The organism is Marinobacter sediminicola, assembly GCF_031157525.1.
Taxonomy (GTDB): Bacteria; Pseudomonadota; Gammaproteobacteria; order Pseudomonadales; family Oleiphilaceae; genus Marinobacter; species Marinobacter sediminicola.
This window is the reverse complement of sequence record NZ_JAVIXR010000011.1, coordinates 57672-115342: the sequence shown is the minus strand read 5'-3', so window position 1 is coordinate 115342 and position 57671 is coordinate 57672. Positions and strand designations below refer to the sequence as shown.

50 protein-coding genes and 1 pseudogene (2 of these 51 cut by a window edge) are annotated in these 57671 nt (G+C 55.2%); 20 read left to right on the top strand and 31 right to left on the bottom strand.

Annotated elements, in window-relative coordinates; translation table 11 throughout:
- Both RG807_RS14575 and ahpC read left to right on the top strand, forming a co-directional pair.
- Window positions 1-1253, top strand: partial view of a TRAP transporter large permease gene (locus RG807_RS14575; RefSeq protein ID WP_309045536.1) — the 3' portion only. Its footprint begins 52 nt before the window's first position; the window shows 1253 of its 1305 coding nt (coding positions 53-1305); its start codon lies off the left edge, out of view; its stop codon occupies window positions 1251-1253.
- A 144-nt stretch (window positions 1254-1397) separates the two neighbouring features.
- Complete coding sequence (gene ahpC / locus RG807_RS14570; RefSeq protein ID WP_298451808.1) at window positions 1398-1961, top strand: alkyl hydroperoxide reductase subunit C; 564 nt, start codon at window positions 1398-1400, stop codon at window positions 1959-1961.
- A gap of 109 nt (window positions 1962-2070) precedes the next feature.
- Here the strand turns inward: ahpC and RG807_RS14565 are convergent, their stop codons facing one another.
- Complete coding sequence (locus tag RG807_RS14565) at window positions 2071-2802, bottom strand: DUF3581 domain-containing protein (protein ID WP_309045535.1); 732 nt, start codon at window positions 2800-2802, stop codon at window positions 2071-2073.
- Between the two features lie 295 nt (window positions 2803-3097).
- On the opposite strand from RG807_RS14565, the gene ahpF reads away from it, so the two are divergent.
- Entirely contained in the window at window positions 3098-4663 is a 1566-nt protein-coding gene (gene ahpF / locus RG807_RS14560) for an alkyl hydroperoxide reductase subunit F (protein ID WP_309045534.1), read from the top strand.
- Between the two features lie 93 nt (window positions 4664-4756).
- On the opposite strand, the gene RG807_RS14555 is transcribed toward ahpF, so the two are convergent.
- The 3 genes from RG807_RS14555 to RG807_RS14545 all read right to left on the bottom strand — a co-directional run bounded on the left by RG807_RS14555 (window position 4757) and on the right by RG807_RS14545 (window position 7943).
- A complete protein-coding gene (locus RG807_RS14555; RefSeq protein WP_309045533.1) occupies window positions 4757-5425 on the bottom strand; it encodes a transglutaminase-like domain-containing protein in 669 nt (222 codons plus the stop codon).
- A 137-nt stretch (window positions 5426-5562) separates the two neighbouring features.
- Complete coding sequence (locus RG807_RS14550) at window positions 5563-6297, bottom strand: TrmH family RNA methyltransferase (protein WP_309045532.1); 735 nt, start codon at window positions 6295-6297, stop codon at window positions 5563-5565.
- Complete coding sequence (locus tag RG807_RS14545) at window positions 6294-7943, bottom strand: NAD(P)/FAD-dependent oxidoreductase (protein ID WP_309045531.1); 1650 nt, start codon at window positions 7941-7943, stop codon at window positions 6294-6296. The genes RG807_RS14550 and RG807_RS14545 overlap by 4 nt, the downstream gene beginning before the upstream one ends.
- A 169-nt stretch (window positions 7944-8112) precedes the next feature.
- Here RG807_RS14545 and rlmE point away from each other — a divergent pair, with 169 nt between their 5' ends.
- A complete protein-coding gene (gene rlmE / locus RG807_RS14540) occupies window positions 8113-8733 on the top strand; it encodes a 23S rRNA (uridine(2552)-2'-O)-methyltransferase RlmE (RefSeq protein WP_309045530.1) in 621 nt (206 codons plus the stop codon).
- 74 nt (window positions 8734-8807) lie between these two features.
- Here the strand turns inward: rlmE and RG807_RS14535 are convergent, their stop codons facing one another.
- Window positions 8808-9965: an iron-containing alcohol dehydrogenase gene (locus RG807_RS14535; RefSeq protein ID WP_309045529.1), complete on the bottom strand. Its 1158-nt coding sequence runs from the start codon at window positions 9963-9965 to the stop codon at window positions 8808-8810.
- A 55-nt stretch (window positions 9966-10020) separates the two neighbouring features.
- Entirely contained in the window at window positions 10021-11055 is a 1035-nt protein-coding gene (locus RG807_RS14530; RefSeq protein ID WP_309045528.1) for a histone deacetylase family protein, read from the bottom strand.
- 159 nt (window positions 11056-11214) lie between these two features.
- On the opposite strand from RG807_RS14530, the gene RG807_RS14525 reads away from it, so the two are divergent.
- From RG807_RS14525 to RG807_RS14510, 4 genes are all read left to right on the top strand, one after another.
- Window positions 11215-11505 carry an encapsulin-associated ferritin-like protein gene (locus RG807_RS14525; RefSeq protein WP_144777435.1) on the top strand — a complete coding sequence of 97 codons (291 nt, stop codon included), beginning with the start codon at window positions 11215-11217 and terminating at the stop codon, window positions 11503-11505.
- A gap of 16 nt (window positions 11506-11521) precedes the next feature.
- Window positions 11522-12244, top strand: coding sequence for an SGNH/GDSL hydrolase family protein (locus RG807_RS14520; RefSeq protein ID WP_309045527.1), 723 nt, complete (start codon window positions 11522-11524; stop codon window positions 12242-12244).
- Between the two features lie 97 nt (window positions 12245-12341).
- Window positions 12342-13868, top strand: a complete 1527-nt coding sequence (locus RG807_RS14515) for a flavin-containing monooxygenase (protein WP_309045526.1) — start codon at window positions 12342-12344, stop codon at window positions 13866-13868.
- 274 nt (window positions 13869-14142) lie between these two features.
- Window positions 14143-15471 carry a DEAD/DEAH box helicase gene (locus RG807_RS14510; RefSeq protein ID WP_309045525.1) on the top strand — a complete coding sequence of 443 codons (1329 nt, stop codon included), beginning with the start codon at window positions 14143-14145 and terminating at the stop codon, window positions 15469-15471.
- 95 nt (window positions 15472-15566) lie between these two features.
- Here the strand turns inward: RG807_RS14510 and RG807_RS14505 are convergent, their stop codons facing one another.
- On the bottom strand, window positions 15567-16292 hold the full coding sequence (locus tag RG807_RS14505) for an OmpW/AlkL family protein (protein WP_309045524.1): 726 nt from the start codon (window positions 16290-16292) through the stop codon (window positions 15567-15569).
- 159 nt (window positions 16293-16451) lie between these two features.
- Window positions 16452-16922, bottom strand: coding sequence for a winged helix-turn-helix transcriptional regulator (locus RG807_RS14500; protein WP_309045523.1), 471 nt, complete (start codon window positions 16920-16922; stop codon window positions 16452-16454).
- A 149-nt stretch (window positions 16923-17071) separates the two neighbouring features.
- On the opposite strand from RG807_RS14500, the pseudogene RG807_RS14495 reads away from it, so the two are divergent.
- Both RG807_RS14495 and bamE read left to right on the top strand, forming a co-directional pair.
- Window positions 17072-18184 (top strand): annotated as a pseudogene (locus RG807_RS14495) (NADH:flavin oxidoreductase).
- A 101-nt stretch (window positions 18185-18285) separates the two neighbouring features.
- Window positions 18286-18594 (top strand): outer membrane protein assembly factor BamE domain-containing protein, encoded by a 309-nt coding sequence (bamE, locus tag RG807_RS14490; protein WP_309045522.1) that lies wholly within the window; start codon window positions 18286-18288, stop codon window positions 18592-18594.
- A 6-nt stretch (window positions 18595-18600) separates the two neighbouring features.
- Here the strand turns inward: bamE and pntB are convergent, their stop codons facing one another.
- Complete coding sequence (gene pntB / locus RG807_RS14485) at window positions 18601-19998, bottom strand: Re/Si-specific NAD(P)(+) transhydrogenase subunit beta (RefSeq protein WP_309045521.1); 1398 nt, start codon at window positions 19996-19998, stop codon at window positions 18601-18603.
- Between the two features lie 12 nt (window positions 19999-20010).
- The gene (locus RG807_RS14480; RefSeq protein ID WP_309045520.1) at window positions 20011-21588 is read right to left on the bottom strand and encodes a Re/Si-specific NAD(P)(+) transhydrogenase subunit alpha; all 1578 of its coding nucleotides are present in this window, start codon (window positions 21586-21588) and stop codon (window positions 20011-20013) included.
- Between the two features lie 158 nt (window positions 21589-21746).
- Here RG807_RS14480 and RG807_RS14475 point away from each other — a divergent pair, with 158 nt between their 5' ends.
- Both RG807_RS14475 and RG807_RS14470 read left to right on the top strand, forming a co-directional pair.
- Complete coding sequence (locus RG807_RS14475) at window positions 21747-22385, top strand: MarC family protein (RefSeq protein ID WP_200202425.1); 639 nt, start codon at window positions 21747-21749, stop codon at window positions 22383-22385.
- 9 nt (window positions 22386-22394) lie between these two features.
- Complete coding sequence (locus tag RG807_RS14470; protein WP_309045519.1) at window positions 22395-22958, top strand: gamma-glutamylcyclotransferase; 564 nt, start codon at window positions 22395-22397, stop codon at window positions 22956-22958.
- A gap of 135 nt (window positions 22959-23093) precedes the next feature.
- Here RG807_RS14470 and RG807_RS14465 read toward each other — a convergent pair whose 3' ends face one another.
- Window positions 23094-24011 (bottom strand): DMT family transporter, encoded by a 918-nt coding sequence (locus tag RG807_RS14465; RefSeq protein ID WP_309045518.1) that lies wholly within the window; start codon window positions 24009-24011, stop codon window positions 23094-23096.
- 125 nt (window positions 24012-24136) lie between these two features.
- Between RG807_RS14465 and RG807_RS14460 the strand changes: the two genes are divergently transcribed.
- The 3 genes from RG807_RS14460 to RG807_RS14450 all read left to right on the top strand — a co-directional run bounded on the left by RG807_RS14460 (window position 24137) and on the right by RG807_RS14450 (window position 27905).
- Window positions 24137-25084 carry a LysR family transcriptional regulator gene (locus RG807_RS14460; protein ID WP_309045517.1) on the top strand — a complete coding sequence of 316 codons (948 nt, stop codon included), beginning with the start codon at window positions 24137-24139 and terminating at the stop codon, window positions 25082-25084.
- 129 nt (window positions 25085-25213) lie between these two features.
- Window positions 25214-26599 carry a D-arabinono-1,4-lactone oxidase gene (locus RG807_RS14455; RefSeq protein WP_309045516.1) on the top strand — a complete coding sequence of 462 codons (1386 nt, stop codon included), beginning with the start codon at window positions 25214-25216 and terminating at the stop codon, window positions 26597-26599.
- Window positions 26600-26612: 13 nt separating this feature from the next.
- Window positions 26613-27905, top strand: a complete 1293-nt coding sequence (locus RG807_RS14450) for a DSD1 family PLP-dependent enzyme (RefSeq protein WP_309045515.1) — start codon at window positions 26613-26615, stop codon at window positions 27903-27905.
- A 58-nt stretch (window positions 27906-27963) separates the two neighbouring features.
- Here the strand turns inward: RG807_RS14450 and RG807_RS14445 are convergent, their stop codons facing one another.
- Together RG807_RS14445 and RG807_RS14440 are read right to left on the bottom strand one after the other, a co-directional pair.
- Window positions 27964-30465 carry an acyl-CoA dehydrogenase gene (locus tag RG807_RS14445; protein WP_309045514.1) on the bottom strand — a complete coding sequence of 834 codons (2502 nt, stop codon included), beginning with the start codon at window positions 30463-30465 and terminating at the stop codon, window positions 27964-27966.
- Window positions 30466-30597: 132 nt separating this feature from the next.
- A complete protein-coding gene (locus tag RG807_RS14440) occupies window positions 30598-31485 on the bottom strand; it encodes an AEC family transporter (protein WP_309045513.1) in 888 nt (295 codons plus the stop codon).
- A gap of 100 nt (window positions 31486-31585) precedes the next feature.
- Between RG807_RS14440 and RG807_RS14435 the strand changes: the two genes are divergently transcribed.
- A complete protein-coding gene (locus RG807_RS14435; RefSeq protein WP_309045512.1) occupies window positions 31586-32770 on the top strand; it encodes a MalY/PatB family protein in 1185 nt (394 codons plus the stop codon).
- 9 nt (window positions 32771-32779) lie between these two features.
- Here RG807_RS14435 and RG807_RS14430 read toward each other — a convergent pair whose 3' ends face one another.
- Complete coding sequence (locus RG807_RS14430) at window positions 32780-34195, bottom strand: succinylglutamate desuccinylase/aspartoacylase family protein (protein WP_309045511.1); 1416 nt, start codon at window positions 34193-34195, stop codon at window positions 32780-32782.
- Window positions 34196-34384: 189 nt separating this feature from the next.
- Here RG807_RS14430 and RG807_RS14425 point away from each other — a divergent pair, with 189 nt between their 5' ends.
- Window positions 34385-34543, top strand: coding sequence for a YqaE/Pmp3 family membrane protein (locus tag RG807_RS14425; RefSeq protein ID WP_100638698.1), 159 nt, complete (start codon window positions 34385-34387; stop codon window positions 34541-34543).
- A 40-nt stretch (window positions 34544-34583) separates the two neighbouring features.
- Here the strand turns inward: RG807_RS14425 and RG807_RS14420 are convergent, their stop codons facing one another.
- Entirely contained in the window at window positions 34584-36221 is a 1638-nt protein-coding gene (locus RG807_RS14420; RefSeq protein ID WP_309045510.1) for an MBL fold metallo-hydrolase, read from the bottom strand.
- 190 nt (window positions 36222-36411) lie between these two features.
- Here RG807_RS14420 and RG807_RS14415 point away from each other — a divergent pair, with 190 nt between their 5' ends.
- Window positions 36412-36837: a thioesterase family protein gene (locus tag RG807_RS14415; RefSeq protein ID WP_309045556.1), complete on the top strand. Its 426-nt coding sequence runs from the start codon at window positions 36412-36414 to the stop codon at window positions 36835-36837.
- On the opposite strand, the gene RG807_RS14410 is transcribed toward RG807_RS14415, so the two are convergent.
- The 5 genes from RG807_RS14410 to RG807_RS14390 all read right to left on the bottom strand — a co-directional run bounded on the left by RG807_RS14410 (window position 36823) and on the right by RG807_RS14390 (window position 42388).
- The gene (locus tag RG807_RS14410; RefSeq protein ID WP_309045509.1) at window positions 36823-38187 is read right to left on the bottom strand and encodes an MATE family efflux transporter; all 1365 of its coding nucleotides are present in this window, start codon (window positions 38185-38187) and stop codon (window positions 36823-36825) included. The two genes, RG807_RS14415 and RG807_RS14410, sit on opposite strands and share 15 nt — an antisense overlap.
- Window positions 38188-38215: 28 nt before the next feature.
- Complete coding sequence (tpx, locus tag RG807_RS14405; RefSeq protein WP_309045508.1) at window positions 38216-38713, bottom strand: thiol peroxidase; 498 nt, start codon at window positions 38711-38713, stop codon at window positions 38216-38218.
- Between the two features lie 124 nt (window positions 38714-38837).
- Window positions 38838-40058, bottom strand: a complete 1221-nt coding sequence (locus tag RG807_RS14400; protein ID WP_309045507.1) for a Bcr/CflA family multidrug efflux MFS transporter — start codon at window positions 40056-40058, stop codon at window positions 38838-38840.
- Between the two features lie 218 nt (window positions 40059-40276).
- A complete protein-coding gene (locus tag RG807_RS14395; RefSeq protein ID WP_309045506.1) occupies window positions 40277-41188 on the bottom strand; it encodes a LysR family transcriptional regulator in 912 nt (303 codons plus the stop codon).
- A gap of 48 nt (window positions 41189-41236) precedes the next feature.
- Complete coding sequence (locus RG807_RS14390) at window positions 41237-42388, bottom strand: alpha/beta fold hydrolase (protein ID WP_309045505.1); 1152 nt, start codon at window positions 42386-42388, stop codon at window positions 41237-41239.
- Window positions 42389-42556: 168 nt separating this feature from the next.
- On the opposite strand from RG807_RS14390, the gene yihG reads away from it, so the two are divergent.
- Window positions 42557-43450, top strand: a complete 894-nt coding sequence (gene yihG / locus RG807_RS14385) for a 1-acylglycerol-3-phosphate O-acyltransferase, YihG family (RefSeq protein WP_309045504.1) — start codon at window positions 42557-42559, stop codon at window positions 43448-43450.
- Window positions 43451-43465: 15 nt separating this feature from the next.
- On the opposite strand, the gene RG807_RS14380 is transcribed toward yihG, so the two are convergent.
- From RG807_RS14380 to folE, 10 genes are all read right to left on the bottom strand, one after another.
- On the bottom strand, window positions 43466-45487 hold the full coding sequence (locus RG807_RS14380; RefSeq protein ID WP_309045503.1) for a ribonuclease R family protein: 2022 nt from the start codon (window positions 45485-45487) through the stop codon (window positions 43466-43468).
- Window positions 45488-45557: 70 nt separating this feature from the next.
- Entirely contained in the window at window positions 45558-47276 is a 1719-nt protein-coding gene (locus tag RG807_RS14375; protein ID WP_309045502.1) for a diguanylate cyclase domain-containing protein, read from the bottom strand.
- Between the two features lie 197 nt (window positions 47277-47473).
- A complete protein-coding gene (locus tag RG807_RS14370) occupies window positions 47474-47923 on the bottom strand; it encodes a DUF411 domain-containing protein (protein WP_309045501.1) in 450 nt (149 codons plus the stop codon).
- 141 nt (window positions 47924-48064) lie between these two features.
- On the bottom strand, window positions 48065-50686 hold the full coding sequence (locus RG807_RS14365; RefSeq protein WP_309045500.1) for a heavy metal translocating P-type ATPase: 2622 nt from the start codon (window positions 50684-50686) through the stop codon (window positions 48065-48067).
- Between the two features lie 6 nt (window positions 50687-50692).
- Window positions 50693-51124 (bottom strand): MerR family transcriptional regulator, encoded by a 432-nt coding sequence (locus tag RG807_RS14360; RefSeq protein WP_309045499.1) that lies wholly within the window; start codon window positions 51122-51124, stop codon window positions 50693-50695.
- A gap of 228 nt (window positions 51125-51352) precedes the next feature.
- Window positions 51353-51673 (bottom strand): hypothetical protein, encoded by a 321-nt coding sequence (locus tag RG807_RS14355; protein ID WP_309045498.1) that lies wholly within the window; start codon window positions 51671-51673, stop codon window positions 51353-51355.
- A 19-nt stretch (window positions 51674-51692) separates the two neighbouring features.
- A complete protein-coding gene (locus RG807_RS14350; RefSeq protein WP_309045497.1) occupies window positions 51693-53966 on the bottom strand; it encodes a putative bifunctional diguanylate cyclase/phosphodiesterase in 2274 nt (757 codons plus the stop codon).
- A gap of 95 nt (window positions 53967-54061) precedes the next feature.
- Window positions 54062-54493 carry a CoA-binding protein gene (locus RG807_RS14345; RefSeq protein ID WP_309045496.1) on the bottom strand — a complete coding sequence of 144 codons (432 nt, stop codon included), beginning with the start codon at window positions 54491-54493 and terminating at the stop codon, window positions 54062-54064.
- A gap of 36 nt (window positions 54494-54529) precedes the next feature.
- Window positions 54530-54904 (bottom strand): dihydroneopterin triphosphate 2'-epimerase, encoded by a 375-nt coding sequence (gene folX / locus RG807_RS14340; protein ID WP_200369875.1) that lies wholly within the window; start codon window positions 54902-54904, stop codon window positions 54530-54532.
- Between the two features lie 24 nt (window positions 54905-54928).
- A complete protein-coding gene (gene folE, locus RG807_RS14335) occupies window positions 54929-55498 on the bottom strand; it encodes a GTP cyclohydrolase I FolE (protein WP_309045495.1) in 570 nt (189 codons plus the stop codon).
- 242 nt (window positions 55499-55740) lie between these two features.
- Here folE and RG807_RS14330 point away from each other — a divergent pair, with 242 nt between their 5' ends.
- The gene (locus RG807_RS14330) at window positions 55741-56622 is read left to right on the top strand and encodes an alpha/beta fold hydrolase (RefSeq protein ID WP_309045555.1); all 882 of its coding nucleotides are present in this window, start codon (window positions 55741-55743) and stop codon (window positions 56620-56622) included.
- A gap of 18 nt (window positions 56623-56640) precedes the next feature.
- On the opposite strand, the gene RG807_RS14325 is transcribed toward RG807_RS14330, so the two are convergent.
- Window positions 56641-57671: the 3' portion of a GGDEF domain-containing protein gene (locus tag RG807_RS14325; protein ID WP_309045494.1), read on the bottom strand. It continues 34 nt past the right edge of the window; only the last 1031 of its 1065 coding nucleotides appear in the window; its start codon lies beyond the right edge, outside the window; it ends in the stop codon at window positions 56641-56643.

Below are 57671 nucleotides of genomic sequence, written 5' to 3'. Positions count from 1 at the left end.
GTGTCCCAGTAGCTATCGCTCTGGGCTTGGGTGGATTGGTGGGCATAGTATCGGGGTTGTCTCCGGATATGCTGGCGACCTTCGGTACCAATACCTACAACAGCGTGGCCAAGTATCCGTTGATCGCGATCCCTTTGTTTATTCTTACCGGTCTTATTTTTGAGCGTGCGGGTGTGGCGGCCAGCCTGGTGCGTTTTGCCCAGGCGATTATAGGGCCGCGGCATGGCAGCCTTACGGTTGTGGCGGTGCTGGTGTGCCTGATTATGGGTGGCATGAGCGGTTCAGGGCCTGCAGATGCGGCGGCAGTGGCCATGGTTATGTTGCCCAGTATGCGCAAAGCAGGTTATCCACAGCCGTTTTCAGCAGCGCTTATTGCTGCCTCGTCATCTACAGCGATACTGATTCCGCCATCCATAGCCTTGATTCTGTATTCCATTGTAGTGCCAGGCGTGGATCTGCGTGCCTTGTTTGCAGCCGGGCTGTTCCCGGGCATTCTGGCGGGTTTGTCGCTACTGGTACCCGCACTCTACCTTGCCCGAAAATACGGTTGGGAGAACCCGGAGGAATCTGAGCGCCCGCCTTTTTGGCCCAGCTTCAAAGCGGCACTGCCGGCTCTTTTTGCCCCGGTTATCATTCTGGGCGGTTTGCGCTCAGGCTTGTTCACACCCACCGAAGCCGCTGTGGTGGCAGTAACCTATGGCGTGCTGGTAGGCACCCTTATTTACCGGAACCTGAGCTTACGTAGCTTGTTTGATTTAATGACCGATGCTGCGGTGACATCCGGTGTGGTTATGCTGATCATTGCGCTGGCGGGTATTTTTGCCTGGGCAGGGACAACCCTGGGTACCTTCCAGCATCTGGCCGATGCGCTTTTGTCGCTGTCTGAAAATGGCTGGGTATTGTTGGGGCTGGTTATGGTGCTGGTGCTAATTGCCGGTATGTTGCTGGATGCCATATCGATTTATCTGATTCTTATTCCCATCATACTGCCTTTGATGAATCACTTTGGCTGGAACCCGGTCTGGTTTGGCATTCTGCTGGCCATGAACATTGCCATCGGCCAGTTTACGCCGCCAGTGGCGGTTAACCTGATGGTTACAACACGTATTGCTAATATTCGCCTGGAACATACCATTGGGTGGGCGTTGGTGTTTATCGCCGCCATGAGCGTTAGCCTTTTGCTGGTTATGCTCATGCCAGGCATAGCACTCTGGCTTCCTGAGCAGCTTGGCTATGTCGTGGGGCCTTGGTAATAGGCAGCAACACCAAGAAATCGATAGATATAGGTAAATGCTATCGATAGGTTGAATTTAATCAATTTCACTTAAGCTTCCACGTTGGTTAGTATTAATACCGTAGATTCATCAACATACAAACGAACCAAAGGAGAGAATTCCATGGGCGTGATTAACAGCGAAATTAAACCGTTTAACGCAACCGCCTTTAAACAGGGCGAGTTTGTTGAAATTTCTGAAGCAGATGTGAAAGGCAAGTGGGCGATCTTTTTCTTCTACCCCGCCGACTTCACCTTCGTTTGCCCAACTGAGCTGGGCGACGTGGCAGACCACTACGAAGAACTGCAAAAGATGGGCGTTGAAGTATTCTCCGTGTCTACCGACACGCACTTCACCCACAAAGCATGGCACGACAGCTCCGAGACCATCGGCAAGATCAATTACTTCATGGTTGGCGACCAGAACGGCAGCATCACCAACAACTTTGGTGTGATGCGTGAAGGTCAGGGCCTTGCAGACCGCGCTACCTTCCTGATCGATCCTGATGGAATCATTCAGGCGATGGAAATCACTGCAGAAGGTATTGGCCGTGATGCAGACGACCTGATGCGCAAAGTGAAAGCGGCTCAGTACGTTCGCAACAACCCAGGCGAAGTTTGCCCGGCCAAGTGGAAGGAAGGCGAAGCTACTCTGTCTCCTTCACTGGATCTGGTTGGTAAGATCTAAGCAACCCTTTAACCGGGAAGCGAACAGTTCAGGCCCGTCAAGGGCCTGTAACTAAAAGAAAACCCCGGATCTACCGGGGTTTTCTTTATCTGCGGCTGACGAATTTGATTTAGCTTTCTACTGCATCAACGCCGTATTGCGATCCGCGGGCTTTCAGCCGATAGAATTCTTCAATAACACCCGCCATGGCGTCCGGGCAGTAGGGCCTGAGCCCGCCCAATAAAAGGCGCTTGGACACTTCACCCACAGGTTTGCCATTGGAGTTCAGCCGGTATTCCAGGGTGACATTCCCGCGCTTGCCATTCGCCACCAGGTCGGCATTGTGTAGTTCGAGATCGGGTGATGAAGCGTCGAGGCTTTCCAGGGTCAGGCTCATGCTCTCATACATGACCATGGGGCGGTCGGGGTTGAACATCACACCCTCTGATTCCATCAAAGGTTTGAGCGTATGCGGGAAGTTTTTACCTGAGGCTGACACGTAGCCACGGATGAACTCCTCAACAAATTGTTCATCATGGGTAATCTCGCCACTGCGAGTTATCTCTATGTACACCTTACCGGCCTGATCGCATACCAGGATGGTGTCATCTCCATCCTCCCGAAATTCCAGTGGTATACCGTCGCCCAGCAGGGCGCGGAAATGGAACGTCATATGCCGGGAAAGCCCGAAGCGTGAAACCACGACGGCAAAAAGCAGATCTCCGGGGACACAGAACCGGCGAGCATCGGGATCATGGATCGGGTTGAAATCTCCGGCTATCTCTTTAGCAAACTGGCTGGCCTGAGATGCGGAAATATGTACACGTCCGTCCTGAATTGAATGAAAACGGTCTGGAAACATGTGCTGTTTGTCCTGAGTGCAATGGGTAACGCCAAATCTATCTGACCATGGTACCGAGGTACGGCGTTCATGGGTATGCGCTATTTGTCCATTCGCTTTGGCAGAAAGGTTTTCAGGCGCCTTTTATGCCCTGGCAGGTGCCCATTAATAGTATTCGGCTATCAATCAGTTTGGATCTATTGATTTGAGCATTCGATTGCCAAGCCGTATTGTTTATACATACCCCAAACAAAGATCACTTTGAATGCCGCATTCAAAGGATCAGCTTAAAGATTTCAAAAGGAGAACTCCTATTATGTTGGATGCAAACATCAAGCAGCAACTGAATGCCTACCTGGAAAAGCTGCAGCAGCCGATTGAGCTGGTGGCCGCTTACGATGATGGCCCCAAATCCCAGGAATTGCGGGAACTTCTGGAAGAAATCACGTCCATGTCTGAGAAAATCAGCCTGCGCACAGAAGAGTCGAACGACGTGCGACGTCCGTCTTTTGCCATCAACCGGGTGGGCACCGACGTGGGAGTTCGCTTTGCGGGCATTCCCATGGGCCATGAGTTTACCTCTCTGGTTCTGGCTCTGTTACAGGTTGGTGGCCACCCATCCAAGGCTTCTCAGGATGTGATTGAGCAGGTGCAGCAGTTGGATGGCGAGTTTGAGTTTGAAACCTACTTCTCGCTGTCGTGCCAGAATTGCCCTGATGTAGTTCAGGCGCTGAACCTGATGAGCGTTCTCAACCCGAACATTCGCCACACGTCTATTGACGGTGCCTTGTTTCAGGACGAAGTAGAGAAGCGTGAAGTTATGTCGGTGCCCAGTGTTTACCTGAATGGTGAGCCCTGGGGTCAGGGACGTATGACTCTGGAAGAGATTGCCGCGAAACTGGATACCAAGTCCGATGAAAAAGAGGCCGAGAAGATCAACCAGAAAGACACCTTTGAAGTATTGGTGATCGGTGGTGGCCCAGCGGGTTCGGCGGCAGCCATTTACGCGGCTCGGAAAGGTATTGCGACTGGCATCGCGGCGGAGCGCTTTGGTGGCCAGGTAGCAGACACCATGAGTATCGAAAACCTGATTTCTGTGCCTTACACCGAAGGCCCCAAGCTGGTTGCAGCGATGGAGCAGCACGTTAATGACTACGACGTGGATATCATGAACATGCAGATGGCCGAGAAGTTGATTCCGGCGGCCAAGCGTGGCGAGCCCCACGAGGTTCGTCTGGCCAATGGCGCATCACTCAAGGCCCGCACAGTGGTGCTCTCTACCGGTGCGCGCTGGCGTCAGTTGGGTGTTCCCGGTGAAGACGAGTACCGCAACAAGGGTGTCGCCTACTGCCCGCACTGTGATGGCCCACTGTTTAAAGGCAAGCATGTGGCGGTGATTGGTGGCGGTAACTCCGGCGTGGAAGCCGCTATCGACCTGGCTGGCCTGGTTGGCCATGTAACACTGATCGAGTTTGGCGATGAAATGCGCGCAGACGAAGTGTTGCAGAAGAAGCTGCGCAGCCTGAAGAACGTGGACATCATTACCTCTGGCCAGACTACTGAAGTGGTTGGTGATAATGGCAGGGTAAGCGGCTTGAACTACACAGACCGCAAAACAGGTGAAAATCACCATGTAGCACTTGAAGGTGTGTTCGTTCAGATCGGCTTGGTACCCAACACCGAATGGTTGAAGGGCGACATTGAGCTGAGCCAGCACGGTGAGATCATCATCAACGACCGCAACGAAACCTCAATTCCGGGTGTGTTTGCGGCAGGTGATGCCACCACAGTGCCCTACAAGCAGATTGTGATATCCATGGGCGAAGGCTCAAAAGCAGCACTGAGTGCTTTTGATTTCCTGATCCGCAACTCTGTGGAATAAGAGGGGAGCTATAGCCGGGGTCTATGCCCTGGCTATAGGCTGAACAGCTTGGAAAACGGCATTCGCCTTGGTGGGCGAGTGCCGTTTTGCGTTTCAGTTGCCGGAAATATCCTGCACCAGGCTGCCTTCGATGGCGTCTGGCGCTTTTCCATCGGGAAACAGGTGCCCGTAAGCGGCTTTTATTCCAGACAGAACGAACTCGTGGGGAACATCGTCGAAAACGCCATGATCGTTCACGTATTCCATGTGGGCTTCGCCGGCTTCAGTGTATTCCTGGAAAATCGAGTCGTTAACACCATCAAATTCCAGAGGCTCAACCTTCATCAGCTCGCACAGGCGTTTATCGAAAGCCGGGGTGGCCTTTACCCATTTGCCGTTGAGGTACAGCTCAATAAAACCGTGCATGCGAAAAATATCCGAGCGCAGCCATTCAATGAGTTTTGGGCTTGATAGGTGATTGCGCACATCGGCAAGGCCCAGGCGGCTGGGAATGCCAGCGGATCGCGCAGCGGCTCCGAGCAATACTGCTTTGGGAATGCAGTAGCTTTCAGCTGTTTTCAAAGCATGGCTGGCACTGAAGGTTTCGGGTTCCGGGCGAAAAACGTAAGGGTTGTAGCTTACGCTGTCCCGAACGGCGAGATACAGGGCTTTCGCTTGCTCTACCTTGTCGTCAGGTACGCCTTCCAATTGGGTGGCAATCCAGGCCTTCAGTTCGGGCTGGTTGTAATCGAAATACTCTGTGGGCTGGAGGTAGCGTTCCATTGTTGTTGTCTATCCATTTAGGGGAACAGGCCTCCGATCATCGCTGATTAGCTTGCTACACGCAATAACGATAACCATCACCCTGAGTGCCCAAATGGATCATTCGTGAGCCTTCGATGATGCACTCGTTTCCTGGCTTATTGGCCTCGCCTGAGCTCATACGCACACATGTTGACCGCAGAGGCCAGGTTCAGGGATTCGATCTCGCCATTGCCCGCAATGGTGTAGGGTTTTGCGGCCATCTGTGCCAGGGCTTCCTGCGGTACCCCCCGGGCTTCGTTGCCGAACAGATAGCAGTCGTGCTGGCGGAATGACTCTGCCGTGAGCCCGTCACCGTTCAGGTCGAGGCAGGCGATAGAGCTATAGCGGCTGGACAGGCTTGCCAGCGGTACCTCGGTTTCCAGAGCTGTGTGGAAGATCGCACCCATGCTGGCGCGCACCACTTTCGGGTTGTAGGGGTCGACACTGCCGGGGCTGAGCAGGCAGCGAAACCCGCCAAACCAGGCCAAGGTGCGTAAAATAGTGCCGAGGTTGCCTGGGTCCTGAACTTCATGCAGGTAAATGGCTTGCTCGCTGGCCTCGGTAACGGGCTTATCTTCGTTAGCCGGCATGGGCACGACCGCCAAAATCCCCTGGGGCGTGCGGGTGTCGGCAAGCTGTGCCATCTGGCGGTCGTTAATGAGATGGGTTCTAAACGGGCCAGACCAATGCTCATACGCGTCGGTCACATACAGCTCTGATGCCCTCAGCGCGGGCTGACTGGCGGCAGCCTTTTGCAGTTCAAGTACCAGATGTTCGCCTTCCACCAGATAATGACCCAGCGCCTGACGGTACTTTTTTTGGTGCAGTTTTTTAATGTCGTCCAGCTTCACGATGGGGTTCCCGATATGGCTCCGCCGTTGCTTTCCAGATCGTCCAGCATGGCCAGTGCCAGTGCTTCGGCAACCTTGATGCCGTCCACGCCGGCTGAAAGAATGCCACCAGCATAGCCTGCGCCTTCGCCAGCAGGGTACAGGCCACGGGTGTTCAGGCTCTGCAGGCTGGTGCGATCCCGGGTGATGCGTACCGGTGAGGAAGTGCGGGTTTCTATGCCAGTGAGAACGGCATCTTTTCGGTCAAAGCCCCGGATCTGCCTGCCAAAATTCGGCAGGGCCTCGCGGATGGCTTCGATGGCATAGGGAGGCAGGGAAGGCGCCAGATCGCCCAGTTTGATGCCGGGCTTGTAGGAAGGCTCAACCTCGCCCAGCTCGGTGGACGGTGTGCGTTTGATGAAATCTCCCACCAGCTGGGCGGGGGCGCAGTAATCACTGCCGCCAAGTGTATAGGCCCGGGATTCCAGCGCTTCCTGAAACTCCACACCGGCCAGCGGGCCGCCCGGGAAGTCTTCTTCCGGGTGCACGGCCACTACTATGCCGGCATTGGCGTTCCGCTCATTTCGGGAATACTGGCTCATGCCGTTTGTGACGACTCGCCCGGGTTCCGAGGTTGCTGCCACCACTGTGCCCCCGGGGCACATGCAGAAGCTGTAGACCGCGCGCCCGTTGCTGGCGTGGTACACCAGTTTGTAGTCTGCGGCCCCCAGGGCGGGGTGCCCAGCGTATTTGCCCAGGCGGGCATTATCAATCAGCGATTGCGGATGTTCGATGCGAAAGCCAATGGCAAAGGGTTTGGCTTCAAGAAATACATCTTTCTGCTGGAGCATGCGGAAGGTATCCCGCGCGCTGTGGCCGAGGGCCAGGATCACGTACCGGCTGTCGAGCCGTTCACCGCTGGCCAGTTCCACACCTTCAACGCGGCCATTCTGTATGAGCAGGTCGGTGACTTTGCTTTCAAAGCGGATCTCGCCGCCAAGGCGGATGATTTCCTCACGCATTTTGGCCACTACGCCGGTCAGCCGGAAAGTGCCAATATGGGGCTTGCTCACATAGAGTATTTCTTCCGGTGCACCAGCCCGGATAAACTCATGCATTACCTTGCGGCCGTAGAATTTCGGGTCCTTGATCTGGCTGTAGAGTTTGCCATCTGAGAACAACCCTGCGCCGCCTTCGCCAAACTGCACGTTGGATTCTGGCGACAGGGTTTTATTCCGCCAGAGGGCCCAGGTGTCCTTGGTGCGGCGGCGAACGTCTGGCCCGCGCTCTAGCACAATGGGGCGGAAGCCCATCTGCGCCAGAATCAGGGCGGCAAACAGGCCGCATGGCCCCAGGCCTATCACGATTGGGCGCTCGGTCAGGTCAGAGGGCGCCTGAGCGACTGGATAATAGGCGGTGTCGGGTGCTTGCCGCACGTGCTGGTCTTTGTCGAAGCGGGCCAGAATGGCGTCTTCGTTACGCGCGCTCAAATCAATAATGTAAACGAATTTGATCTCGGTATTCTTCTTGCGTGCGTCGTAGCTGCGCTTGAATACGGTGAAGTCCACCAAATCGGCGTCGCCGATGCCCAGCCGTTCAAGGATGGCGGCCCGCAAGGCACTTTCGGGATGGTCCAATGGCAGTGCCAGTTCGGTAAGGCGGATCATAGTCTGTCCTGCCCGGGTAGGCCGCGGTTGGCGGATCATTTGCCGGGTATAAAGGGATCGGAACGTGTTGCGGTAATTGTACGTGCGCCGGGCCCGGATGTCAGGGTTTTGCCGCCAGCGGGCCAGCCACGTAGAATGGGCGGTCGACTTCCTTTTTTGATGAGTTCTTATGGCACGTTCCAAAAGCAGTGGCCGCTGGCTTGATGAGCACGTAAACGATCCCTTCGTGAAGCAGGCGCAGGTAGACGGCTATCGCTCACGGGCCAGCTACAAGCTTCTTGAAATCAACAAGAAGGACAGGCTGATTCACCCTAACATGGTGGTGATGGATCTGGGCTCTGCACCGGGCGGCTGGTCACAAGTGGCGGCCAATCTGGTGGGCCACAAGGGCAGAGTTTTGGCCTCGGATATTCTGCCGATGGATAACATTGCCGGTGTGGAGTTTGTTCAGGGAGATTTCACCGAAGATTCGGTCTTTGAGGCCATTATGGAAGCGCTCGGCGACAGCCGGGTCGATGTGGTGATTTCCGATATGGCTCCGAACATCAGTGGCGTGACTGTGTCTGATCAGGCCTCTTCCATGTACCTGGTGGAGCTGGCACTGGATATGGCCAGCCAGGTGTTGAAACCCAAAGGCAGCTTTGTGGCCAAGGTGTTTCAGGGCGAAGGCTACGATGAGTATCTGAAAGCGACCCGAGAGGTCTTTGACAAGGTGGTGGTGCGCAAGCCGGATTCTTCCCGCGCCCGTTCCCGGGAAGTGTACGTTGTGGGCAAGGGTTTCAAGGGCTGAGTCTGCCGGTCTATTGGGCAAAAAAAGGGGGCACCTGACGTTTCAGGGCCCCGCAAAAAGGAAACAGTGTTAGCTTACAGGCTTGCGTGAAGCACCCGGCGGCACACATCCGGCGTGACATCACCATGCTCACCAAGCGCTGTCATGCCGTGGCTTTCCAGGCTCTTGATCAGTGGCTCAATGTGCTCTTCGCCAAGGTCGTAGTCGCCAAGGCGGGTTTTAACGCCCAGTGATTCGAAGAAGTCCTGGGTTTTGGCAATCGCAGCTTCGGCTTTCTCTTCAGCGCTTCCCTCACGAATACCCCAAACCCGTTCGCCGTATTGAACCAGCTTGTCGAGCTTGGATGCCTTGCGCTCACGCAGCATGGACGGCAATACAATGGCCAGGGTCTGGGCGTGATCAAGGTTGTGCAGCGCAGTCAGTTCATGGCCCAACATGTGTGTGGCCCAATCCTGGGGTACGCCACTGCCAATCAGGCCATTCAGGGCCAAAGTCGCTGTCCACATCAGGCTGGCTCTCACCTGATAGTTGTCGGGCTCAGCCAGAGCCTGCTCGCCAATCTCAGTCAGTGTCAGCAGCAGGCCTTCAGCAAAACGGTCCTGCACCGGCGCCTGGGCCGGGTAGGTCAGGTATTGCTCGATCACATGAACGAAGGCATCCACCACGCCATTGCCCACCTGGCGCAGGGGCAGGGTGTAGGTTTTTGTGGGATCAAGAATTGAGAACTGCGGGAAAACAAGGTCGCTCTGGAACGGTAGTTTTGCTTTCAGGGAGCGGCGGGTGACAACGCCGCCCTTGTTCATCTCGGAGCCAGTGGCAGGAAGAGTCAGTACCGAACCAAAGGGCAGGGCGCGCTTAATATTGCGGCCACCTTTGAGCAGGATATCCCACTCGTCACCTTCGAAAACAGCGGCTGCCGCGACAAACTTGGTGCCATCGATGACCGACCCACCGCCTACGGCGAGCAGAAAATCTATGTTCTGTTCGCGTACCTGTACAACCGCGTTCATCAAGGTTTCGAAGCTCGGGTTTGGCTCAATGCCGCCAAACTCTGTCACCGTCCGGTCGCCGAGTGCCTTGGTAACTTCATCCAGCGTACCTGTGCGGCGTGCACTTTCGCCACCAAACAGAACGAGTACCTTGGCGTCTTTGGGTACCAGTTTGTCGAGCTCGGCAATTTTACCTTCGCCAAAGGCGATACGGGTTGGGTTGTAAAAGTTGAAGTTATTCACATGGAATCCTTAATGTTGTATCTGTAAATTTTAAAAAAAGCTCGGTGGGCTTGTGTTAAATGGCCCGCCCTTCGAAGCCCTGCATCACGTTCACCACGTTCACGCCAATGGCATCCACGTCGTAACCACCTTCCATAGTGAACACGGTGGGCAGTTTGAGTTGTTCTATACGTTGGCCAAGAGAAAAGTAGTCATTTGATTTCAATTTAAAGAACGAAATCGGATCTTCCTCGAAGGTATCCACACCCAACGCAATAATCAGAGTGCTTGGCTGGAAATCTGCAATGCGCTTGCAGGCGGTTTCCAGCCCCTTGCCCCACTCGCTGTAGGGCGTTCCGGGAGGATAAATAATGTTGAGGTTATAGCCTTCTCCTTCAGCCTCTCCGGTTTCATCCTCAAAGCCCAGAAAGTGTGGGAACACCAAGTCTGGATCGCCATGCAGGCTGACGGTCAGTACGTCGCTGCGGTCATAAAAAATGGCCTGGGTGCCGTTGCCGTGGTGAAAATCAACATCGAGAATGGCAACACGCTCGTAGCCTTGATCGCGAAATGCCTGTGCTGCAATGGCGGCGTTATTGAAAAAGCAGTAGCCACCGAATAGATCTGCGTGGGCATGGTGGCCAGGGGGGCGGCACAGGGCAAAGGCGGCACGTTCGCCGTTTGCTACCAGCTTCTGGGCTGTTAATGCGACATTGGCAGAGGCGCAGGCTGCTTGCCAGGTGCCGTTCGAAATGGAGGTCTCGGCGGCAAAGCTGAAGTAACCCAGGCGCCCGTCTATGTCTTTGGGCATGCGGGGGCGCATACCGCGGCCACACCACACAGCAGGAATGGCTTCCCCTGGTTTGCCCTCAGCCACCCAGTCGGCCCAGCAGCGCTCAAGAAAAGCCACGTAATCTGCTGTGTGCACGCGCTTTACGGGTTCGAGGCCGAAATCCTCAGGCTCGATCACCTCGCCCAGGGTTTGTGATTTCACTCTGGCCAGAATGGTCTCTGCCCGTGATGGCTTTTCGTGGGGCGTAATCAGAATGCCACCGTCCAACTCGGTTTTGACAGAGCGGAGGCTGTGCAGGGGTGAGAAAACAGTCTTCATGGCGCACTACCCAGATTGGTTTATCACTCGACTGTGCCACAGGCGTTGCGGTGGCTCAAACGAACCCCGAGTGTTTGGATTGCATATTTTAGTCTATTGTCAAAGCGTGCCAACATGTAAAAAAGCACCTCACTGACAATCAGATAAAGGACTTTCTATATGGCGAACGACAGTTATCATGAACCGGTTGGCGAACTGACCGATGAAACCCGCGAAATGCATCGCGCAGTCAGCTCCTTGATGGAGGAGTTTGAAGCGGTAGATTGGTACAACCAGCGAGTGGATGCCTGCAAGGACCCTGAGCTGAAAGCGATTCTTGAGCATAACCGCGACGAGGAAAAGGAGCACGCAGCCATGGTGCTTGAGTGGATTCGCAGGAAAGATCCGGTGATGGACAAGCACCTGCGGGAATTTCTGTTTACGGAAGGCCCGATTGGCCACCATGACTGACCGGGCGTAAGCACTTATGTTGTACCCCTTATCTACGCTTGCACTGGCTCCGGTTCTTATCGGGCAGGGAAGCTATGTGCGCAAGGTTACCCCGCGCTTGCCGGAACCCGAGGGTGAGCGTTGCGGTACCTTGGGCTCCGGGCCGGAGCTGCGACTGCTGATTCTTGGTGACTCTGCCGCGGCGGGCGTTGGTGTGAGCCATCAGCAGGATGCACTGGCAGGCCAGTTGGTCAGGGAACTCGCAAGGGATCATTGTGTGAGTTGGAATTTATTGGCAGAAACCGGACGCACGGCAGCCGGTGTTTTTGAGGTACTCAAAGCAGCACCGAAAGCCCAGTACGATGTTGTCCTCGTGTCTGTTGGCGTAAACGATGTGACGGGTCGCACCCGCAACGGGCAGTGGGTGTCGGCATTGAATGAGTTGTCGGACCGGTTGATCAACGACACGGGGGCAGCACTCGTACTGTTCACCGCCATCCCGCCCATGCATCTCTTTCCCGCCTTGCCACAGCCTTTGCGCTGGTACCTGGGCCTGCGGGCCAAACAGTTGAACACATTGATGAAAAGCCTGTGCGATACCGGCTCTTTCGAGAAAGGGCACCTTGAATATCTGTGTGTGTCCTTTCCTCTGGAGCATGGCTATATGGCCTCGGATGGCTTTCATCCCGGCCTGGATGCATACAGGGTTTGGGCTCAGCATTCCGCGGCCAGTATTCGCAAACTGGCCCAAAATCAGTAGTTTTAGACCCCGCTGGCTAACCACCCCGTATACCCGGCTGCGCTATCGTAACTCTCATAGATACCGGAAGAACGACAATGACTTTGAGAGGTCGGATATGAGCGAGCAGCATTTTGATGTGTTGATCATCGGTGCCGGGGTGTCGGGGATCGGTATGGCCTGCCATCTCCAGCGTGAGTGTCCGGGCAAGTCGTTCGCTATTCTGGAGCGGCGTCAGTCAATCGGTGGCACCTGGGATCTGTTCCGCTACCCGGGCATTCGTTCCGATTCTGACATGTTTACCTTTGGCTATAATTTCCGCCCCTGGACTGGCGGAAAAGTGCTGGCAGACGGCGCTTCCATCAAGAACTATGTCAGCGAAACCGCAAAAGAACACAACGTTGAGCCGCATATTCGCTACGGTCTTGCTGTAAAAACCGCAGATTGGTCCAGTGCAGAAAAATGCTGGAAGCTGACTGCGGCGAATGAGGCTACGGGTAAAAGCGAAACCTATACGGCCAGTTTTCTGATTGGTTGCACTGGCTACTACAACTACGATCAGGGCTATAAGCCTGATTTCCCCGGCGAAGCGGATTTCAAAGGCCAGGTTGTCCATCCGCAGCACTGGCCAGAAGGCCTTGATTACACCGGCAAGAAAATTGTGGTGATCGGCAGTGGTGCCACGGCGGTCACACTGGTTCCCACGCTGGCGGAGAAAGCCGGGCATGTAACCATGCTGCAGCGCTCGCCCACGTACCTGATGCCCCTGCCGTCGACGGATAAGGTGACTATAGGCATTCAGAAAGTGCTACCTGCCAAGGCCGCATACCGGCTGACCCGGGCGCGCAATATTACGGTGTCCCGGTTTCTGTACCAGCGTTCCCGCAAGAACCCCAAGCTCATGCGCCGCCTGTTTCTGGGCATTATCAAGCATCAGGTGGGCGACCAAACCGACATGCGCCACTTTACCCCGAGCTACAACCCCTGGGATCAGCGCCTGTGTGTGGTGAAAGACGGTGACCTTTTCCGCGCCTTGAAGACGGGCAAGGCATCCATGGCAACCGATCATATTGAGCGCTTCACAGAAACCGGTATTCGCCTGAAATCCGGTGAACATCTGGATGCAGACATTATTGTTCCCGCCACTGGCCTGGATATTCAGATGCTTGGGGGTATCAAGCCGAAGGTAGACGGCCAGGAAGTCGCTCTGAAAAACAAGGTGGTTTACAAGAATGTGATGGTTGAAGGCGTACCCAATGCGGGCATGATCTTTGGTTACACCAATATCTCCTGGACCCTGAAGGCCGATATTGCCAGTGAATATCTGTGCCGCCTGATCAATCACATGGATCAACGGAGGTTGCGCGTGGCGGTCGCCAGAGATAATGAAAACAGTCTGGGCGAGGATACCGTAATGGGCGCCCTGGATTCCGGTTACGTCAAGCGTGCTGCGGACCGCCTCCCGCGGCAAGGCACGCATGGCCCATGGCGAGCCTCACAGGATTATCAGGCGGATGTAAAAGTGCTGCGGTTTGACCCCATCGAGGATGGCTACATAGAGTTCGATGGCAAGAAAACCCATGCCAGTGAACGAAATCTCCGTGGTTTTTTGCAGCCTTTGCGCTCTGCGCTGTTTGGGGCCTGATTAAAATCGACGGTAATACCCCGTTCACCGGTTCCAATTCCTTATGGCTAATTCTTGTTGCCTCTGTTACTGTGCACGCATCCTGCCTCTAAGGATTCTGCAGTTTCCGGCTTTAAGCCGCGTTGCGAACCTCCATACGACCTGTCAGAGGACGTCACCCCGATTACCGGCGCGTGACTGTAGTCGTCTTTTATTCCATGAATCTTCATGGCATCTGCCCGCATTCGCCGAGAACGGTGTTCGTGGAGGCAGAACAATCAAGAGTTAATCATATATGAGTTTTTCTTCACTCGGTTTGTCCGAGCAGCTTGTCCGTGCAACCGCCGATCAAGGTTACGATACCCCTTCACCCATTCAGCTTCAGGCCATTCCTGCCGTACTTTCAGGTAAGGATGTTATGGCTGCAGCTCAAACGGGCACTGGGAAAACCGCCGGTTTCACACTGCCATTGCTGCAGCGCCTGGCTGAGAAGCCTCGCACGGGCAAAGGTCCCCGTGTACTTATTTTGGCCCCCACACGGGAACTGGCCGCACAGGTTCACGATAGCGTAAACCTTTACAGCAAATATGTTCCTACCAAAGCCGCAGTGGTTTTCGGTGGTGTAAAAATCAACCCGCAGATGATGAAGCTGCGTAAAGGTCTGGATGTACTGGTTGCCACACCTGGCCGCTTGATGGATTTGTATCAGCAGAACGCTGTGAAATTCAACGAAGTGGAAATCCTGGTGCTGGATGAAGCCGACCGTATGTTGGATATGGGCTTTATTCGCGACATCAAAAGGATCCTTGCGCTGTTGCCAGCCAAGCGTCAGAACCTGCTGTTTTCAGCGACCTTCTCTGGTGAAATTCGCGCTCTGGCTCAAGGCCTTCTGAACAACCCGGTTCAGATTGATGTGGCGGTCAGAAACACTACCGCTGAGTCAGTAAAACAGTCGGTTTACACCGTTGACCAGAGCCAGAAAACCGCGCTGCTGAGCAAGCTGGTGCGTGATAACAGCTGGGAGCAGGTGCTGGTGTTTACCCGCACCAAGCACGGTGCAAACCGTTTGACCCAGAAACTGGAAAATGACGGTATTACGGCAGCCGCTATCCATGGCAACAAGTCTCAGGGTGCTCGTACCCGTGCGTTGGCTGATTTTAAAGCAGGGGAAGTGCGTGTGTTGGTAGCAACCGACATCGCAGCCCGAGGTCTGGATATCAAGCAGCTGCCGCAAGTAGTGAACTTTGAGCTGCCCAACGTGCCAGAAGATTATGTTCACCGTATCGGCCGGACAGGTCGTGCGGGTGAAAGTGGGCATGCACTGTCATTGGTAAGTGCGGATGAGCTCAAGATGCTGGTTGGCATCGAGAAGTTGATCAAGAAGCAGTTGCCGCGCAAGGAAGTGGAAGGTTTTGAGCCAAAAAACCACGTAGCTATGAAGCCCAAGGCAAAGGCAGACCCAAGCCGCGCACGCAACCGCAGTGGTGGAAATGGCGCAGGAAATGGCCGGCCCGGTGGTAAGCCCCGCAGCTTTGGTGACCAGCCCGGTGGGCGCAGTGGTGGTCGCAGCCAAGGTGGTCAAGGCCAGCGCGGACGTTCCGGGCAACGCCAAAGCCAGAGCTAAGCCGAAAACTTAAGCGGGTGCTCTATAGCCATACGCTAAACCAGAAACGGAGCCTCGATGGCTCCGTTTTTGGTTTCAGATTACAGAATCCAACATCAGAACTTGTAGGTGAAACCTACCATGTAAACCATGGGGTCGATTTCGACTTCGAACTTGTCGGTCTGGGCGGCATAGTTGCCGCTGGCATCGTAGACCTTAATGGTGGCGTCTGTGTTGATATCTGCCCACCAGACGGCAGCGTTCAATCCGAAGTTCTCGCTCAGCATGTAGTCAATGCCTGCTTCAAAAGCGATGCCGACGCTGTCATCCAGGTTTAGTTTGGTGGTGGCACCGGGCAGGCTGACTGTGCCCGCAACGGCACTGTTGAGAGTGTCAGTGGTCTTTTCTTCAAAGAACGTCGTGTAGTTGATGCCCACGCCAACAAAAGGCTGTAATGCGGAGCTGCTGCTCATTGGATAGTACTGAAGTGTGATTGTTGGTGGCAGATGTTTGGTTTCGGCCAACTTTCCTGCACCTGCCAAGTCTCCGGCACCATTGATATCGTGCTTGAACGGAGTGGCACCCAGTACGCCCAGACCCAGATTGCTCGTAAACATGTAGGTTGCGCGAATTCCGAGTTGCGAGTCGGAATCTACGGAAACACGAGCGTCAGATCCGAAAATCGGTGCGCCACCCACTTTAATGACATCACTGGAATCATCTGGCGCCACATGCACAACACCGGCACGCAGAATGAAATCACCAGCTTCAAAAGCCTGAGCAGCGGGTGCAACGGCCATAATGGCAGCAGCCATAACACTGAGTTTGAACGTACGGGACATAAACATCTCCTGATAACCTGAATCGTTGATGCGTTCAGATTAAAGATCATGGAGATAGGGAACTTGATATAGCGCAATAATTGCGGGCGAGTGATCGGCGTTGCAGTGCCAGATTGACGCAACTCAAGAAAAGGTTCAGGAGTGTAGTTTTGCGGATTGTCAGGCGGAATCTTTTTTGCTGGCAGGTATGCCGTCACCGGAAACAAATACATCTCGCACGGTTATTGGATCACCTTCTGCGTTTTGCACCTGAACGGGTTGTATCGGCTGCCCTGTGGCTTTGTCACGCAGATCCAGGGGTGTTTCGTCGGGTGCCGGATTCCACTTGTCTCCCCACTGACGCAGAGCAATAACAACAGGGAACAGATCCCGGCCTTTCTCGGTCAACCGGTACTCAAAACGGGAGCCGTGCTCACCCACATCCACTTTTTTCAGAACGCCGTTATCCACCAATCGGGCCAGGCGGTCGCACAAGATGTTTTTGGCAATGCCCAGCTCTTGCTGAAAATCCACAAAGCGGCGGGTACCGTACATAGCGTGCAGTACGATAAGCAGGGACCACCAGTCACCCACCTGGTTCAGGGCGCGGGCGACGGAGCAGTTGGAGTCATCAAAACGTTTTCTGGCCATGTGAGGAAGTGTACATAATAAGGTTGCATCTTAAAACCAGATTAAATAAAGTTGCGTTAAGAGACCAAATTAGTAAGGTAGCTACCAAGCAGCCATACCACGCTAATTACTTGTTATCGCCAACATCGAATTTTACGGAGTAGCCACTGATGACTACGAACCTGGGCCCCATGTTTCAACCCTTTGATATCCACAACCTCACGCTGCGCAATCGAGTCGCCATGGCACCGATGACCCGCAACTTTTCGCCCAAAGGCGTGCCCGGTGAGAACGTGGTGGCCTATTACCAGCGCCGTGCGGAGGCGGGTGTTGGCTTGATCATCACTGAAGGCACGACGGTGAATCATGCCGGCGCCAATGGCTACCCTAACGTGCCCCAGTTTCATGGTGATGAAGCACTGGCAGGCTGGAAAAATGTGGTAGATGCGGTGCATGAGGCCGGTGGCGTTATATTCCCGCAACTTTGGCACGTGGGTGCCGTGCGCAAGGAAGGTACAGCTCCAGATCCTTCGGTTCCTGGTTATAGCCCTTCGGGCTTGTTTGCGCCAGGCAAGCCCAATGGCAAGACCATGAGCAAGGGCGATATCGAAGATGTCGTCACAGCCTTTGCTGATGCAGCACATGACGCCAAAGCACTGGGCTTTGATGGTGTAGAGATTCACGGTGCTCATGGATATCTGCTTGACCAGTTCCTGTGGGAAGGCACCAACCAGCGGGATGATGAATACGGCGGCAGCATGGAAAATCGCCTGCGCTTCGTTGTAGAAATAGTAGAAGCGGTTCGCCACCGTGTAGGCCCGGAGTTCCCCATCATGCTGCGTTTCTCGCAGTAGAAACAGCAGGATTACGAAGCAAAACTGGTTAACAGCCCGGAAGAGTTGGAACAGTTCCTGAAGCCGCTGGTTGAAGCCGGTGTGGATATTTTCCACGCATCAACCCGTCGTTTCTGGGAGCCGGAGTTTGAAGGTTCCAACCTTAACCTGGCAGGCTGGACGCAGAAGCTGTCTGGCAAGCCCACCATGTCGGTTGGCAGCGTTGGCCTGACGGAAGATTTCATCAGCGGCACCATGGCCAGCAAGCAAGAGTCGGTAGAGCAGTCGGGTATCGATGAACTGGTAGAGCGCATGAACAACCACGAATTTGAACTGATTGCTGTGGGCCGCGCACTTCTGCAAGACCCTGAATGGCTGACCAAAGTGCAGGAAGGGCGGCTTGGCGAAGTGGACGATTTCGCCCGTAAATCACTCACCAGACTGTACTGAGACTGGACTGAATATTTCCTCTCTGTAACAGCACACCCCCATTGCCTGAGCGTATGATGGGGGTGTTTTTTTATGGGAAGAATTTCACAGGAGAGGCGGCAATGTTTTTAAAGAATAGTCTGTCAGTGTTGATGCTTGCGAGCCTGCTGGCGTTTGCGGGTTGTGCGACGGTGGGGAAGGATTTTTCTACACACAATGTTGACCAGATCACCCAGGGTGAAACCACCCGGGCCGAGATTCAGGAAATGTTTGGTGAACCTTGGCGCACGGGTGTTGAAGACGGAAAGCGCACCTGGACCTACGGTAAATATCGTTGGTCAGCCTTTGGCGATGCGGAAACCACCGATCTGGTCGTACGTTTCAATCCCGACGGCACGGTTTCTTCCTACGTTTACAACACCACTGAGTAAGCGGGTTTATTCCCTCAGCCCGATGACCAGTTTGTCGATGCTGTCTTTGGCATCACCAAACAGCATGCGGGCGTTGTCCTTGAAGAACAGCGGGTTTTCCACCCCGGAATAACCCGTTGCCATACCCCGTTTTAAAATCACCACTTGCCGTGCCTTCCACACCTCCAGCACTGGCATGCCGGCAATCGGGCTGCCAGGGTCTTCTGCTGCGGCAGGGTTTACCGTGTCGTTTGCGCCGATAACCAGCACCACATCTGTTGTCGGAAAATCCCCGTTGATCTCGTCCATCTCCAGCACTATGTCGTAGGGCACATGGGCTTCCGCCAGCAGTACGTTCATGTGGCCGGGGAGTCGACCAGCGACGGGGTGGATACCAAAGCGTACATTTACGCCACGCTCCCGCAGCAGCTTGGTCATGTCGCTGACCCCACTCTGAGCCTGCGCCACCGCCATGCCATAACCCGGGACGATTATGACAGAGTCAGCATTGCGTAATTCCTCGCATACTTCATCTGCACTGGTCTCTATAGCCACTTGGTCGCCAGAGCCAGCTGCTGCTGAGTTGCCGCTGGTTTGGCCAAAACCACCGAGGATCACGCTGATAAACGACCGGTTCATGGCTTTGCACATGATGTAACTGAGTATTGCACCGCTGCTGCCCACCAATGCACCGGTCACGATCAACAGGTCGTTGCCCAGCATGAAACCGATGGAGGCTGCAGCCCAGCCCGAATAACTGTTGAGCATCGACACCACCACCGGCATATCGGCACCGCCAATGGCCATGATCAGGTGAATGCCCAGAACAGACGCAATCACGGTCATCAGTATCAGGGCCAGTATGCCCAGCGCCATGCTATCGGTGCTCAGGAACCAGCAGCCCAGCACCACGGATACGGCGATAGCCGCCAGATTCATCAAGTGCCGGCCGGGCAGGGTGAGGGCTTTGCTGTCGATGCGACCGTCCAGTTTGCCGCAGGCTACCAGCGAGCCGGTGAAGGTAACGGCACCAATAAAGATACCCACAAACACTTCCACCAGTTTGATGGTGTGCTCCGCTCCTGTGCTGTGAATCAGCGGATCGATATAGCCGGTAAAACCCACCAATACCGCCGCAAGGCCCACAAAGCTGTGCAGTAGCGCCACGAGTTGTGGCATTTGGGTCATTTCCACCTTGTTGGCAATGACAATGCCAATGCTGGCACCCACTAACACCGCGATCACAATGGCCACAAGCCCACTGTCACTGACGCTGGCCATGGTGGCGACCAGTGCAATGAGAATACCGGCTACGCCATAAAGGTTACCCCGGCGTGCCGATTCCTGATTGCTCAGGCCACCCAGGCTGAGAATAAACAATACGCTGGCGACCACATAGGCCACACTAACGAGTCCTGTACTCATGGTGGTCGTCTCCTATTTGCGGAACATTTTGAGCATGCGATGGGTAACCCGGAAGCCACCCCCAACGTTGATGCTGGCAATCAGCACCGCCACAAACGCCAGAACTCCGACCACGGCATTCTCTGCCTGAGCCAGGTGCAACATGGCACCAATCACGATAATGCCACTGATGGCGTTGGTGACACTCATCAGAGGTGTGTGCAGGGAAGCGGTGACGTTCCACACCACCTGCCAGCCGATAAAACACGCCAGCACGAACACGGTGAAGTGGCGCAGGAAGCTCTCCGGAGCATAGGCGCCAACGCCATAAAGTGCTGCAAGGGTGACTACCAGCACTGCGCCTTTGCTAATCATGCTGCGGCGCTGGGATTCCTTGTGCGCAGCTGCCTTCTGTTCTGCTGAAGGCTCTTCTGTGCCCGGCGCAGGCTTGGGGCTGGTGGGTGTTTGCGGCTGCGGTGGCGGCCAGGTTACGTCCTTGCCCAGCACCACGGTGAGGCCGCGAATCACGTCGTCCTCCATGTTCACTTTTGGTTGGCCGTCTTTCTCTGGTGTCAGTTCAGTTACCAGATGAAACAGGTTGGTGGCATAGAGATCGCTGGCCACCTTGGCCATGCGGCTGGGAAGATCTGTGTAGCCGATCAGCGTGACGTCGTGGTGCTCGACAATTTTTCCGGGCTCGGTAAGCTCGCAATTACCGCCTCGTTCCGATGCCAGATCCACAATCACGCTGCCGGGCTTCATGGATTTCACCATCTCCGCCGTGATCAGTTTCGGCGCCGGCTTACCGGGAATCAGGGCGGTGGTAATGATGATATCTACCTCTTTGGCTTGTTCTGCGAACAGCGCCATTTCCGCCTTGATAAACTCGTCGCTCATCTGCTTGGCGTAACCGCCTGCGCCACTGCCTTCTTCCTCGCCAAAATCCAGCTGCAGAAATTCGGCGCCCATGCTTTCAATCTGTTCCTTCACTTCCAACCGGGTATCAAAGGCCCGAACAATAGCGCCCAGGCTATTGGCGGCCCCCACTGCTGCAAGCCCGGCCACGCCGGCCCCGATCACCATAACCTTGGCTGGTGGCACTTTGCCTGCTGCCGTTATCTGGCCTGTGAAAAAACGCCCGAAGTGATTGGCGGCTTCCACCACCGCACGATACCCGGCGATGTTCGCCATGGCGCTCAGGGCGTCCATTTTCTGGGCACGGCTTATGCGGGGCAGGCTGTCGATGGCAAAGCTGGTGATGTTCCGGCCAGCCAATTGGTTCAGAAGCTCGGCGTTCTGAGCGGGCCAGATGTAGCTGATGAGAAAGCCGCCTTCCTTCATCAGGTCGGCCTCGTGCTTGCCAAGCGTCGGGTTCAGCATGGGTGCGCGAACTTTCAGAATGATATCTGCCTCGCGCCAAAGGGATTGAGCGTCCGCCGCAATGGAAGCGCCAACAGTCTGATAGGCTTCATCGCGATAGTGGGCGGCTTCGCCTGCACCGGATTCAACCGTAACCTCATAGCCCAGGCTGATGAGTTTGTGTACCGAAGGTGGTGTAGCGGCAACTCGCCGCTCGTCTGTGAATATCTCTTTTGGAATGCCGATCTTCATGATGCAAACGCCCTTTGTTTGAACCGATGAACGGAAGGAGAACTACCTTCATCCTAGTGCAAGCTCAGGACTTTGCCTGCCATACGTTCTGTTGCGTACGGCAGAAATCCGGATAAGGCGCTATGCTTTGCGCTTTTGCACATACCGGAATTTTTTCGATGATTGAGATGTTTTTCAGCACCTATATCAGCAGCACCATTCGCTTTCTGTTTCTGCTGGCGCCTTTCTTTGCGGTGTCCATGTTTATCGCCTTGACCCGTGGGCTCCCAGCTGCTGAAAAAGCCTCGATTATCCGCCGGGCGTGCATTGCAGCATCTATCATGGGTGTCTTGTTGTTCTTCGGCGGCCCGGTTCTGTTCAGCGCCATTGGCATTACTCTGAACTCCTTCCGTATTGGTGCCGGCACACTGCTGTTCCTCACGGCCATTAGCCTGGTCACCAGCGGCACCCGCAACCATGCCACCGGCCTGCCCGAAGAAGAGCGTGATGATGTAGCCGTGGTGCCCCTGGCGGTGCCGATTATGATTGGGCCAGCCACCATTGGTGCCATTCTGGTTTATGGTGCAGAGCTCAAGCATGCGCCGGAAGTTGCCGGAGGCCTGCTGGGATTGCTTTCTGGTTTGCTGATTCTGGGCATATTGCTGCACCTGTCCGGGTATCTGGAAAAAGCCTTGGGTAAAACCGGCCTAAACATTCTCTCCAAAATCAGCGGTCTGGTACTCTCAGCCATGGCTGCTGAAATTGTACTGACAGGCATCACAGGCTTTATCGCCAGTTCGGGTTTAATGGGAGCATAAGGGGGCTCAATGTCCGCTGATACCATAGAACACAACCGCAACCGACAGGATTTCTCCGGTATCGACTCGATCTGGTTGTTTGGTTATGGCTCGTTGATTTACAAAGTGGATTTCCCGTACCTGGAAAAACGCCCCGCCTCTATTCAGGGCTGGGCCCGCCGGTTCTGGCAGGGTTCTCACGATCATCGAGGTACGCCGGAAGCACCGGGCAGGGTGGTGACACTGATTGAGACGCCCGGAGCTACCTGCAAAGGCATGGCGTTCCGGGTATCACCGAAAGTGTTCGAGCATTTGGATGTGCGGGAAAAGAATGGCTACCTGCGTTTCACCACAACCTTGACGTTCGATAACGGCAGTCATGGTGAGGGGCTGGTTTACATTGCCACTGAGGATAACGAAGCTTTCCTTGGCGAGGCGCCGGACGCGGATATAGCTCGTCAGATTGCTTCAGCTGTTGGTCCGAGTGGTCCAAACTCCGAATACCTGCTTAGGCTCGCTGAATCGTTGCGCGCACTGGGTGATGAGTGCACCCATACATTCTCGATTGAAGCTTGCCTGAAAACAAACTCTTAAACCGGGTACGAAGCTCCAAACAAGCAGTAGGGGGAGAAACACCTCCCGAAACTGTGCGGAGCCAGGGATGGCGGAGCCAAGCGTACACGGACGTATTTACAGCGTGTTTCGGGAGGTGTTTCTCCCCCTACTGCGTCAGGCCTCCACCGAAGCGACTCGGGACTCGTCCCGGGTAGCAGGATTAAAGCCTCTGGGAGGTGATTTACGGCGCTGGCTCAGGCCGATCATCACCAGCGGTACAACAACCATCAAGCTGCCCACCAGGAACCACCAGTCCGGTACCTCGTTAAACCAGATCCAGCCGATCGCTACAGCCCAGATCAGTCCTGTGTATTCCGCGCTGGTCACCTGATTGGCATCCACTTGCCGGTAGGCCAGCAAAACGGTGATGTTGTAACCCAGAATAAAAAAAGCCGAACCGACCGCGGTTAGCAGAATCTCCGGGTGCCAGGTGGCACCTTGTTGCCACTCCCATAGTGCAAGTAGCCCAGACACCGGGATAACCAACAGGTAGTTGAGAAACAACTTGTGTACCGTGCTCTGGCCCTTGGGCAACTTGCGCACCATCACCGCGTTGATGGCCAGTGTCAGTGCAGACCCCAGCGCGGCTACCGCCGCCCAATTGAACTCCACGGGGCGCAAGATGACGATGATGCCGGCAAAGCCACTGAATACCGCAAGCACACTCAACGGCGACAGTGATTCCCGGAAAATAACAACCGAAAACACCATCACCAGAATTGGTGCCGCGTAAAACACGGCGTTGGCCGTGGCCAGTGGCAGGTTGCTTAAGGCAACGATCATGCACAGCAGACCCACCAGGTGAACGTGCGCCCTGATGGCGTGTACTTTGATGCCGGAAAACAGGTTGTTCCGGTCGATCTTGCGGGCCAGCGGAAGCAAGAATACAAGGGTGATGAGGCAGCGTAGAAAAGCGAACTGCAGAATTGGTGCGCCTGGCTCCATGAGTTTGATAAACACATCAGATATCAGCGCCATGGCGTTGCCAAGCACAAGCAGAAGAATTGCGCTGTTTACAGTTTTACCTGACATCGTTTTATTACCTGATACACGGGTGATGGATAAAGCGCGCACATGGAAAGTGGCAGTTACAGTCTACTTGCGTTTTAATATCCGATAAAATGATGTTTATTGACGAGGTATTAGATAAATAGATAATGAAGCTGCCACCATTAAGAGCGCTGCCCGTATTTGAGGCTGTAGCCCGCCTCAATAGTTTTTCACTGGCCGCTGAAGAGTTGTCGGTAAGCCAGAGCGCCGTAAGCCATCAAATCAAACAGCTTGAAACCTATCTTGGCGAGCAGCTGTTCTGGCGAGGTGGGCGCACGCTCTCGTTAACCGACGAGGGGCGGCAGTATCTCGATGCCGTCAGTACAGCCTTGCTGCAAATCGAACGGGCCAGTGAAAAACTGCTGGGGCATGAAGAATCCAGGTTGCGGCTTGCGCTCTTCAGTTCCTTTGCCGTTCGTTGGCTGGTGCCGCGGCTGCCAAATTTACAGCGACAACATCCGCAAGTAGAGCTGGCGTTGGAGATGACCAGCCAAAACCCAGTGCTGTCTGATCGGGTGGCAGACTGTTTTATCACGATTAATCGGGGCTCTCCGGCCTACAGCTACGAGCTTTTGTACGTTGAGCAGCTCTTTCCCGTATGCAGCCAGGATTATTGGCAGCGCATTTGTAGGGAGTTGGGTCGGGAAGCGAATGCGGCAGGGCGCGATGAGCCGGCCATGACCACGGCGGAAGTGGCCCGCTTTCCGCTGCTATCCACTCACAGCATTTACGACAAGGCCGCTGGAGACTGGGAAGCCTGGTATCAAACAGTGGATGAGTCCATACCTTCCGGCACGCGCGTTCAGCACTTCAGTCACATGCTGCTGGCGTTGGAGGCGGCGCGCCACCATCAGGGTATCGCTCTGACCAACGATTACATGTTGAGTACCCGCAAGGATTCCGAAGAATTTGTGCGCTTGCCGTGCCACCCGTTGGCGACCGGCGACCGGTTCTATTTTGCCTGGAAAACCAGCCGAAGAAGAGAGCGAAGCATACAGTTGCTGAGAGGTTGGCTGGTGGATGAGGCCATCAGAGGGGGACTCAGGTCACAATGATATGAAATTGACCCTTTGTGTTGGCCTTTCCGGCGCTAGTGCTATCGGAGAATGATCTTGCAGCGGGTATCCTTGCCTCAACAGAAATAAAACTGCGCTTCACGCAGCCGTTGTAAACAGGAACCCAACATGTCATTAAATCGTCGCCAGTTTCTCCAATACGCTGGCGCCCTCGGAGCTTTGGGTGCGCTTGGCAGCCAAGCCGCACTTGCACAAGTTCTCAACCCTCAACGCATGCAACCCTGGCGCAACTGGTCGGGTGTGCAGACCTGCTTGCCAGCAAGCCAGGTATCCCCAAAAACGTTGGATGAGCTGGTTGATGTTATTACCCGCAGCACCGGAACCATCCGCCCGGTTGGGGCAGGGCACTCCTTCAGCCCGCTGGTGCCCACGGACGATACCTTGCTGTCCCTCGGCTATTTTGGCGGCATGTTAAGCCACGATTCGGCAACCCACCAGGCGGAGTTTGGTGCGGGTACCTCCATGGCACTCATGGGCATGGCGCTGAATGAGGTGGGCCAGGGCTTCATCAATATGGCTGATATAGATCACCAAACCCTGGGTGGTGCCGTTGCGACATCTACCCATGGTACCGGCATCAAATACGGCTCTTACTCCAGCTACATCAAAGGGTTGCAGTTGGTCACTGCGAGCGGAGAGGTATTGGATTGCGATGCCACCCGTAACCCGGAAGTGTTCTACGCCGCGCGCGTGTCTATGGGCGCGCTGGGGGTAATCACTAAACTCACCATGCAGAACCGGCCAAGCTATCGTCTGCGGGAAACCATGTGGGTGGCCAAAACAGAAGACTTGCTGGCGGATATCGATAAGCATGTTTCCGAAAACCAGCATTGGGAAATGCTGGTGATTACCCATTCAGCCTATGCCCTGGCGATTGCCCTGAATGAAACCGAAGAGCCGGCTACACCAGCGGTTAACAAGGCAGAAAGCGGCGGCAATGAATTTGTCACACTGCTGGAAAAGCTGGATAAATACGGCAGTGACTTTCCATCAGCCCGCAGGTTCCTGCTGAATAACCTGCGGCACTTTGCCACCTTTGATGAGCGTATTGGAGAGTCCTACGAGATCTATTCCAACGTGCGCTCGGTGCGCTTTAACGAAATGGAATACTCAGTGCCTGCGGAGCATGGCCCGGCCTGCCTGCGCGAGATTCTGCAGCTTATAGAGCGCAATGATTTGCCCACCTGGTTTCCTCTGGAATACCGCTATGTGCAGGCCGATGACGTGCCATTGAGCATGTTCCAGGGGCGCGATAGCTGTGCCATATCTGTGCACCAGCATTACAGCATGGATTATCACAACCTGTTTGCGGCCATAGAGCCGATCTTCTGGAAGTACGACGGCAGACCCCACTGGGGCAAACTGCATACGCTGAATGCCCGCCATCTTGAGAAGCTATATTCTCAGTGGCGTGAGTTTACGGGGGTGCGCGAGAGCCTCGACCCTCAGGGCAGGTTCCTGAATGCCCACTTGCGCTCAATACTGAGTGCTTAAAGGAGACAGTATTGTGAATCGTCGTGGTTTTCTGTTCACAGGCCTGCTGGGAAGTGCGGCCATACTGACTGGTGCTGCCTTGCTGCGTCCTGCTGACAAGGGCAAACCTTACACAGCTTACTTTGAAGCTTTGAACGCGGAGCTGAAGCGCGCCGGGCCCATGCGGCCTGTATTGGTAGTGGATCTGGACCGCCTGGATCACAACATTGATGTGGTTAAAGCCTCCCTGCAGCGCAGCGGCAAGTCGTTGCGCCTGGTTGAAAAGTCGCTGCCGGCGCGTGGTTTGTTGGAGTACATTGCCAACCGTACTGGCACAGACAAGCTGATGTCGTTTCACCAACCCTTCCTGAACCAGACCGCCGACTACTTTCCACAAGCAGATATATTGCTGGGTAAGCCGCTGCCAGCCCGATCCGTTGAGGTGTTCTACCAGCAGCATCAGGGGCAGACTGATCCTACAGCGCGAATCCAGTGGCTGATTGATGCGCCTGAGCGCTTGCAGGAGTACCTGCAAATAGCACAAGCACGGAACAGCAAGTTCCGGATCAACATTGAGCTGGACGTAGGCCTGCACCGCGGCGGTGTGGCCGATATGGATGCCTTGAATGCGTTACTCGGTTTGATTGCCGATAACCCGGAGCATCTCGAGTTCTCGGGGTTTATGGGTTATGACCCGTTTGTGGGCATGGAGTTGCCCTCGGTTCTTGGTTCTCCGGATATGCTGCTAGGCAAGGTGATGACCCGCTATCAGGGCTTTGTTGATTTTACCAAGAACCACTACCCGGCATTATGGAAGGATGGGCTAGCGCTCAATACGGCTGGCAGCCCCAGCTATCGGCTGCATGAAACTGAAACCCTGAGTACAGAACTGGCGGTGGGCTCTGCCATGGTAATGCCCACCCACTTTGATTTGCATTCATTGAGCGATCATATTCCCGCGGCGTTTATTGCCAGCCCGGTGCTGAAATCCACAGGGCTGGTGAATATTCCAGCGCTTGATGGGAAATCCAGAATCTTCTCATGGTGGGATGTTAACCAGCGCGCCAGCTACTTTATGTATGGCGGCAACTGGCTAGCGGACTTTGTTGCGCCAGAGGGCCTTCAGAGCAATAGCCTGTATGGCAGGAGCTCGAACCAGGAGTTGGTGACGGCCTCGCCGGGAGTGGGGCTAGAAGTGAACGACCAGGTATTTTTGCGCCCGCAACAGAGTGAGGCGGTATTGCTGCAGTTTGGCGACATACTGGCGGTGCGCAATGGAAAGATTGTTGATCACTGGCCGGTATACCAGGACGGTTCCCGGGCATAGTCGCTAAGACATAAGGGCAGTGGTCAGCGTTTTCAAATGCTGGCCACGGCCCTTGAGATTACTTGACTCCAGGGCGCTCAACCACTTTTCGCTTGCCCTTGGCGCACCGAGACAGTGCCTTTAGACCTTCTTCATCGAAGGCATCTACCCGTATAACGTCGTACAGGGCGGTCAGAGCTTCCTCAAGCTTTTCACACTCCTCTGCCTTCACCGAGCCTTCGGAACAGGCCCAGTCCACCAGTTTTTTGCGCTCATGGCCCATCAGTAGCGTAATTTCGTCCAGATCATCTTTATCACGATTGCGAATGGCTTCGTGAAGGCGCCCGCGTACATCGGCGGTTTCGTTTGCCAGCTTGTAGGCATTCAGAACCCGACCAAGTGGGTCCTTCGGATCCATTGTGGTGTAAGCGCCGCGGCTGATGCGCTGGCGCAGCGGTGTGTCTTTAACGATGCTGGCAGCCACTTGGGCGCCAAGCTTGTCATCCGGCCCGTTCAGACCGGTCGCACCCAGCGGGAACACCAGCAGGCGCATTGGCCAACGTAGAGCAGGTACCGGGAACTTGGTGATGGCTTCACGCATGGAGTGCTGCAAGTCCTGCAGGCAGGTTTGCAGGCACCATTCCACCAGCGGGCGCTGGTCGGCAGGGTAGCCTTCCTCGTGCCACTGCTTGATTACGGCCGTCGCGTAATACAGCTGCACCAGGCAGTCTGCCATGCGCCCGGAGAGGCGCTGTCGGGCTTTCAGACCACCGCCCACGGAGAGCAGGGTTACATCTGTCATCAGTGCAAACGCCGCCGAGAAGCGGGCAAGCTGGCGGTAATATGAGCGGATGTTTCCTTGCCGTGGCACGGTTTCAAACAACCCGCCGGAGAGGGCAAGAACAAAAGCCCTCAAAGCGTTCCGCGTGGTGTGAGCCAGATGTTTGTAGAAGATGCCGTCGAACTTCTTCGCCGCCTGATCTTCGTCTTCCATGTCAGCCGCTGCAATTTCATCAACAATAAACGGGTGGCAGCGAATCGCACCCTGGCCAAACACCATCAGGCTGCGGGTCAGAATGTTTGCGCCTTCCACAGTAATGCCAATGGGTACAGCGTTATAGGCGCGGGCCATGAAGTTGCGAGGGCCAGTTATTACGCCGCGCCCGGCGACTACGTCCATGGCGTGGTTGATCACTATCCGCATCAGGTCTGTGTTGCGGTATTTCAGCAGGGCAGACGGCACCGCTGGCCGCACGCCTCTGTCCAGCATGCCGGAGGTCAGCAAGCGTGCTGCATCCATCATGTAGGTGTAGCCGGCAATGGGTTCCAGAGCCTCCTGAACACCTTCAAACTGGCTGATGGAGCGACCAAACTGTTCGCGGGTATAAGCGTAGGAACCGGTTGCCAAGCTGGCAACCTTGCCGGCACCGGTGCCCAGCGCGGGCAGGGAAATGGAGCGGCCAATGGACAGGCATTCCAGCAGCATGGTCCAGCCTTTGCCGAGCATATCCTGGCCGCCGATTACCTGATCCATGGGAATAAACACCTCGGTGCCCCACGTCGGCCCATTCATGAAGACGGTATTCATTGGCAGGTGTCGAGCGCCTGCGTGCACGCCTTCGGTTTCCCGCGGCACCAGAACACAGGTCACGCCTATGTCTTCGTTATCGCCCAGCAGATTTTCCGGGTCGTACACCTTGATGGCCAGGCCAATCAGCGTCGCCACCGGTGCCAGAGTGATATAGCGTTTGTTCCAGGTAACTTTCAGGCCCAGAACTTCTTCGCCGTTCCATTGGCCTTTGCAAACAATGCCTTTGTCGGGAATGGCGCCTGCGTCTGAACCTGCAATGGGCGATGTGAGTGCAAAGCAGGGAATCTCTTCGCCACCGGAGAGCCTTGGCAGGTAGTGCTTTTTCTGTTCGTCGGTGCCGTAATGCATAAGCAACTCACCCGGGCCGAGGGAGTTGGGAACCATCACGGTGACCGCAGCGGATACGCTGCGGGTAGAAATCTTCATGACGATTTCAGAGTGGGCCGTGTTGGAGAAGCCCATGCCGCCGTCTTCTTTCGGAATCACCAGGCCGAAAAAGCCGTTCTCACGGATAAACTTCCAGACCTTGTCCGGCAGGTCGTACTCTTCGTGGGTTATCTTCCAGTCATCGAGCATGCCGCAGAGTTTTTCTACCGGGCCATCAAGAAACGCCTGTTCTTCGCTGGATAGGTGTGCGGGCTTTGCATCCAGCAGTTTTGACCATTGCGGCTTGCCGGAAAACAGTTCGCCATCCCAATCCACAGAGCCGGATTTGAGAGCTTCCTCTTCCGTTGAAGATAGTTTGGGAAGGCGGCTGCGAACCCAGCCCAGCAGTGGGCGGCTGAATTTGTCGAGGCGCATTTTGCTGGGGATAACCAGAATCAGGGCAAGCGCAAGAAAAAGACCGCCAAATAGAATGCTGGCAATGTGCCACTCGTCCTGGAACAGGCCAATCAGGGTTGCGATAGACATCACCACAGCGGCTGTAGTGCCGCCAACTCCCACATAGATCAGAATCAGGGCACTGATGAGCAGAAAAAGTACACTCACGGGCAGACCTCCATATCGTGGATCAAATTCGGCGAATTTCAGTTTAACCTTCGGTCAAAGTTTCCCCACATGCAAGGGCACCGTTGCTAATCACAGTATAGACGGTAATGGTTTCAGGCATTCACTATGTCCTCAGATGTACCCCGCGGCAAAGACCAGCCCTAGCACAATGGGCATAACAACCAGACTACCAAGGTTACTTAACAATACGAGAGAGGCCACTTTATGGGGTTCTTGCTGATACTGCTCAGCCACCATGTAGTTGAGCACTGCAGGTGGCAGCGCGGCGAATACCCATAGTGAGGCGATTTGAAGGCCGGGGAGATCCAGCAGTGCAATCATCGGCCAGGCCAGCAATAGCCCACTGACCGGGCAGGCGATGGCGCCCAGCATGCCCAGTTTCCAATCGCTGAAGTCGATATCCAGCATGCGCACCCCGAGGGTAAACAACATCAGCGGAATACAGATTTCCCCGAGCATGTTCATAGAGTGCAATAGCCAACCTGGCAGAGTAACGCCGCCAAGGTTAACCGCCAGCCCGGCGATACTGGCAAATACAATGGGCAGTCTCAGGCGCTGCAAAATGGAGGTGTGCGGGTCGAGCATGTACAGCCCCACAGAAAAATGCAGCAGCATCTCCACAATGAATAGCACGATGGCTGCGGGCAGCGCCGCTTCACCAAAGGCCAGAACCAGCAGCGGAATGCCCATGTTGCCGGAGTTGTTGAACATCATGGGGGGTAAAAAGGTTTTCAGATTCAGGTTGAGCACCCGGGCCAGCGGATACAGAACAATGCCGGAACCGAGCACCACAACCGTTGCGGCGAGGGCCAGCCCGGCATAATCCTGCAGAGGCGCTTGCTGGTCGGCTAGTACCGCAAACACCAGCATGGGCACAAACAGTTCCATGTTCAGGACGTTTAATCCACGAATATCCGGGGTGCGAAACCGGCCGTAAAGGGCACCGCAGCCAGCAATAAGGAATACCGGCAGCAGGGTTGAAAGAATCTGGCCAATCATCAAAAGCTCCAATAGGCGCCGCAGGTTGGTTGCGGTGGTAGTGTTACCCGACCACAATAGCCCGGATACCTGGATTGCTAATCGGTTATGGAGTTTACCAGTGACAAGCCCTTTTGATCAGCCTCTTAATCGCCAAGATACTTGCTCGGTAAAACTCGATGATCGCAAGGCGGTATTTGGTCGTGAGGATGTGATTCCAGTGTGGGTGGCAGACATGGATTTCGCCGCGCCAGAGGCCGTCACTCGCGCGCTTTCAGAGCGCGCTGCGCATCCGGTTTATGGTTATACGCTTTTCCCCGATAGTCTGTACCAGTCAGTGATGGACTGGTTTCGTGAACGGCACGGTTGGGAAATCAAACGCCACTGGATATTAATGGCCCCGGGGGTTGTGCCGTCCTTGCATGCAGCCTGTATGGCGTATGCCGGACCGGGGGGAGGCGTGATTGTTCAGCCGCCAGTGTACCCGCCGTTTTTCAGCTCAGTTCGTTTGAGCGGGCGCGAGATTATTGAAAATCCGTTGGTTTGCGATGAAACCGGTTACTACCGGATGGATCTGGAGCATCTGGAAGCTTGCGCTGCGCGCCCGGATGCCCGCCTGCTGATGCTGTGCTCACCCCATAATCCTGTTGGCCGCATTTGGTCGGAGCAAGAACTGGAAGCTGTTCTGGATATAGCCCGGCGCCATGATCTGGTGGTCATTTCAGATGAAATCCACTGCGACCTTACCTTTGCCGATATGCCCAGGCACCGGATGCTGGCCACACTTGCGCAACCGAACGATAGGCTGATTACGGCTATCGCGCCCAGCAAAAGCTTCAACATACCAGGGCTTGGGCTGTCTGCGCTTATCATTCCGGACAGAGAAAAGCGCAGTGCCATGCAGGCGGTGTTCGATTCCCTGCACCTGCCCCAGTGCAATCCATTCAGCATTGCAGGATTTGAAGCGGGTTACCGTTCTGGTGGGCCTTGGCTGAACGATCTGATGTCATATTTGCAGAAGAACCGGGATTTTGTGGTCGACACGGTGAATGCACGCTTGCCCGGTATAACAACTCGTGCGCCAGAAGGAACCTATCTGGTGTGGCTGGATTGCAGAGGAATGGGGTTGGACGATGCGGCATTGAAGCGGTTTTTCGTGCAGGAAGCCGGAGTGGGGATGAACCCTGGCGTCTCATTTGGTGAACAGGGCAGCGGTTACATGCGGCTCAATATTGGCTGTCCCAGGGCTGTGCTGGCCGACGTGTTGCAGCGCATTGAGTCGGCTTTAGAAGGCGGCCAGCTTTAGCCCTGATTATTACTCTCCTGGCACCTTGGCTTCTGTACCTATGTGGTAGGCGGCAAAGCCGGCCATGACCACCTGATCTACCGCCATGCCAATTATTCGGCCATCACTGTTGGAATGAATGGGGTACTGGGCATTGGTGATCGGGTCGGCGACATAGCCAAGAATCTGACCCTTGGACACTTTCGCGCCCAATTTAACCTTGCTGAACAGAATGCCGCCGTCGTTTGCCCGCACCCACGCAGAGTTGTAATACACGGGTTGTGGGTCGCCCCATACGAACATCCGCGAGATCATGCCCTGCTTTTCCATCAGGCTGGTGAGGCTGTTCACACCTGCCTTGATCTGATGCTCCTGGATACGATGGGATTCGCCAGCTTCCAGGGTTACTGAACGAATGCCCACATCAACCGCAGCAGTGCGAAGCATTCCGGGCGATCCACTGCTGTGCACCACCGCCATGCGGTCAAACCCGCGGGTAAATTCTGCCACCGTGGGGTTGTTCATATCAGCACGAAGCTGCGGCAGATTGGTTCGCTTCAGTGAACCGGTATGTATATCCACCAGCATGTCGCAGTGCCGGATAATATTTTCGAAAAGCGAGTAGGCAATCCGGTCTGCCAGACTGCCATTCGGCCGGCCGGGGAAGTGCCGGTTCAGGTCGCGGCGATCCGGCAGATAGCGGCTACCCTGCTGAAATCCGGGCAGGTTCACAATAGGGATGCCCACCACGCTGCCACTGAGCTTTTCCGGATCAAGGTCGTACATCGTTTGGCGGATAATTTCGATGCCGTTCAGCTCGTCGCCATGGATGGTGCCTGTCAGGCACAGGGTTGGGCCGGTGTTGACACCGTTAACCACCAATACCGGTGTGGGCTGCGACAGGCCGGCAATCTGAATGCCCGACGACCAGGCCAGGCGCGTTGATGTACCCGGTAACACTTCGCTGCCAAGCAGAGCCAGATTTTTTGCGGGCTGTGGACCTTTAATTTCCGGTTCGGGTGCAGTGTCTTCTGGAGCGTCGGCGTCAGCGACGGCTACTGGCTCTTCGGTGCTTGGGCTTTCCTGGATGGCAGGGTCTTTCGGCGGTTCAGGAGTAGGTGCAGGCGCAACTTCCTTCAGATCAATATTGGGCGCTACTTTCTTCGGCTTTGGTGAGCGCTTTGGTTTGGGTGCCTGTGCAGCTTCTTCAGCTTTAGAGAGCGCTTCCGCTGAGGGCATATCGGGCACTTCCCGTCGTGGCTCTGAGCGCTCTACATCCTCAACGTTTTCATCGTCCGCCAATTCTGCCAGCAGAATCTCCTGGATTGCCGGCTTCTGGCTGCTGCTTTTCGGTGGGTCTGCCAGTGAAACAGAAGGCATGGCCAAGATGAGCACGCAAAAAGGCGTTGTCAGAGCGGTCAGCATTTTCAGCCTGTAAAACAGCATGATTCCTCACGGGTCGTTCACGAAGGCCCAAGGATAAAGGTTGGCCGAGGGTCATGAAATGGCAATAACACAGGTTTAATGCCATCTTCATGGTGCAGACATGAACATTGTTGCCAATAATAGTTATGGTACGCAGGGTACATGCGAACCTGATCTATCCAGTTATATCCGACCGAGGGAGTTAACTATATGGACTTTTTGCGAATTATTATTGCCATTCTGTTACCGCCACTGGGTGTGTTTTTGCAGGTGGGTATCGGAAAACACTTCTGGATCAACATACTGCTGACGATTCTTGGCTATATCCCGGGTATCGTGCACGCGGTGTACATTATCGCTAAAAAATAGAAACTGGCAGGCACTTTGCGCGCCTGCCAGTGGGCTGGGCTCAGGTAGTCTTTGTGGCTTGCCAGAGCCCGTCTTCCTGCACAGCGCGGCCATCTGCTTCCAGCTTCAACAAGTGCGCCAGCGCTGAGCGGGCTGCAATGCCATGAATGGCCGTTGGCACATCGCCATAGGCTTTGCTGGTGAGGTCTTTCAGGTTCACCGGTGACAGCTGGTCGAGTGCGCGCGCAATCTTATGCTCCCTGGCCAGCCGGTGAGTGATCAGGTAGTCGATGATCGCTTGCGGTTGCCCCATCACGAATCCGTGGGCAGGGGCAATGAAGCGGATTTTTTCGGCAAACAGGTCGTAGAGCGATTCCAGATAGGCCTTCATGTCGCCGTCCGGAGGGTTTATAACCACCGTTGAGCCCTGCATGATGTGATCCCCTGAAAACAGAAGCTGCTGTTCCTCCAACAAGAAGCACAGGTGGTTGGAGGCGTGCCCTGGTGTGTGCAGAACCTTGAGAATGCCCGCATCGGTTTCGATCAAATCCCCGTGCTCGGGTTGTTGGTCGGGTGCAAATTTATGGTCCTGGCCCGGGCCATCTGGTGCAGATCGGCCGTAAACCCGACAGCCAGTTTTCTCCTTCAGCGCCCGGGTGCCCGGGGAGTGGTCCAGATGGGTATGGGTGACCACCACCGAATCAATTTTGCCTCCAGTGACCTCAAGAATACGTTCTATGTGCCCTGCATGGTTTGGGCCCGGGTCGAGCACGGTAAAGCGGTCGTGGCCCAGAATGTAGGTGTTGGTGCCTGGGCCGGTCATCACGCCGGGGTTAGGTGCTGTAAGGCGAATCACGCCTGCGGCGACTTCAACCGCCTCACCGGGAATAATTTCTGCTTTGGTACTGCCTTCCCCTTCCGGGTCCAGCTTGACGGCCTCCGCGTAAGCCGGCGAATCCGGCTCCAGAAGCACCGGCTTGCCACGGCGAATCGCCGGCCAGGGCTGGCTTGGGGAGGGTTCGGGCGGGTTGGCCCAGGCGTAGCGCATGAGGCTGTCTACAGAATCAAAGTCCCGTAGAACCCTGAGTGTTCCCAGGGTGGGTAGCGTCATCAGGCGCGTGCCGGCACGCTGTTCTTGCAGTGCTAGTTCCGGGCGTATCCATACGTGATCGATGGTTTCCTCGCCATCATGGCTCACGTACTGGTTTTCGGGGGCTTCGGTTACGAAGAACCGGGTATCAAAACGCCGGGGAGGGCCGGGAGGGGTAATCCAGTGGCTCAGGTAAGCCAGTCTATCCAGCGGGATTGTAAGCTGGTGACGCTGGCACAGTTCAGCCAGGGGTAACTCGCCTTTGAATACGGCTTTGCGGTCATCGTGGGCCGGGTGGTCTCCGCCGATGAGCTGCCGGTCGGCATCCATTGCCACCAGTACGCCGGCTTCCTCAAAGCATTCGCGAACAGCCGCCAGCATATAATCCGCGCCGCCTTCACTCAGGCTCATGGTGTGGCTGATTTCCGTGTCTTTCACGCCCGCTGCGTGCAGGCGCCCTTGGGATTCCTGCTCATCTACCGCGCCGCCTGGGAACACATAAAAGCCGGGCAGAAAAACGGCGCTCCAGGTGCGTTGTAGCAGCAACACTTCGATGCCTTCGCGGGTATCTCTTACGAGTGCCAGAGTGGCCGCAGGGCGAATATCCATAGAGTTTCCATTGTTCAAAGCCGTAACCTCCGCTTGCCTTTGCATCCAGCGCGAAAAAGCTGAATTCAGCGCTGAAAGATCAGTACTGACGATAACCGATTTGTGCAATAAGATCATTGAGATGAACGTCGCTGCACAAGAGAGTATCATTCAGTGCCGCACACGACCCTTTGCTATACAGGTACCTGAAGTGGCCCGAATCAAGCTTTCCTTCCCCGACGATGCGTTCTGTTTTGAAACTCTGTTGCAGGTTCGAACAACGGACATAAACGGTGCTAATCACCTGGGTAACGATGCGCTGGTTTCGATGCTCTCGGAAGCGCGAGCCCAGTTTTTGATCAGCTACGGTATTTCAGAAGGTAACAACAGCGGTCAGGGCATTATTGTGACGGACCTGGCGACCATGTATCAGTCGGAATCCTTTTTCCCGGAAATGCTGCGTTTTGAAGTGGGGGTGATGGATTTTAATAAATACGGTGGGGATTTCGTGTTCAGGGTAACCAAGGCCGAGACGGGGCAGGCTGTTGCTTTGGCAAAGTATGGATTTGTGTTTTTTGATTACCTCCAGAAGAAAGTAACCCCTGTGCCAGAAAGCTTCCGCTCACGCTTTGCCTGACGCACTTTCGCGAAGCTGCTTCATACCCGCGCGATAGAAGCTGTAAGCCATAATGCCGGCCAGCAGGTTGCCCACCAGGGCACCGCTCATCAAACCGTAAATGCCGTTGAGCTGGCTGCCCAGCCAAAGCAGGGGCAGGAAGCATAAAAACAGCCGCAGCATTGAAACCAGCAGCGCCCGCACGGCAAGGCCAAGGGCGTTGCAGATGGACACCATCAACATGCACACCCCCAGGCCGCTGTAACTGAGTGGCACCCGCACAAGATAAGCACCAAGAATCTCCTGCACCTGTTGGTCGCTGCTGAACAGTTCCGATACCAAGCCAGAGGCAATGAGCCAGAGCAGGCCAATGGCCAGTTGCCAGCCCACCACAAAGCGCACGGCAATTCGCACCAGTTTGCGAATTTGTTCAATATCCCCGGCACCCAGCAGTCGGCCGATCATGGGGGGCATGGACATGGTGAGTGCGAGTACCACCACAATGGAGAAGAATTCCAGGCGCGTGCCCAGGCCCCAGGCGGCAACCGCGGCCGAACCAAAACCCGCAACCATGGCCGTTGCCAGCATGGCTGAAACGGGCGGCATTAACTGGCTGACCATGGCGGGCGCCATGATGCTGTTGAGTTGTCTGAGGGCGCGCCCCAAGGCGAGTTCACGAAGATCAAATCTGGCCCAGCCGCGCTTCAGCAGTTTTGGATAGATGAACAGGCAGCCGATTCCGAAGGAGGTTACGGTGGCCCAGGCGGCACCGGGCAGTCCCCAGCCGAATACGAAGATATAGAGTGGGTCGAGAGCTATGTTGGCGAGGCTGGTAGCTACCATCATGTAGCCAGGCAGTTTGGTGTCGCCATGGGAGCGGCAAATGCTGTAGCCAAAGTATAAAAAGGCGCCGATCCAGGCGGAGAATAGCCAGGGCACCCAGTAAGTACGCACCATGGGGAGCAGAGTGTTGTCTGCGCCGAGGGCGGTCATGATCGGGGTTTGAAGAAGCCACAAGACAACACAAAGTACGAATACCAGTGCGCTGCCAACCGTTATCACCAACCCACCCAAACGAAACGCCCGGAGTTCGTCGCCCAGACCGAGTGTTCTGGAAATGATGGCGGTAGTAGCAATACCCAACCCTACCTGTAACCCGATGATGAGCTGGTGCATGGGCAGCGTGAAGCCCAGGGCCGCCAGCGGATCCCGGCCAAGCTGGCCGATGAAGGCACTGTCGGCAAGCTGGAAAGTCATCAGTGAGAGCGCGCCAAACAGCATGGGCCAGGTCATGGTGTAAAGCTGTCGGGGTAGGCTTGCGGTATGGATGGTGTTGCTCACAGGGTTGAGGGGTGCTTTGGTGTTTGGCATTGCCATCCATGGCAATGCACAGTCTGAATTAAAGCGCTTTTAGTGCCGCGTCGTAATCTGGCTCGTCGTGGATTTCGCTCACAAGCTGGCTGTGGATAACCTTGTTGTCTTCATCCAGAACGACCACCGCCCGCGCGCAGAGTCCGGCCAGTGGGCCGCCCTGTAGGGCTACGCCGTAATCCTGCTGGAAGCTGTAGTTCCGGAAGGTGGAGAGGGTTTCTACGTTTTTCAGGCCTTCAGCACCGCAAAAGCGTGAAGCAGCGAAGGGCAGGTCGGCTGAGACAACCAGAACCACGGTGTTGTCCAGGGAGCCTGCTTTTTCGTTGAATTTACGGGTAGATGTGGCGCACACGCCTGTGTCGATACTGGGGATGATGTTCAGGATTTTGCGTTTGCCTGCCCAGTTGTCGAGGGTTACTTCTTCGAGGCCGCTGCTGGTGAGTGTGAAGGCGGGTGCTGTGTCGCCGTTCTTTGGAAATTCACCGCTCAGTTCGATGGGGTTGCCGTCAAAAGTGACTGTGCTCATGGAGTGCTCCTTGGGTGATACAGAAGGTGATACGGAAATAGCGAAACAGTAATAGTCTGGAACAACTTACCCTGTTTAGTCCATTTTGGATGAGATTGCATCCCTTTGGTCCGTTTGAAGCTGACTACTGACTGGATGCCGTCTGGGGTTCGAAGCCGGGAGCGGGGTGGCGTTGAACCAGTAGCAGGTAGCTTGCCAGTGCGGCAATGGCACTGATGGCGATGGCGGTTGCCATAACCAGTGAGGTGCCATCGTGCAGAATGCCTACGAGCATGCCCGCAAAGGCCGCGATACCCATTTGTGCAAACCCGAACAGCGCGGAAGCCGAGCCTGCCATGCGGGGGAAGTTGGCCATGGCACCTGCCATGGTTTGCGGCATAACCATTCCGGTGCCCGCCATAAATACGGCCTGGGGCAGGATGACCGCCCACACGCTAAACACGCCGGTCAGCGCCAAAGCCACCATTAAACTACCACCGGCAACGGCAATAATCAGCCCGCGAACCAGAATCTGATCCGGTGCCAAGCGGCTGCCGAGGCGGATTGCGGTGATGTTGCCGGTGACATAGCCGACGACAATACCGGCGAAATACAGGCCGAATTGCTGGGGCGGCACTTTAAGAAAATCGATCAGTACGAATGAGGAGCCGGAAAGAAACGCGAACAGGCCAGAGAATAGCAGTGCGTTAGTCAGGGTATAGCCTAAGAAGCTGATGTCTGTGCCTATGGCACGATAATTCCGCAGCAGGCTGCAGAGCTTCAGGGGCTGGCGGTACTCTGGTCGCATGGGCTCGGGGATGCCGAAGGCCACGACCGCGGCCATGATCAGGGCATAGCCGCCTAATACGACGAAAATAGAGTGCCAGCCGAATCCGGCGACCATGATGCCGCCCAGTGTCGGTGCGACAGCTGGTGCGAGAGCCATGATGCTGGCCAGCAGTGCCATAATTTTTGCGGCTTCGCGGGGGGTGTAAATATCCCGAATGGCTGCACGCCCAAGAACGGGCCCGGCTGATCCGCCCAGCGCCTGTAAAAAGCGGCAAAGAATCAGGGTTTCGATGTTGCTGGCCAGCGCACAGCCAATGCTGGCGAGGGCGAACACTACAAAACCGCCAATCATGATGGGCTTGCGGCCGAATCGGTCAGCCAGTGGGCCACACACCAGTTGTGCTATGGCAAAGCCAACCATGTAGAGGCTCAGGGTTAGCTGTACCTGGCTGGTGCCTGTGCCAAAGTCGCTGCCGATTTGCGGCAATGCCGGCAAATACATGTCGGTGGCAAGCGGCCCGAGAGCTACGGCGGCGGCGAGCAGTATGGTTGTCCATATACTGGTGAGTGCTAGCATCTACTATCCATACTTTAAGGGGGGGCGATTGAGGGGCGAGGCTTCCAAAACACGCTGTGAATACGTCCGTGTACGCTTGGCTACGCCATCCATGGCTCCGCACAGTTTTGGAAGCCTCGCCCCTCAATCGCTGTCAACTTTGGAGGGGATTCTAGGGGGTGCCTTGCGAAAAAATAACAGGGGCGCTGCTCATAGAATATATGAGCAAAACAGATGGGTTACTCGTTGAGGCCATTCATGGTGGCGGCGACAGCGTTCACCTGGTTTCTCAACCAGCGGTGCGCCGGGTCGTTCTGGTTGCGGCGGTGCCAGACCATCAGCAGGGTAAATGGCTTGAAATTGAAGGGTAAAGGCACCCAGGAAAAATCCCGGAGTAAGTGTTTGCTCGTGCGCTCAGGTGCGGTAACCAGCATGTCTGTGCCCCGGAGGAATTCTGGTAGGCCGGAGAAGTTGGAGACGGTAATGACGTTACGGCGGGTTAGGCCGCGCGCAGATAACCCGGCTTCCAGGGCGGGTTTTTCGCCAGTGCCGAACACCAAAGCGATGTGGTCGGCTTTCAGGTAATCGGTAACCGTCTCTGGTGCTTCGCGCTGGCTTGGATCGTAAAAAACCACCATGCGGTCGCCCATCAGCCCTCTTTGCATAATGTCGGTGGCTTCCGGGGCGTGGGGGGAGACGATCAGGTCGCAGATGTTCTTGCGCAGTATGTCTGCGGTGGGAATGCCGGAGGCAATGACCTGCAGCGTAACGCCAGGTGCTTGTACGCGCAGGCGCCGCATCAGTTGCGGAAGAAGCAAATCCCGCTCGTAATCGTTGGCTGCAATGGTGAACGAGATTTCGGTGGTTTCTGGCGTGAAGGGTGGGCCGGAGGCCAGAGAATGCAGGTCATCCAGGATCTGGCGAATGTGGGAGCCGGCCTGCACTGCGTAGCGCGTGGGTGTGATGCCGCGCCCGGATTTGACGAACAGGGGGTCGCCGAGGGCTTTACGCAGGCGGTCGAGCGTGTGGCTTACGGCGGATTGGCTGACGCCAAGCTTGATGGCTGCGCGGGAAACACTGCCTTCGTCAAGGACAGCAACAAAGGTGTGGAGAGCGCGGATATCAAGGTTGAATGTATCAATAAGGTTCATGGGTAGCAGTGTAATCCACAACTGCCGATCCCGGAACCGGGCAGGCCATCAATCTGAACGCTGGGCCAGCCACTGTGCGATTTCCAGCCAGCTTTCCCGGGGCGCTTTGCTGCCGGCCAGAATGCCCATGTGCCCACCCGGGGCAATTCGGAATGTTTTGTCCGCAGAGCTGACATGATCCATCAGGGTCTTGGCCGCATCCGGCGTTACCATGGTGTCTTCGCTGCCTGCTACAGCAAAAAGGTTGGCGTTAATGTTGGCCAACTGGGCTTCATCGTCACCAATTTGCACTGTGCCTCGGGACAGTTGGTTGTCTATCCAGATGCGAACCACCGTGTCCTGAACAACACCGCCGGGGTAAGCAACCATGCGGTCAAGAAAGGCAGAGGTTGTGGCATGGCTGCTCACAAACTCCCGGTCGCCCAAGCGGATAAGTAGCTCCCAGTAACCCATGAAACTGCCAACTGGATTGGTCAGCTTGAAGCCAATGGTGTTGGCCCAGCCCGGGCTGTGAAACCAGTGTGGTCGGAGATCGTGAATCTGAAGCCCGGTGCGCCTGTAAATGGCTCCGGCAACGTCAGCCATGCGCTGGTTCAACAAACCCAGAATGCCAGACGCGTGGCTGTCGATGGGTGAGCCCAGAATAATGGCATTGCGGATGTGTTGGTCCTTGCTCAAGGCCGAATAAAACAGGGTAAACATGCCGCCCATGCTCCAACCGTGGAGCGATAATTCCTGCTGGCCACTGTGCTGGCGAACCCGTTCAAGAGAGGCGGGCAGGAGTTCAGCCACATAGGTATGCAGGTTGTAATGACTGTGTGCCCGCGTCGGTATGCCCCAGTCTATGAGATACACTTCAAAGCCTTTCGCCCGCAAAAATCTCACAAGGCTGCGTTGGGGGAAAAGGTCGTAGATCAGCATGTTTACGGCCAGCGGTGGAACAATCACCACCGGTGTTTTATGCCGGTTTGGCTCAACGGGAATGGCTATTCCATCCAGGTCGATGAAGTCTTCTTCCAGTGGCGCGTAATAGCGCAAGCTGACCAAACCATCGGTATGAAGAGTTTCAAAAGGCGTTTGCCCCGCTTGCACCAGACTGGCCGCACGGAATACACGGTCAAAGGCATTGCCGGCATAACGTGATGTTTGCCGTGCCAGCCCGGCAGCTTTTTTGGTTGCGGCGTTGATAATATTGGGCATCGGGAAGATCCGTGATAAAAGATGTGAGGCTAATGCCAAACCCTTGGCAGCGCCATGGCAATACTGTCACTTTTGGTTGGCAGAGAGGTCACAATCAGCCACTGCCCATAGCCGGTGCTGATTGGTATGATTGCTAACCACTGGCTAAACAATCACAACAGGAACCGTATGCTCAGTTTCCTACCTGCTCCCGTTATCGGCGTGCTCAACTCCATTTTGCTGGCAATCAACACACTGTTCTGGTGTGTGTTGCTCTATATCCCAGCCCTGCTGAAACTCATTATCCCACATAAGGGTTTCCGGGTTTTTTGTACCAAGATCATAATCTGGATTTCAGAGTCCTGGGTGGCCTGTAACACAGGCTGGATGAAGCTTACCCACAGCACGAAGTGGCACGTCACTGGTGCGGAAAACCTGCGGCGCGAAAGCTGGTACCTGGTACTCAGCAACCACCAAAGCTGGGTGGATATTTTTGCCATGCAGCGGGTGTTCAACCGCCGCGCACCCTTTTTGAAGTTCTTTTTGAAGCAACAGCTGATTTGGGTGCCGGTTATCGGGCTTGCCTGGTGGGGCTTGGATTTCCCGTTCATGAAGCGATACACCCGGGAATATCTGATCAAACATCCAGAGAAGCGTGGGGAAGATCTTAAGGCCACTCGCCGTGCCTGTGAGAAGTTTCGTTATACGCCAGTGAGCGTGATGAACTTTGTGGAAGGCACCCGGTTTACGCCGGCAAAGCACGCGAAGCAAAAATCACGCTACAAGCACCTGCTTACTCCAAAAGCGGGCGGTGCTGCCTTCGTGCTGGACACTATGGGCGATTCAATACAGACGCTGGTTGATGTCACCATTGCCTATCCCGGCGGTGCCCCGTCGTTCTGGGACTTTATTTGTGGCCGGGTGAAGGAAGTGAAAATGGAGATTCATACGGTGACGATTCCCGAACACCTGAAAGGTCGGGATTATGCGACCGATGCAGAACACCGGCGCAACGTGAAGAACTGGCTGGGCGAGCAGTGGCAGGCCAAGGATGCCCGCCTTGAGGAAATGCTCACCCGCTAGCACTTACGAGCGACGTCAGCTTTTGCTGTCGTCGCTCGCCTTCACGGTATCCTGCTCACTTTCCTTTGCATTGGCCTTTGTCACTTCAACCGCTTCTACCAATTTGAAGTTGATCTGCCGCCGCTCCTCTTCCACTCCGGAAAAAGTCACTTTCACAGCTTGATCCAGCTGGAATATGCGCCCGTTCTTGTTGTGAATCAGGCGCAGTGTTACCGGATCAAAGCTATATTTTCCGTTAAGATCCTTGCAGCTTACAAAGCCTTCCAGCCCGTTGGATTCCAGGCGCACAAAAAAGCCTGCAGGAATGGTTCGGCTGATCACGCCGTCCAGAGGGTCTTCGCCCAGCGTTTTGGCAAAATCGCTCTTGAGCCAGGTTTCCAGATTGTTGGCGGCTTGTCTTGCTTTGAACTGAGTGGTCTGGAGTGTCAGGAGTTCGTCGCTGCCCAAGGCTTTCATTGGGGTGCCCCAAAGCGCCGCTTTAATCATCCGGTGAACATACAGGTCAGAATACTTGCGCAGTGGAGAGGTAAACGTAGTGTAGGCGTTTAGCCCCATGCCCTGGTGGGGTGCTACAGTAAACGTCATCTCTGCCCGGGCCAACTGGCGCGAGAGGATGGATTTCACTGGCACTTCTGCCTCCAGAGTGGATGTTTCCTTCATCAGTGCTTTGAAGCCTTCCGGTGTGGTGGCATCTATATCCGCCAGGTGCGGCGCATAACCTTCAAGCAATGCTCGAACGTTGTCGGCGCGGTCATCCCTGAGCCCCGGATGCTGGATAAACAGGCCAGATGCCTGCTTGGACAGAAAATCCGCAGCGCAGCGGTTAGCCGCAACCATGCACTCTTCAACCAAGCGGTGCGCTTCATTCTGGACCGACGGTTCGATGCTTCGAATACGCCGGTTTTCATCCAGCCTTAGCCGGAATTCCGGGCGGTCGCCGCTTAGCAAAGCGTGCTCACTGCGCCATTTGCGTAATGCGGTGGCGGCCTGGTGGAGCTGGTCCAGGCTGTTGCACACAGAATCCGGCAGCGCCTTGATGTCTTCGTCTTCGCGGCCTTCAATCAGGTTGGAGACCAGATCGTAACTGAGTTTGCCCTTGGAGCTGATGACCGCCTGGTGAAAGCTGTAATCACCCAGACTGCCATCGTTATTGACCTGCAGATCACACACCAGGGCCAATCGCTTCACATCAGGCATCAACGAGCATAAACGAGTGCTGATGGTGTCTGGAAGCATGGGCAGGGGGTCGCCGGGGAAATAAATGGCGGTGGCGCGCTTGAAGGCTTCAAGCTCGGCGGCGCTCTTGTGGTCAATAACCGCAGCCGGGTCGGCAATGGCAATGGACAAGGCCCATCCAGTCACATTGGGCTCGGCCAGCAGAGCGTCGTCCATGTCTTGAGTGGCGGGACTATCGATGGTTACATAGGCCCGGTCTGTGCGGTCTTCCCGATCGTCGCAGAGGGCTTCGATGGTGGCCTCGTTCAGGTTTTCTGCCTGTTCAACAACCGGGGCTGGCCAGGTGTCTGAAAGATCGAAGGTTGCCAGAGTCAGGGCGCGTTCTATGCCCGGCTCGCCGGCTTTGCCAATGACTCGCAGAACCTTTGCCTGACCCTTGCCATCTTTGATTGGGTGCTTGTGCATGCAGCAGTACAGGTAATCATCAGGCTGCGCGTTCATGCGCTCTTTGGGCGGAATAAAAATCCAGCGGTTGATGCCCGGGGTTTCCGGAACCACAAAATGCCCTTTGCCCTTTACCAGATAACGCCCAACAAACGTGCTGAGCCGGCTTTCAATAAGCTCGTCCACAACACCCTGGGTCTTGCCCTTTTCCACTTCCTGTTCGGTAACACTAACCCGGTCACCCGGGAGCACTTTTTGCATTTCTTCCGGTGGCAGGAATACATCCCGCCCTTCATCCAGTGCGACGAATCCGAAGCGGCCGTTGGTGGCTTTAACAGTTCCGGGGAAAACAACTTTGCTTTCCTCAATGTCAGACTTTAGCTGGCGCAACTGGCTGAGAGCGTCGGCGTTGAGCATGGGTTAACCTGGCTTAAAAAATGAATGATGGGGCGGAGTATAACGGTTATGGCGATGCGAGTCAGACCCGTTACGCTGGGTTAATTTCAGTATTTTCCCGAGTATTGATGCAAATGCGGTTGCGTCCTTCTTTCTTGGCGCGGTACAGAGCCTGGTCTGCATTTCGCAGAATCTTGTTGATGTTGTCCCCGGGTTTGGAGAAATACCCGCCCGCGCTGATAGTGACGGGTGTGCCGGTCTTACGGCTCTCAACCTCGACACGTTCACGAATGCGTTTAGCAATGTGTTCCAGAGTTGGCGGATCGCAGGGAGAAAGCAGGATGACGAACTCGTCACCGCCCCAGCGCCCCGGGTGGTCGTAGGGGCGAAGGCTGGCTTTCAGCCACAGCGCCACGCGGCATAGGATTTCGTCACCCGCCTGATGGCCAAGCTGATCATTTATGGCTTTGAAGTGATCTATGTCGAGCCAGATCAAGCCAAAGCCGTTGCCCGAACGGGCCGAGCGTTGAATTTCATCATCCATGACTTCGTCTATTCCGCGGCGGTTTTTCAGGCCCGTAAGAGGGTCAATCCGGGCGAGTTGATTCAACTCGTCGGTACGCTGGGCAACCTTGTTCTCCAGTTCCCTCGTGGAGTCACGCAAGCTTTCGGTCATTTTTTCGAAGTGGTCCACGAGACGGCCAATCTCGTTATCCGGCTTGTCCAGGCGGGGCAGTATAAAACTGCCGCCGCGAACTTTTTCCACCGCCTTTTCGAGCCCCACGATGGGCTTTACGATGCGGGACTGGATAATGAGGTGGAAGACAATCAGCGTAATCAGAAGGCTGGCGATAAATACGGCCACCAGAGGCCACAGATAGCTTTTGGGTAATAGTGTATTCAGATCCAGCAGGGTGATTTCGAACCAGCCAATTGCAGGTAAAAAGGCCACTCCGGCAAGGTGTTGGCGACCCTCTACGGTGACAAATCCACTTTCGACGTGACCCGCCTTGCCCGAGTTCTTCTTGAGTAACTGCAGCATGCCAAGAATTTTCTGTTTGTCCTCGGGGGCTTCAAACAGCAGGTCGACGGTATTTTTCTGGCCTTCGGGTTTTATGACGCTGGCAAAATCAATGTAGTTACGATCCCGATACAGCTGTATGGCGCCGTTGTAGTCGACAAACAGGGTGGTGATGCCTTCCTGATTGATATCGACGATATCCTGCAGAAACGTGTCGAGATTCATACCTGTGCCAACCATGCCGACGATCTGCTTGTCAGTGTCGCGCATCAGTACGTCAATCCAGAGCTTGGTAACGCCCAGCTCGGTATCGGGATTAACGTTTAGATGGAAGTCTCTCCCTTCGTCTATCAGCTGGTAAAACCAGGCGTCATTGGGCTCTTCGGGGCTAAGGACATAGCGGAACTGCTTGCCGGCATACTCATTTTTTTCGTTATTGAAGTAGTAGTGGCCACTTTGTCTGAGTGCAACAAAATAGCTGTTGTCCCGGAAGTTACTACGAAAACTCTCCATTTCGTGGATGGCATTCGCTTTCAGGGCCTTGTTCTCCGGCTCCGCTGCCCAGTTTATCAGTGCGGTGGAGTTGGCCATCTGCCGGGCCAGGCCAATTTCGCGCTCCAGCGACTGCAACAGACGGGCGCTGTCATAGCGCACCTGTATTTCGGCCACCTGTCGCCCCCAGCGCTCAATGAGATCAGCGGAGAGTTCCCGGTAGGCTAACCAGGAAGCGCATGCAGCAATAATGATCAGGCCGGCAGCGATGCTGAGGAACCGGGTTTTAAGGCGCAAGCAATTCCGTCTCCGTTGAAGGGGGGATCGGAAATAATCATAGTGCACTGGCTGGCAAGATTGTAGGAAATATTACGAGGTTAGGCGTAAGGAAGTCACGGGAACTGGCAGCAGGCCCGTATCGGTGCCTGTACGACACCGATACGGTTTACCTGGCGCTTAGGGGGCGTTGCGTTGCTTCAGCGCCCGGCAGAAGGCTAGTTGTGCTCGGCAAACACTTTGGTCTGGCCCTTATCGTTAAACATCAGCACCTGATAGTGATCTTTGCGGTCGCCCATTTCCATACCCGGTGAACCGGCTGGCATGCCGGGAACGGCCAAGCCTCTGGCTTTCGGAGCGTCGGCGATCAGCTGGTGAACATCGGCGGCGGGCACGTGGCCTTCGATTACATAGTCACCCACAAAAGCCGTGTGGCAACTGGCCAGATTGCGGCTGATTCCGGCTTCGAATTTGATGCGGTTCATGTCGTGGGTATCTGTGGTTTCCACGTCAAAGCCATTGTTTTTCATGTGGTCAACCCAGGCGGTGCAGCAGCCGCAGGTGGGTGATTTGTAAACATGGATGCTCTGCGCGGCGCCGGCGGCTAATACAGGTGTGCTGAAGCCAAGTGTGGCGGTCAGGGCCATTCCGAGAATCTGCTTTTTCATGGTGTCTCTCTCTTTAATGTGGTGTTCAGTGATGGCTGTGATCTTCTGCGGGTGCGTCGGTACTGGATGACGAAAGCCAGAACCACCAAACGATGGCGGCTATCAGAACAAGCCCTCCGGCATTGACCAATATAGTTTCCATCAGTTCCGCTCCTCTTTCTGTTGCTGGCTCTGTTCTCGCGTTTGAGCTGGCGTGTGACTGGTTTTGAACAGGCGCAGCCGGTTGGCGTTGGTGACAACGGTTACCGACGACAGCGACATGGCAGCTCCCGCCAGAATCGGGCTCATTAAAATGCCCCAGACCGGGTACAGCAGTCCTGCCGCTACGGGAATGCCCAATACGTTATAAATAAAGGCACCGAAAAGGTTCTGGTGGATGTTGCTTACGGTGGCCCGGGAGACCTCAATGGCATCCGGAACCCCATGCAGTGAACCCCGCATGAGGGTAATGGCGGCGCTTTCAATGGCCACATCTGTGCCTGTGCCTATGGCGAAGCCCACATCGGAAGCGGCCAGTGCTGGCGCATCGTTGATGCCATCGCCCACCATGGCCACGGTATAGCCCTTGGCGCGCATTTCGTTCACCACATCAGCTTTGTCTTCCGGCAGAACTTCCGCGCGGTATTCATCAATGCCGGTTTTTGCGGAAATGGCCTTGGCAGTGGCATCGATATCGCCGGTAACCATCATGACTTTGATTCCTGCATCATGCATGCGCTGGATGGCAGCCTCCGAATCGGCCTTGATAGCATCGGCAACGCCCATCACGCCCACTAATTCGGTGCCCCTTGCGAGGAACAGCGGCGTGCCAGCCTGTTCGGTGATGGCTTTCTCGGCATCGGCCAGCCCGTCAAGCGCAATGCCCTCGGATTCCAGCCAACGACGGTTGCCCAGACGAATCGCATCACCCTCAAAGTCGCCGACGACGCCCTTGCCGTTCAGCGCTTCAAACCCGGTGACGTTCAGAGGCTGCGCGTTCTGTTCTTTTGCTTTATTCACAATAGCTTCTGCGAGTGGGTGCTCGGAATGCATCTCCAGGCCTGAGGCCAAGGCCAACAGTTGGGCTTCATCACCGTTCACCGCGTGTACGCTGGTCACAGCAGGGTGGCCTTCGGTAATGGTGCCGGTTTTATCAAGAATCACCAGGTCGATTTTCCCCGCAGTTTGAAGGGCATCGCCCTGGCGAATCAGGGCGCCGTATTCTGCTGCTTTACCAACGCCTACCATTACCGACATTGGCGTGGCCAAGCCAAGCGCACAGGGGCAGGCAATGATCAGAACGGTCGTAGCCGCGATGATCATGTGCACTACCGCGGGCTCAGGCCCGACGTTGTACCAAACCAGCGCTGCAGCCACGGCAATGAGCATCACACTGGGCACAAACACCGACGATATCTTGTCTGCCAGCCGCCCAATGGCGGGCTTCGAGCCCTGGGCCTTCTTCACCAGATGAATAATCTGGGCCAAAGCGGTTTCGCTACCCACATGGGTGGCTTCATAAACGATGGCGCCATGGGTGTTCAGCGTACCGGCGGATACCTCGTCACCCTCCGCTTTAGTCACCGGCATGGGCTCGCCGGTGAGCATGCTTTCGTCAATGCGGGTGCTGCCTTCACTAACACGGCCGTCCACCGGCAGGTTCTCACCGGGGCGAACACGAATATGGTCGCCCTTTTGCACATCCTCTACCGGGATATCTTGCTCCTGCCCATCCCGGATAACCCGCGCCGTCTTTGCTCGTAAATCCAGCAACCGGCGAACCGCCTCGGAGGTCTTGCCCTTGGCCCGCAACTCAAGCGCCTGGCCCAGATTGATCAAACCAATAATCATGGCGGAGGCTTCAAAATACACATGCCGCGCCATTTCCGGTAAAGCTTCGGGAATACTGACAACCGTGATGGAATACAGCCATGCGGTACCTGTGCCCAGCGCAATCAGCGTATCCATATTGGCATTATGGTGCCGAAACGCCTTCCAGGCCCCGGTAAAAAAGTGCCCGCCAGTACCAGCCATAACCAATAAAGTTAAAACACCCAGGCCAAACCAAACGCCCTGGTTTGCGTCGGTTATATTCATCGAGCCAAAGGTCATGCCATACACCATCATGGCAACACCCAGGCCCAGACTGACCGCCATTTTTATCAGCAGGGTTTTGTACTGCTTCTTGTCCTCTTCCTGCTTTTGATCGTCTGCAGCATCGGCATCTTCAATCACGCTGGCGCCGTAACCGGAGCTTTCCACCGCCTTGATCAGAGCCTGCGAGTCAGACACACCGGTTGCGGTAGCGGTATTGTCCGCCAGGTTCATATGGGCATGGGTAACGCCGGGCACCGACTTCAGCGCCTTCTCAATGGTATTCACACAGGAAGCACAGGTGGCGCCGGTTACCGCCAGCAGCACTTGATCGTCACCTTGCGCAGGCGCTGCCGGTTTTTCAGGCTTGCTCTCTGGCGCTTTGGCCTGCTTTCCGGCGTTTGGATCAGGCTCTGGGTCCTGCTTTTTTGCTTTGGACGCGCAACAGATGGCGGGTTTTTCAGCTGCGCCCACGAGCTCTGCCGGGAAACCCGCTTCCGACACAATACTGGCAGCTTCGGTGGAATCAATGCCTTCCGGCAAGGCGACCGTTTGATCTTCCAGATTAACCTCAACCAGGCTCGCATCACCGATCAACGGCTCCAGGGCATTGCGAATCTTCTTCACGCAGCCCTGACAGGTGGCGCCAGAAATGCTCAGAGTGGTCTTTAGCTCAGGTGCTTCACTCATAACGATCTACTCCTCAACATGCTTTGCGGGAGCGTTGTCATCCCAATGTTCAATCAAGCGGCAGATAGTTTGACCATCCGGTGTGCCGTCCGGCATATCCTGCCAGGCGCCCAGCGCTGTTTTCATCCGTTTGCGTAGCTGCTGCAACTCCTTAATCTCACGCTCAACATCTGCCAACCTCTGCTGAAACACATCCCGAACCATAGGGCAGGGCGAGTGATGGTCATCCGCTTGATCGAGAATCTGCCGAACCTCGACCAGCGAAAACCCCAGCTGCCGCGCCTTGCGGGCAAAACGCAGCCGCCGAAGGTCCTCGGCATCGTAATGCTGATAATTGTTATCCGGGTTCCGGGTGGGTTTAAGCAGCCCCTCGCGGGTGTAAAAACGAACCGTGTCCGGATTAACTCCCGCAGCGTTAGCAAGTTCTTTAACTTTCATAGGCAGCAGCCCCACCAAATGATTAAGAGCGTGGGTGTGGAAGGTGTGTCCGAAAATGCTCGGAGCCATGGATGGCGCAGAGCAAGCGTACAGGGACGTATTCACAGCGGTTTTCGGACACACCTTCCACACTCATGCGGCCTACTGAGATGCTTGATAGTAAAGCCGAGAGTGTTGGAAGCTTAAGGATAGCCTAAAACCTATGACCTACTCACAGGTCAATGGTTTTCAGGAAGAGGGGCTTTTCGCCCGAAGGAAGGTACCGCAGCTTTTGCACTGATCAGGCGCCATTAACTTGGCCTGCCAGCCAATCTTTACGCCACAAGCCGGGCAAGCCAGGCGCAACTGCAAAATAATAATGGGAGTAACCAAAGCCACAAGCAAAAGCCCCAAAGGCCCCCACTCATCACCACTGGAAAGCCCAAGCTGACTGCTGAACACCAGCACAATCACCAACGCCAAAAACGCGAAAATGAAATAATTCCGATTCCAGCGCTCCCAGCGCCGAAGTTTCGCATCCTGTTCCGGTGTCAGATACCCCGTGGTCATAAAACCCTACCTGGACAATTCAAATTTCAAGCCCCCGCTCAGTCGCCGCAAACTTGTCTAGCGTGCCACCGACTAAAGCCTGCTCCAGTTCAGCAGCTGGAACCGGGCGACTGATTAAATACCCCTGAGCCATATTACAACCCTGGCCCTTGAGAAGATCCAACTGTGCCTGGGTCTCCACGCCCTCGGCAACTACCCGTAACCCAAGGTTATGGGCAAGATTGATCACAGCCCGGGTGATTACAGCATCATCATGGCGTTCGGTCACCTCCGTAATGAACGAACGATCGATTTTCAGAAGATCAACCGGGAAATCCCTCAAATATGCCAAAGAAGAATAACCCACGCCGAAATCATCAATCGCCAGATGTACGCCAAGATCGTGCAGGCGGGACAGCTGATCCCTGTTGCGTTCAATATTCTGAATGAAAATTTCTTCCGTAAGTTCCACCTCAAGCCGCTCAGGTGGAATACCCTCTGCGTTCAAGGCATCACGTATATGATCTACCAGATGCTCGTTATCCAGCTCACGCCCGGACAGATTCACGGCAACCCTGATGTGCTCAAAGCGGGTGCCTTTCCAGGCCGCCAACTGCCGGCAAGCCGCCATCACGACCCAGTGGCCGATATCCGTAATTCGGCCACTCTCCTCCGCCAGAGGAATAAATTCACCCGGGGCCAGAAGGCCACGACGGGGATGCTGCCAGCGAATCAGTGCCTCAACGCTGGTGATCTCGCCGTTGTTCAGATTTAACTGTGGTTGGTAGTGCAGCACAAATTCATTATTGGCCAGAGCCTGACTGAGATCCTTTTCCAGCTCCAGACGCATCACCTCGCGCTCCTGCATACCCTCTGTGTAAAACTGATAGGTATTACGCCCCTGGTCCTTGGCTCGGTATAGAGCGATATCAGCATTGCGCAACAGAGTATCTGCATCCGTGCCACTCTGCGGGTACACGGCCACACCCAGGGTTGCGGTAATGCTGTGAACTTCGCCCTGAACGTCGAAAGGCGCTTCAAAACACTGCTTGATAAGCCCCAGCAGGTGAATAACGTCGTCAATGTCTTCCACATACTGTTGGCAGATCATGAATTCGTCACCACCAGAGTAGGCCGCAGAAACACGCTCATCACTGAGTTGGTTCAGACGCTTGGCAACCTGAGCCAATAGCTCATCGCCAAACTGGTGGCCCAGAGAGTCATTCAGCATCTGAAAACGGTCGAGATCCAGCATAACAAGCGCTACTTGTCGCATTTGGCGATCGGCAAGTGTTAGCGCATGAGCCAGATCTTCCATAAAGAAGCGGCGGTTCGCCAAGCCGGTGAGAACATCGGTAGACTCCAACCGCATCAGGTCCTGCTGTATGGTTTTGCGTTGTGCAATTTCCACATCCAGCTCCCTGCGTGTTGCCAGAAAATCCTGATTGCGTTTTAGCATTAGCTGCAGCAGAAGCGTAGCGATACTGGTCACCAACCCCATGAAAAGAAGCGCGACAAAGGTCCACCGGGGCCAGGGGCTGCGCTGTTTATCAATCCAGGCCTGAGACGGCTCCAGGGTTAGTTGCCAGTCTAGTGTTGGCAAGTTGATTGGTAGGGTATAAGACATGGAATTGTCAGCATTCTGATGCGAGTCCTGTGTGTAGACAGGGCCACCATTGCTGCTTAGCACGATGCGGAACGCAGCTTGTTCCCGTGTGGCCAACAATTCACGGGCCAGTATTTCCATTCTGAAAACCCCGGCGATAAATCCGTTGTTATCGGGACCTGTCCCTACGGGTGCGTAAATAACAATGCCTTTGCCGCCCTGGCGAAGTTCCAATACATCAGAAATGTCATAGTGGCCCGAAGTCCGGGCTGCCTCCAGAGCCTGTTGTCGTTGCTCATTAAAGGCTACGTTGAAGCCGAGAGCAGACTCATTTAATGAATATGGTTCCAGCCAGCGAATAACATAGTCTTGGTCTATCCATTCAATGACGGTATAGATGCGAAAGTCATCGAGGTAACTACGGGCATCCTGGCGCCATTTGCGTTCTGGCGTGTTTGGGTCTGCGGCCAAGCGCATGGCCATTCTCTGGATAGCGCTGGCATGGGCCTTGAACTCCCATTCGAGGTTGTGAGCCATGCTTTGGGCTTCATTCTCGAGGTTTGCCTGGATTTGCCCGGTGTACTGGTGGGTCAGGCCGTAACGAAGCCCTGAGGCAGTAATGAGAAAAACAAGGAAGATAACCACTGGAAAGGCAGGGTGTAATATGCGCTTTAAAAAAAGCCTGCCTTTTACAGGTGAATGTTCCAATAGCTACTCCGTTGATCAGAAAACCGGCCAGAAAGGTTAACGGCTGATGGTCGAAAATCATTAGCCGCTTTTGCACGGCTGCGACAGGCTCGGATTCAGGAGCTGACTGTCGGGATACCCAGCCGTGGGATTTCCTGCTTTGGGCACTTGTCCATCACAAATGTCAGCCCTGCGGCTTCGGCTCTGGCGGCACCTGCCTCGTTAATCACCCCAATCTGCAGCCAGATTACCGGGATCTTCAATGCAATAGCCTGGTCAATTACCGCATCTGTGCGCTCCGGAGCCAGGAACAGCTCCACCATATCCACCGGCTCAGGCAGTGACGCTATATCAGCGTAAACCGTCTCGCCCAGTACTTTCTGGCCGGCAAGGCGTGGGTTAACCGGAATCATCCGGTAGCCCTGTTGTTGCATGAACGCCATGACTTCGTGGGAAGGCCGATGTGTTTTCTCACTGGCGCCAACGAGGGCTATAGTGCGGACCCTTTCAAGGATCGCGCGCATCTGATCAGGCTGATTGTTTGGCATGGTAACAAGCCCCTGTGTGGCATTAACGGAAAGGAATCAACGGTGCGCTTCAAGGCAGACAGACACAGATTCGGTATAGCGTAGCGCGTGGGGCTTATCGATTTCTACCTGCGCCCACTGTACGGCAGAGTGCTCCATAACGATGTTGAGCACTTCGTGAGTCAGACGCTCCAACAAAGCGAAGCGATTGCCATTCACGTGGCCGATAATCTGCTTGGTGATGGTGCGGTAATTGAGTGCCGCTGCAATTTCGTTGCGACTGATTGCTTCCGTCGCATCGTAGGTCAGGCATACATTGATGATCACATCCTGCTGGTTGTTGATTTCCTCTTCCTTGATGCCGATATAGGCTCGCAGCAGTAGGTTCTTGATCTGTATTCTTGCCTGGTGGTTGCAGGAAACCTCTGTCATACCGCCTCCATCCGACCTTTGTGATCAGCGATTGCCACTGATCAGATTAAAAAATTCTGTGCGTGTTGCCTGGGATTTGCGGAACTGGCCCAGCATCATGGATGTTTTCATCTTCGAGTTCTGTTTTTCCACGCCACGCATCATCATGCACATGTGCTGCGCTTCGATAACCACAGCAACGCCTTTGGCATTGGTTACACTTTCTACCGCTTCTGCAATTTGCCGGGTCAGGTTTTCCTGGATTTGCAGGCGACGCGCATACATATCCACAATGCGTGCAAACTTGGACAGTCCCAGAACACGACCCTGTGGCAGATAGGCGATGTGACACTTGCCAATAAAGGGCAGCACATGATGTTCACACATGCTGTAGAGTTCGATGTCCTGGATCACGACCATCTCATCCATTGCAGATTCGAAAACAGCGTTGTTGACGAGATCGCCGAGGTCCTGCTCGTAGCCGCGAGTAAGGAATTGCATGGCTTTGGCCGCACGCATGGGGGTGTCCTGCAGACCTTCACGGTTGGTGTCTTCACCCAGCCCGTTGATGATGGCGCGGTAGTGGCCCGCGAGGTCGTCAAGGAGTTTGGTCATAGTCTTTTCCGGTTCTCTTGAAAATGCTGAGGTAGATACAAGGGACAAAGCTTAAGTGAATTTGCCCTGTATCTCTACGATTTACGACGCCGGGCACGGAAAAGACCAAACGCTGATAGTAGTTTACGGGCGGCAGTGGTGTGGTTCTGGCCGAAGGGTCGGGTTTATTCTAAAGTCGCAGGCTGTGAAGAATACATCGGGGACATCGCATGGATCAGCATACATCGGGTACATGGAAGGGAATGCCCGTTGGTAGTGAGGTGGCTGCGCAAGAGGCGTGGCAACAGAGCGGCAAGTGGTTTACCTATGAAGGTCATGCGATATTCAGCCGCATGGCGGGGCAGGGGGAGCCGTTGTTACTGATTCACGGATTTCCTACCGCAAGCTGGGACTGGCATCGCCTATGGCCCATGCTGATTCAGGGTAATCATTTGCTTGCACCGGACCTGCTGGGATTCGGCTTCTCCGACAAACCCCGACATTATTCCTATAGCATCGAAGATCAATCAGACCTCATCCAGGGCATGCTGGAGGGCCTTGGTCTCACATCGGTTCATCTTCTGGCCCATGATTATGGCTGCAGTGTTGCTCAGGAGCTTCTGGCCCGAGAGCAGGAAGGCGCGCTACCTTTCGAGATTCCCAGCGTGTGTTTCCTGAACGGCGCATTATTCCCCGAAGTGCACAGCCCGTTGTTGATTCAGAACTTGTTGCGTAGCCCTCTGGGAGGGTTGATCAGTCGGGCACTGACCCGACGTAGTTTTGAGCGCAGCTTCATGAAGTTGTTTGGCAGTAAATGCCTCCCGGATCAGCAGGATCTGGATGATTTCTGGCATCTGATCACCTACAACAACGGCCGCGGGATTCTGCACCAGTTGATCCATTTCATGGAAGAACGCCGGTGCCATCGGCATCGCTGGGTCTCTGCCCTGCAAAACGCCAGACAACCCATGCGTCTTATCTCAGGTGTTGCGGATCCTGTATCGGGCGCGGCCACGGCGCAGCGTTATCAGGAGATGATTCCGGAGGCCGATGTGGTGCAGCTCAAGAATGTGGGACATTACCCCCACTTCGAGAGCCCGTGGGAAGTATTTGGCGCTTACAGAGAGTTTCGCAAGCGACGGTGACCGGGTTGAAAATAGCCGCTAGCCGGAAACGGGTGTTGGAGGGGCGTCCGTATTCTGGTCGCCAGCTGCCAGGCTGGTTGCACTCACGACCTGGTTGCGCCCTCTTGATTTGGCATCGTAGAGCGCCTGGTCGGCACGGTTCAGCCAGACAGACCAGGTTTCACCCTTGCTGACCTCGGCAATGCTGGCGCTTGCTGTTACCTTGATATCTTCAAGAAACGGCCGAGCGCTGATGCTCGTGAGCAATTGATGGGCAAGAAGATTGCCCTCATGCTGATTGGTTTCGGGCAGAACGATCATGAACTCTTCACCACCGATCCGGAAAATCTGGTCGCTTTCCCTGAGGCGCTTACGCAGTCGCAACGCCATTTCTTTTAGCACTCTGTCCCCCGCCAAGTGGCCCCACTGATCGTTGATCAGTTTGAAGTAATCCAGATCCAGAAGAACCATGCTGGATACTCGCCCGTAGCGCTCACGCATCTGGATTTGGCCGTTCAGGATGTCAGCCAGCTGTGATCGGTTGAGGCAGCCGGTAAGGGGGTCGGTGGTTGCCAGCCGGGTGAGTTCCATTTGTAGCTTGCCCACCAGCCAGGCGAAAATCATGGAGAACAGACAGGTAAGCCCCAGCGAGAAGGTAATGCGCCAGAAATCTGCTTCGGGAAACTTCATGAAAGAAACCACTGCCATGACGGTCACAAAAATGGTGTTGCTGGCAATGGCTTCCCGGATTGGAAGCAGGAAAAACAGCGCTGAAGCAGCAGGGTATGCCCAGTACAACCCTGCATGCCCGTTAATGGCCGTTGAATAGGCCGCGCACACCACTGCAAGCAAAGGAAACAACCGGCCTTTCAGGAAATAGGTGGAACGAAACCGCAACAGGGCCATGACAGCAAGAGCATTGATACAGAATAGAATCAGCATTCCGGAGAGCAGAAAGTGGTGATGCTGCCACTGCACGACAACAAGCGGCGCGACTGCAATGAAAGCCCAAAAATGCAGGTGATAGACCAGTTGCCGCTTGAAACCAAGCACCGCGAGGGTCGGGTTGG

What these genes read in the sequence shown, in the direction of transcription:
- ahpC (WP_298451808.1), top strand. Translation starts at nt 1,398, where the DNA reads ATGGGCGTGATTAACAGCGAAATTAAACCGTTTAACGCAACCGCCTTT.
- RG807_RS14565 (WP_309045535.1), bottom strand. Translation starts at nt 2,802, where the DNA reads ATGTTTCCAGACCGTTTTCATTCAATTCAGGACGGACGTGTACATATT.
- ahpF (WP_309045534.1), top strand. Translation starts at nt 3,098, where the DNA reads ATGTTGGATGCAAACATCAAGCAGCAACTGAATGCCTACCTGGAAAAG.
- RG807_RS14555 (WP_309045533.1), bottom strand. Translation starts at nt 5,425, where the DNA reads ATGGAACGCTACCTCCAGCCCACAGAGTATTTCGATTACAACCAGCCC.
- RG807_RS14545 (WP_309045531.1), bottom strand. Translation starts at nt 7,943, where the DNA reads ATGATCCGCCTTACCGAACTGGCACTGCCATTGGACCATCCCGAAAGT.
- rlmE (WP_309045530.1), top strand. Translation starts at nt 8,113, where the DNA reads ATGGCACGTTCCAAAAGCAGTGGCCGCTGGCTTGATGAGCACGTAAAC.
- RG807_RS14530 (WP_309045528.1), bottom strand. Translation starts at nt 11,055, where the DNA reads ATGAAGACTGTTTTCTCACCCCTGCACAGCCTCCGCTCTGTCAAAACC.
- RG807_RS14525 (WP_144777435.1), top strand. Translation starts at nt 11,215, where the DNA reads ATGGCGAACGACAGTTATCATGAACCGGTTGGCGAACTGACCGATGAA.
- RG807_RS14520 (WP_309045527.1), top strand. Translation starts at nt 11,522, where the DNA reads ATGTTGTACCCCTTATCTACGCTTGCACTGGCTCCGGTTCTTATCGGG.
- RG807_RS14515 (WP_309045526.1), top strand. Translation starts at nt 12,342, where the DNA reads ATGAGCGAGCAGCATTTTGATGTGTTGATCATCGGTGCCGGGGTGTCG.
- RG807_RS14510 (WP_309045525.1), top strand. Translation starts at nt 14,143, where the DNA reads ATGAGTTTTTCTTCACTCGGTTTGTCCGAGCAGCTTGTCCGTGCAACC.
- RG807_RS14505 (WP_309045524.1), bottom strand. Translation starts at nt 16,292, where the DNA reads ATGTCCCGTACGTTCAAACTCAGTGTTATGGCTGCTGCCATTATGGCC.
- RG807_RS14500 (WP_309045523.1), bottom strand. Translation starts at nt 16,922, where the DNA reads ATGGCCAGAAAACGTTTTGATGACTCCAACTGCTCCGTCGCCCGCGCC.
- bamE (WP_309045522.1), top strand. Translation starts at nt 18,286, where the DNA reads ATGTTTTTAAAGAATAGTCTGTCAGTGTTGATGCTTGCGAGCCTGCTG.
- pntB (WP_309045521.1), bottom strand. Translation starts at nt 19,998, where the DNA reads ATGAGTACAGGACTCGTTAGTGTGGCCTATGTGGTCGCCAGCGTATTG.
- RG807_RS14480 (WP_309045520.1), bottom strand. Translation starts at nt 21,588, where the DNA reads ATGAAGATCGGCATTCCAAAAGAGATATTCACAGACGAGCGGCGAGTT.
- RG807_RS14475 (WP_200202425.1), top strand. Translation starts at nt 21,747, where the DNA reads ATGATTGAGATGTTTTTCAGCACCTATATCAGCAGCACCATTCGCTTT.
- RG807_RS14470 (WP_309045519.1), top strand. Translation starts at nt 22,395, where the DNA reads ATGTCCGCTGATACCATAGAACACAACCGCAACCGACAGGATTTCTCC.
- RG807_RS14465 (WP_309045518.1), bottom strand. Translation starts at nt 24,011, where the DNA reads ATGTCAGGTAAAACTGTAAACAGCGCAATTCTTCTGCTTGTGCTTGGC.
- RG807_RS14460 (WP_309045517.1), top strand. Translation starts at nt 24,137, where the DNA reads ATGAAGCTGCCACCATTAAGAGCGCTGCCCGTATTTGAGGCTGTAGCC.
- RG807_RS14455 (WP_309045516.1), top strand. Translation starts at nt 25,214, where the DNA reads ATGTCATTAAATCGTCGCCAGTTTCTCCAATACGCTGGCGCCCTCGGA.
- RG807_RS14440 (WP_309045513.1), bottom strand. Translation starts at nt 31,485, where the DNA reads ATGATTGGCCAGATTCTTTCAACCCTGCTGCCGGTATTCCTTATTGCT.
- RG807_RS14430 (WP_309045511.1), bottom strand. Translation starts at nt 34,195, where the DNA reads ATGCTGTTTTACAGGCTGAAAATGCTGACCGCTCTGACAACGCCTTTT.
- RG807_RS14425 (WP_100638698.1), top strand. Translation starts at nt 34,385, where the DNA reads ATGGACTTTTTGCGAATTATTATTGCCATTCTGTTACCGCCACTGGGT.
- RG807_RS14420 (WP_309045510.1), bottom strand. Translation starts at nt 36,221, where the DNA reads ATGGATATTCGCCCTGCGGCCACTCTGGCACTCGTAAGAGATACCCGC.
- RG807_RS14410 (WP_309045509.1), bottom strand. Translation starts at nt 38,187, where the DNA reads ATGCCAAACACCAAAGCACCCCTCAACCCTGTGAGCAACACCATCCAT.
- tpx (WP_309045508.1), bottom strand. Translation starts at nt 38,713, where the DNA reads ATGAGCACAGTCACTTTTGACGGCAACCCCATCGAACTGAGCGGTGAA.
- RG807_RS14400 (WP_309045507.1), bottom strand. Translation starts at nt 40,058, where the DNA reads ATGCTAGCACTCACCAGTATATGGACAACCATACTGCTCGCCGCCGCC.
- RG807_RS14395 (WP_309045506.1), bottom strand. Translation starts at nt 41,188, where the DNA reads ATGAACCTTATTGATACATTCAACCTTGATATCCGCGCTCTCCACACC.
- RG807_RS14390 (WP_309045505.1), bottom strand. Translation starts at nt 42,388, where the DNA reads ATGCCCAATATTATCAACGCCGCAACCAAAAAAGCTGCCGGGCTGGCA.
- yihG (WP_309045504.1), top strand. Translation starts at nt 42,557, where the DNA reads ATGCTCAGTTTCCTACCTGCTCCCGTTATCGGCGTGCTCAACTCCATT.
- RG807_RS14380 (WP_309045503.1), bottom strand. Translation starts at nt 45,487, where the DNA reads ATGCTCAACGCCGACGCTCTCAGCCAGTTGCGCCAGCTAAAGTCTGAC.
- RG807_RS14370 (WP_309045501.1), bottom strand. Translation starts at nt 47,923, where the DNA reads ATGAAAAAGCAGATTCTCGGAATGGCCCTGACCGCCACACTTGGCTTC.
- RG807_RS14365 (WP_309045500.1), bottom strand. Translation starts at nt 50,686, where the DNA reads ATGAGTGAAGCACCTGAGCTAAAGACCACTCTGAGCATTTCTGGCGCC.
- RG807_RS14360 (WP_309045499.1), bottom strand. Translation starts at nt 51,124, where the DNA reads ATGAAAGTTAAAGAACTTGCTAACGCTGCGGGAGTTAATCCGGACACG.
- RG807_RS14355 (WP_309045498.1), bottom strand. Translation starts at nt 51,673, where the DNA reads ATGACCACGGGGTATCTGACACCGGAACAGGATGCGAAACTTCGGCGC.
- RG807_RS14345 (WP_309045496.1), bottom strand. Translation starts at nt 54,493, where the DNA reads ATGCCAAACAATCAGCCTGATCAGATGCGCGCGATCCTTGAAAGGGTC.
- folX (WP_200369875.1), bottom strand. Translation starts at nt 54,904, where the DNA reads ATGACAGAGGTTTCCTGCAACCACCAGGCAAGAATACAGATCAAGAAC.
- folE (WP_309045495.1), bottom strand. Translation starts at nt 55,498, where the DNA reads ATGACCAAACTCCTTGACGACCTCGCGGGCCACTACCGCGCCATCATC.
- RG807_RS14330 (WP_309045555.1), top strand. Translation starts at nt 55,741, where the DNA reads ATGCCCGTTGGTAGTGAGGTGGCTGCGCAAGAGGCGTGGCAACAGAGC.